General features: G+C 64.0%; 58 protein-coding genes and 1 pseudogene (1 of these 59 cut by a window edge). 29 read left to right on the top strand and 30 right to left on the bottom strand.

The features are described 5' to 3' along the window. A partial coding sequence (locus A3E1_RS0125630) for a ThuA domain-containing protein (RefSeq protein ID WP_020523647.1) occupies positions 1–1,703 on the bottom strand: 1,703 nt, incomplete at its 3' end. Positions 1,704–2,039: 336 nt separating this feature from the next. Here A3E1_RS0125630 and A3E1_RS0125635 point away from each other — a divergent pair. Genes A3E1_RS0125635 through A3E1_RS0125660 form a run of 6 tightly spaced genes read left to right on the top strand, consistent with a single transcriptional unit; the run spans position 2,040 to position 8,743 of the window. Continuing rightward, positions 2,040–3,509 (top strand): sugar ABC transporter ATP-binding protein, encoded by a 1,470-nt coding sequence (locus A3E1_RS0125635; RefSeq protein ID WP_020523648.1) that lies wholly within the window; start codon positions 2,040–2,042, stop codon positions 3,507–3,509. Next, positions 3,506–4,468, top strand: coding sequence for an ABC transporter permease (locus A3E1_RS0125640; RefSeq protein ID WP_020523649.1), 963 nt, complete (start codon positions 3,506–3,508; stop codon positions 4,466–4,468). The genes A3E1_RS0125635 and A3E1_RS0125640 overlap by 4 nt, the downstream gene beginning before the upstream one ends. After that, positions 4,465–5,406 (top strand): ABC transporter permease, encoded by a 942-nt coding sequence (locus A3E1_RS0125645; protein WP_020523650.1) that lies wholly within the window; start codon positions 4,465–4,467, stop codon positions 5,404–5,406. The genes A3E1_RS0125640 and A3E1_RS0125645 overlap by 4 nt, the downstream gene beginning before the upstream one ends. Before the next feature lie 56 nt (positions 5,407–5,462). Next, positions 5,463–6,647: a substrate-binding domain-containing protein gene (locus A3E1_RS0125650; protein ID WP_020523651.1), complete on the top strand. Its 1,185-nt coding sequence runs from the start codon at positions 5,463–5,465 to the stop codon at positions 6,645–6,647. A gap of 57 nt (positions 6,648–6,704) precedes the next feature. Beyond that, the gene (locus A3E1_RS0125655; protein ID WP_020523652.1) at positions 6,705–7,571 is read left to right on the top strand and encodes a sugar phosphate isomerase/epimerase family protein; all 867 of its coding nucleotides are present in this window, start codon (positions 6,705–6,707) and stop codon (positions 7,569–7,571) included. Continuing rightward, positions 7,568–8,743 (top strand): ROK family transcriptional regulator, encoded by a 1,176-nt coding sequence (locus A3E1_RS0125660; protein ID WP_020523653.1) that lies wholly within the window; start codon positions 7,568–7,570, stop codon positions 8,741–8,743. Before A3E1_RS0125655 ends, A3E1_RS0125660 begins: the two co-directional genes overlap by 4 nt. Here the strand turns inward: A3E1_RS0125660 and A3E1_RS0125665 are convergent. Genes A3E1_RS0125665 through A3E1_RS42050 form a run of 5 tightly spaced genes read right to left on the bottom strand, consistent with a single transcriptional unit; the run spans position 8,740 to position 14,230 of the window. Further along, entirely contained in the window at positions 8,740–10,212 is a 1,473-nt protein-coding gene (locus A3E1_RS0125665; protein WP_407637391.1) for an Hsp70 family protein, read from the bottom strand. The genes A3E1_RS0125660 and A3E1_RS0125665 overlap by 4 nt on opposite strands. 8 nt (positions 10,213–10,220) lie before the next feature. Continuing rightward, entirely contained in the window at positions 10,221–10,937 is a 717-nt protein-coding gene (locus A3E1_RS0125670; protein WP_157631736.1) for a hypothetical protein, read from the bottom strand. Between the two features lie 38 nt (positions 10,938–10,975). Further along, positions 10,976–12,355, bottom strand: a complete 1,380-nt coding sequence (locus A3E1_RS0125675) for a sulfatase family protein (protein ID WP_020523656.1) — start codon at positions 12,353–12,355, stop codon at positions 10,976–10,978. 46 nt (positions 12,356–12,401) lie between these two features. Next, on the bottom strand, positions 12,402–13,043 hold the full coding sequence (locus A3E1_RS0125680) for a response regulator (protein ID WP_020523657.1): 642 nt from the start codon (positions 13,041–13,043) through the stop codon (positions 12,402–12,404). Continuing rightward, complete coding sequence (locus tag A3E1_RS42050; protein WP_020523658.1) at positions 13,040–14,230, bottom strand: sensor histidine kinase; 1,191 nt, start codon at positions 14,228–14,230, stop codon at positions 13,040–13,042. Before A3E1_RS42050 ends, A3E1_RS0125680 begins: the two co-directional genes overlap by 4 nt. A 120-nt stretch (positions 14,231–14,350) precedes the next feature. Here A3E1_RS42050 and A3E1_RS0125690 point away from each other — a divergent pair, with 120 nt between their 5' ends. After that, the gene (locus A3E1_RS0125690) at positions 14,351–15,055 is read left to right on the top strand and encodes a GAP family protein (protein ID WP_020523659.1); all 705 of its coding nucleotides are present in this window, start codon (positions 14,351–14,353) and stop codon (positions 15,053–15,055) included. On the opposite strand, the gene A3E1_RS0125695 is transcribed toward A3E1_RS0125690, so the two are convergent. Next, entirely contained in the window at positions 15,052–15,576 is a 525-nt protein-coding gene (locus tag A3E1_RS0125695; RefSeq protein ID WP_020523660.1) for a GNAT family N-acetyltransferase, read from the bottom strand. The two genes, A3E1_RS0125690 and A3E1_RS0125695, sit on opposite strands and share 4 nt — an antisense overlap. Positions 15,577–15,692: 116 nt before the next feature. Between A3E1_RS0125695 and A3E1_RS45080 the strand changes: the two genes are divergently transcribed. Next, positions 15,693–16,100, top strand: a complete 408-nt coding sequence (locus tag A3E1_RS45080; protein ID WP_020523661.1) for a hypothetical protein — start codon at positions 15,693–15,695, stop codon at positions 16,098–16,100. A gap of 53 nt (positions 16,101–16,153) precedes the next feature. On the opposite strand, the gene A3E1_RS0125705 is transcribed toward A3E1_RS45080, so the two are convergent. Continuing rightward, positions 16,154–16,687: a helix-hairpin-helix domain-containing protein gene (locus tag A3E1_RS0125705; protein ID WP_020523662.1), complete on the bottom strand. Its 534-nt coding sequence runs from the start codon at positions 16,685–16,687 to the stop codon at positions 16,154–16,156. Positions 16,688–16,789: 102 nt separating this feature from the next. Between A3E1_RS0125705 and A3E1_RS0125710 the strand changes: the two genes are divergently transcribed. Continuing rightward, positions 16,790–17,821, top strand: coding sequence for a fatty acid desaturase family protein (locus tag A3E1_RS0125710; RefSeq protein WP_211215988.1), 1,032 nt, complete (start codon positions 16,790–16,792; stop codon positions 17,819–17,821). 18 nt (positions 17,822–17,839) lie between these two features. Further along, positions 17,840–18,619 (top strand): DinB family protein, encoded by a 780-nt coding sequence (locus A3E1_RS0125715; RefSeq protein ID WP_026208840.1) that lies wholly within the window; start codon positions 17,840–17,842, stop codon positions 18,617–18,619. On the opposite strand, the gene rox is transcribed toward A3E1_RS0125715, so the two are convergent. The 3 genes from rox to A3E1_RS0125730 form a co-directional block, all read right to left on the bottom strand. After that, positions 18,616–20,037, bottom strand: a complete 1,422-nt coding sequence (gene rox / locus A3E1_RS0125720; RefSeq protein WP_026208841.1) for a rifampin monooxygenase — start codon at positions 20,035–20,037, stop codon at positions 18,616–18,618. The genes A3E1_RS0125715 and rox overlap by 4 nt on opposite strands. Before the next feature lie 108 nt (positions 20,038–20,145). Next, entirely contained in the window at positions 20,146–21,246 is a 1,101-nt protein-coding gene (locus tag A3E1_RS0125725; protein WP_020523666.1) for an aminotransferase class V-fold PLP-dependent enzyme, read from the bottom strand. Continuing rightward, positions 21,246–21,788, bottom strand: coding sequence for a YciI family protein (locus tag A3E1_RS0125730; RefSeq protein WP_020523667.1), 543 nt, complete (start codon positions 21,786–21,788; stop codon positions 21,246–21,248). The genes A3E1_RS0125725 and A3E1_RS0125730 overlap by 1 nt, the downstream gene beginning before the upstream one ends. Positions 21,789–21,877: 89 nt before the next feature. On the opposite strand from A3E1_RS0125730, the gene A3E1_RS0125735 reads away from it, so the two are divergent. After that, positions 21,878–22,084 (top strand): CsbD family protein, encoded by a 207-nt coding sequence (locus A3E1_RS0125735; RefSeq protein ID WP_020523668.1) that lies wholly within the window; start codon positions 21,878–21,880, stop codon positions 22,082–22,084. A 55-nt stretch (positions 22,085–22,139) separates the two neighbouring features. On the opposite strand, the gene A3E1_RS0125740 is transcribed toward A3E1_RS0125735, so the two are convergent. From A3E1_RS0125740 to A3E1_RS0125755, 4 genes are all read right to left on the bottom strand, one after another. Beyond that, on the bottom strand, positions 22,140–24,335 hold the full coding sequence (locus A3E1_RS0125740) for a catalase (protein ID WP_020523669.1): 2,196 nt from the start codon (positions 24,333–24,335) through the stop codon (positions 22,140–22,142). Further along, entirely contained in the window at positions 24,332–24,907 is a 576-nt protein-coding gene (locus A3E1_RS0125745; RefSeq protein WP_020523670.1) for a hemerythrin domain-containing protein, read from the bottom strand. Before A3E1_RS0125745 ends, A3E1_RS0125740 begins: the two co-directional genes overlap by 4 nt. A gap of 56 nt (positions 24,908–24,963) precedes the next feature. Beyond that, on the bottom strand, positions 24,964–25,296 hold the full coding sequence (locus A3E1_RS42060; protein ID WP_157631737.1) for a low affinity iron permease family protein: 333 nt from the start codon (positions 25,294–25,296) through the stop codon (positions 24,964–24,966). Between the two features lie 91 nt (positions 25,297–25,387). Next, entirely contained in the window at positions 25,388–25,816 is a 429-nt protein-coding gene (locus tag A3E1_RS0125755; protein ID WP_026208844.1) for a hypothetical protein, read from the bottom strand. Positions 25,817–25,962: 146 nt separating this feature from the next. Here A3E1_RS0125755 and A3E1_RS0125760 point away from each other — a divergent pair, with 146 nt between their 5' ends. Continuing rightward, the gene (locus A3E1_RS0125760; RefSeq protein ID WP_040391835.1) at positions 25,963–28,722 is read left to right on the top strand and encodes an AfsR/SARP family transcriptional regulator; all 2,760 of its coding nucleotides are present in this window, start codon (positions 25,963–25,965) and stop codon (positions 28,720–28,722) included. 10 nt (positions 28,723–28,732) lie between these two features. Here A3E1_RS0125760 and A3E1_RS47385 read toward each other — a convergent pair whose 3' ends face one another. After that, positions 28,733–28,993 carry a hypothetical protein gene (locus A3E1_RS47385; protein ID WP_157631738.1) on the bottom strand — a complete coding sequence of 87 codons (261 nt, stop codon included), beginning with the start codon at positions 28,991–28,993 and terminating at the stop codon, positions 28,733–28,735. Positions 28,994–29,222: 229 nt separating this feature from the next. Between A3E1_RS47385 and A3E1_RS48030 the strand changes: the two are divergent. Further along, positions 29,223–29,510, top strand: a pseudogene (locus tag A3E1_RS48030) (DUF1304 family protein); the annotation flags it as partial. 7 nt (positions 29,511–29,517) lie between these two features. Here A3E1_RS48030 and A3E1_RS0125775 read toward each other — a convergent pair. Then, entirely contained in the window at positions 29,518–30,015 is a 498-nt protein-coding gene (locus tag A3E1_RS0125775) for a DUF2975 domain-containing protein (protein WP_026208846.1), read from the bottom strand. Between the two features lie 91 nt (positions 30,016–30,106). Between A3E1_RS0125775 and A3E1_RS0125780 the strand changes: the two genes are divergently transcribed. Further along, positions 30,107–30,559 (top strand): methyltransferase domain-containing protein, encoded by a 453-nt coding sequence (locus tag A3E1_RS0125780; protein ID WP_020523678.1) that lies wholly within the window; start codon positions 30,107–30,109, stop codon positions 30,557–30,559. Here the strand turns inward: A3E1_RS0125780 and A3E1_RS0125785 are convergent. Continuing rightward, positions 30,552–31,283 carry an alpha/beta hydrolase gene (locus A3E1_RS0125785; protein ID WP_020523679.1) on the bottom strand — a complete coding sequence of 244 codons (732 nt, stop codon included), beginning with the start codon at positions 31,281–31,283 and terminating at the stop codon, positions 30,552–30,554. The genes A3E1_RS0125780 and A3E1_RS0125785 overlap by 8 nt on opposite strands. Before the next feature lie 385 nt (positions 31,284–31,668). On the opposite strand from A3E1_RS0125785, the gene A3E1_RS48855 reads away from it, so the two are divergent. From A3E1_RS48855 to A3E1_RS0125805, 4 genes are all read left to right on the top strand, one after another. After that, positions 31,669–31,797 (top strand): hypothetical protein, encoded by a 129-nt coding sequence (locus A3E1_RS48855; RefSeq protein ID WP_281167402.1) that lies wholly within the window; start codon positions 31,669–31,671, stop codon positions 31,795–31,797. Positions 31,798–31,806: 9 nt separating this feature from the next. Then, a complete protein-coding gene (locus A3E1_RS42075; protein ID WP_020523681.1) occupies positions 31,807–32,217 on the top strand; it encodes a lipocalin/fatty acid-binding family protein in 411 nt (136 codons plus the stop codon). Between the two features lie 66 nt (positions 32,218–32,283). Then, positions 32,284–33,087, top strand: coding sequence for an alpha/beta hydrolase family protein (locus A3E1_RS0125800; RefSeq protein ID WP_083929642.1), 804 nt, complete (start codon positions 32,284–32,286; stop codon positions 33,085–33,087). Between the two features lie 47 nt (positions 33,088–33,134). After that, complete coding sequence (locus tag A3E1_RS0125805) at positions 33,135–33,485, top strand: hypothetical protein (protein WP_020523683.1); 351 nt, start codon at positions 33,135–33,137, stop codon at positions 33,483–33,485. A gap of 5 nt (positions 33,486–33,490) precedes the next feature. Here the strand turns inward: A3E1_RS0125805 and A3E1_RS0125810 are convergent, their stop codons facing one another. From A3E1_RS0125810 to A3E1_RS0125820, 3 genes are read right to left on the bottom strand one after another with little or no spacing between them, the layout of a single operon-like run. After that, positions 33,491–34,477 carry a YihY/virulence factor BrkB family protein gene (locus A3E1_RS0125810; RefSeq protein WP_020523684.1) on the bottom strand — a complete coding sequence of 329 codons (987 nt, stop codon included), beginning with the start codon at positions 34,475–34,477 and terminating at the stop codon, positions 33,491–33,493. A gap of 17 nt (positions 34,478–34,494) precedes the next feature. Further along, on the bottom strand, positions 34,495–35,706 hold the full coding sequence (locus A3E1_RS0125815) for a PTS transporter subunit EIIC (RefSeq protein WP_020523685.1): 1,212 nt from the start codon (positions 35,704–35,706) through the stop codon (positions 34,495–34,497). Next, the gene (locus A3E1_RS0125820) at positions 35,703–36,437 is read right to left on the bottom strand and encodes a GntR family transcriptional regulator (RefSeq protein WP_020523686.1); all 735 of its coding nucleotides are present in this window, start codon (positions 36,435–36,437) and stop codon (positions 35,703–35,705) included. Before A3E1_RS0125820 ends, A3E1_RS0125815 begins: the two co-directional genes overlap by 4 nt. Before the next feature lie 116 nt (positions 36,438–36,553). Between A3E1_RS0125820 and A3E1_RS0125825 the strand changes: the two genes are divergently transcribed. From A3E1_RS0125825 to A3E1_RS47390, 10 genes are all read left to right on the top strand, one after another. Beyond that, positions 36,554–36,787 carry a glucose PTS transporter subunit EIIB gene (locus tag A3E1_RS0125825; protein WP_020523687.1) on the top strand — a complete coding sequence of 78 codons (234 nt, stop codon included), beginning with the start codon at positions 36,554–36,556 and terminating at the stop codon, positions 36,785–36,787. Continuing rightward, positions 36,784–37,245, top strand: coding sequence for a PTS sugar transporter subunit IIA (locus A3E1_RS0125830; protein ID WP_040391837.1), 462 nt, complete (start codon positions 36,784–36,786; stop codon positions 37,243–37,245). The genes A3E1_RS0125825 and A3E1_RS0125830 overlap by 4 nt, the downstream gene beginning before the upstream one ends. Continuing rightward, positions 37,238–37,495: an HPr family phosphocarrier protein gene (locus tag A3E1_RS0125835; RefSeq protein WP_020523689.1), complete on the top strand. Its 258-nt coding sequence runs from the start codon at positions 37,238–37,240 to the stop codon at positions 37,493–37,495. The genes A3E1_RS0125830 and A3E1_RS0125835 overlap by 8 nt, the downstream gene beginning before the upstream one ends. Next, entirely contained in the window at positions 37,492–38,934 is a 1,443-nt protein-coding gene (locus A3E1_RS0125840; RefSeq protein WP_020523690.1) for a putative PEP-binding protein, read from the top strand. The genes A3E1_RS0125835 and A3E1_RS0125840 overlap by 4 nt, the downstream gene beginning before the upstream one ends. A gap of 152 nt (positions 38,935–39,086) precedes the next feature. Continuing rightward, the gene (ngcE, locus tag A3E1_RS0125845; RefSeq protein ID WP_020523691.1) at positions 39,087–40,418 is read left to right on the top strand and encodes an N-acetylglucosamine/diacetylchitobiose ABC transporter substrate-binding protein; all 1,332 of its coding nucleotides are present in this window, start codon (positions 39,087–39,089) and stop codon (positions 40,416–40,418) included. A 22-nt stretch (positions 40,419–40,440) separates the two neighbouring features. Continuing rightward, a complete protein-coding gene (locus tag A3E1_RS0125850) occupies positions 40,441–41,346 on the top strand; it encodes a carbohydrate ABC transporter permease (RefSeq protein WP_020523692.1) in 906 nt (301 codons plus the stop codon). Positions 41,347–41,357: 11 nt separating this feature from the next. Then, positions 41,358–42,209, top strand: coding sequence for a carbohydrate ABC transporter permease (locus A3E1_RS0125855; protein WP_020523693.1), 852 nt, complete (start codon positions 41,358–41,360; stop codon positions 42,207–42,209). Between the two features lie 77 nt (positions 42,210–42,286). After that, positions 42,287–44,554, top strand: coding sequence for a family 20 glycosylhydrolase (locus A3E1_RS0125860; protein ID WP_051105156.1), 2,268 nt, complete (start codon positions 42,287–42,289; stop codon positions 44,552–44,554). Positions 44,555–44,628: 74 nt separating this feature from the next. Beyond that, the gene (locus A3E1_RS0125865; RefSeq protein ID WP_020523695.1) at positions 44,629–44,895 is read left to right on the top strand and encodes a DUF6458 family protein; all 267 of its coding nucleotides are present in this window, start codon (positions 44,629–44,631) and stop codon (positions 44,893–44,895) included. Positions 44,896–45,124: 229 nt separating this feature from the next. Beyond that, the gene (locus A3E1_RS47390; protein ID WP_026208848.1) at positions 45,125–45,343 is read left to right on the top strand and encodes a DUF2188 domain-containing protein; all 219 of its coding nucleotides are present in this window, start codon (positions 45,125–45,127) and stop codon (positions 45,341–45,343) included. Here A3E1_RS47390 and A3E1_RS0125875 read toward each other — a convergent pair. The 4 genes from A3E1_RS0125875 to A3E1_RS0125890 form a co-directional block, all read right to left on the bottom strand. Further along, complete coding sequence (locus A3E1_RS0125875; RefSeq protein ID WP_026208849.1) at positions 45,321–46,502, bottom strand: zinc-dependent alcohol dehydrogenase; 1,182 nt, start codon at positions 46,500–46,502, stop codon at positions 45,321–45,323. The genes A3E1_RS47390 and A3E1_RS0125875 overlap by 23 nt on opposite strands. A gap of 41 nt (positions 46,503–46,543) precedes the next feature. Then, positions 46,544–47,473, bottom strand: a complete 930-nt coding sequence (locus A3E1_RS0125880) for a sensor histidine kinase (RefSeq protein ID WP_020523698.1) — start codon at positions 47,471–47,473, stop codon at positions 46,544–46,546. Continuing rightward, the gene (locus A3E1_RS45090; protein WP_020523699.1) at positions 47,470–48,339 is read right to left on the bottom strand and encodes an MEDS domain-containing protein; all 870 of its coding nucleotides are present in this window, start codon (positions 48,337–48,339) and stop codon (positions 47,470–47,472) included. The genes A3E1_RS0125880 and A3E1_RS45090 overlap by 4 nt, the downstream gene beginning before the upstream one ends. Positions 48,340–48,460: 121 nt before the next feature. After that, positions 48,461–49,753, bottom strand: a complete 1,293-nt coding sequence (locus tag A3E1_RS0125890) for an extracellular catalytic domain type 1 short-chain-length polyhydroxyalkanoate depolymerase (protein WP_020523700.1) — start codon at positions 49,751–49,753, stop codon at positions 48,461–48,463. 140 nt (positions 49,754–49,893) lie between these two features. Here A3E1_RS0125890 and A3E1_RS0125895 point away from each other — a divergent pair, with 140 nt between their 5' ends. Then, entirely contained in the window at positions 49,894–50,769 is an 876-nt protein-coding gene (locus A3E1_RS0125895) for a phosphotransferase family protein (RefSeq protein ID WP_020523701.1), read from the top strand. Between the two features lie 53 nt (positions 50,770–50,822). Here A3E1_RS0125895 and A3E1_RS0125900 read toward each other — a convergent pair whose 3' ends face one another. The 5 genes in view from A3E1_RS0125900 to A3E1_RS42085 are tightly spaced (at most 53 nt apart) and all read right to left on the bottom strand, a layout consistent with a single transcriptional unit that may run on beyond the window. Continuing rightward, complete coding sequence (locus tag A3E1_RS0125900) at positions 50,823–51,458, bottom strand: choice-of-anchor M domain-containing protein (RefSeq protein WP_020523702.1); 636 nt, start codon at positions 51,456–51,458, stop codon at positions 50,823–50,825. Between the two features lie 14 nt (positions 51,459–51,472). Next, positions 51,473–52,117, bottom strand: a complete 645-nt coding sequence (locus A3E1_RS0125905; RefSeq protein ID WP_211215990.1) for a choice-of-anchor M domain-containing protein — start codon at positions 52,115–52,117, stop codon at positions 51,473–51,475. A 53-nt stretch (positions 52,118–52,170) separates the two neighbouring features. After that, positions 52,171–53,004, bottom strand: coding sequence for an anchored repeat-type ABC transporter permease subunit (locus A3E1_RS0125910; RefSeq protein WP_020523704.1), 834 nt, complete (start codon positions 53,002–53,004; stop codon positions 52,171–52,173). Further along, entirely contained in the window at positions 53,001–53,687 is a 687-nt protein-coding gene (locus tag A3E1_RS0125915) for an anchored repeat-type ABC transporter ATP-binding subunit (protein WP_040391839.1), read from the bottom strand. Before A3E1_RS0125915 ends, A3E1_RS0125910 begins: the two co-directional genes overlap by 4 nt. Next, a protein-coding gene (locus A3E1_RS42085; protein WP_020523706.1) for an anchored repeat ABC transporter, substrate-binding protein crosses the window boundary here: on the bottom strand, positions 53,684–55,780 show its 3' portion. Its footprint extends 114 nt past the window's final position; 2,097 of the gene's 2,211 nt are visible here — the last part of the coding sequence; its start codon lies beyond the right edge, outside the window — the gene reads right to left on this strand; the stop codon is at positions 53,684–53,686. Before A3E1_RS42085 ends, A3E1_RS0125915 begins: the two co-directional genes overlap by 4 nt.

Consider the following 55,780-nt stretch of genomic DNA (forward strand, 5'->3'; position numbering starts at 1 on the left):
GGGGCGTTGCAGTTGAACTTCGCGCCCACCACACCGGTGTCGGGGTTGTACGGTGCGTACGGCTGGTTGTTGCCGTGGCAGAACGGCCAGCCGAAGTTGCCGGCTTGTTTGATGACGTTGAGCTCGACTAGGCCTTCGGGGCCGCGGTTGGTGGTGCAGCAGCCGCGGTCGGGGCCGTAGTCGGCGACGTTGAGCCATCCGGTCTGCTGGTCGACATCGAAGCGGAATGGGTTGCGGAAGCCCATCGCGTAGATCTCGGGCTTAGTCTGCGCGGTGCCCTGGGGGAACAGGTTCCCGGCCGGAATCGTGTAGGTGCCATTGGTTTCCGGGTGGATACGCAGGATCTTGCCACGCAGATCGTTGGTGTTACCGGCTGTTCTGGCGGAGTCGAGCATGCTCTGCCCTGGGCGCCAGTCCAGTGGCGCGTAGCCTTGCCAGTGCGTGGACAGGTTCGGCGGGACGTCATCGCCGACGCTCAGGTACAGGTTGCCGCCGGGTCCAAACGCGAGATATCCGCCGGTGTGGCCGGGCTCGCTGTAGGTGCGGTCGCGGTAAGCCGGAACGCTGAGCAGAATCTTTTCGCTTGCCAGGTCTAGCGTGTCGCCGGTCATCGTGAAGCGCGACAGCCGGTTGACGTCTGTAGCACTGTTGCTCGGGGACCAATAGAGATAAACCCAATTGGTGGTACTGAAGTTCGGGTCCAGGGCGATGCCAACTAACCCATCTTCGCCACCGGTGTAAACACTCAGGTTCCCCGCGGTGACGACCTGCTGGCTGGCAGGCTTGTAGATGCGCAAGGCACCGCCGCGCTGCACGTAGAAGACCCGCCCGTCTGGCGCGATGTCGAGCGCCATCGGGTCGACGGTGTTGAGGTCGAGCGGGACCTTCTGAAAGTTGCCCCAGACGGTGCCACCGCATTCGCCGGCGGCATTGCCGGCCGCCCACTGGACACCACCGAGCACGTGAGCACGGAAGTTGGCTTCGCTGTAGGAAGCGCTAGCGTGTCCCATCGCGGTGGCCCAGACCTTGCCGCCTTCGGTGTTGCGGCACCACGAGATCGGGTGGTCCATGCCCATGGCGGAGCCACCGGGCGTGTAGGTCCGCTCGTCAACGGTCACCAGGACGTGTGCGTCACCGCGGATGTTCTTGTCGAAGTTGTACCACTCTTCGGTGCGCACCCAGTTATCTGGCAGTCCTGAGGTGGACGGGTGGGCCTTGTCAGCCACCTTCGCCGTGCCCTGGAACAAGCCCGGCGAGTGCGCTGGCATGTGAGCACCGGCGTTGATGGTCTGATCCCACCACGCGAATTCGGTGTCGATGCCCATGTCGGTGGCGTTGTGGATGGCGACGATTCCCTTGCCGCTGCGCAAGAATCCTTGCACGGCTTGGCGCTGGGCGTCGTTGTCGAACACCATGCCCGAGGTCTGGAACATCACCAGCACATCGAAGGTGGCCAGGTTAGCGGGGGTGAACATCGCCGCCGAGTTCTCACTGGTGACGATCTCGAAGTTGTTCTGCTGGGCTAGCTGAGTGAACATGGCCAGCCCATCGGGGATGGAATCGTGGCGATAGCCCGCGGTTTCGCTAAAGATCAACGCGCGAAACGCGGGAGCCGCGCTCACGGGCGGCCCAATCAGCGCCAGGCCAGCCATGGCCATGGCGAGGGTGATGAGTCCGCTTAGGACGGATTTTCGTAGGGACATGTCGACTCCTCTTAGGACCGGTTGGAGTGGACATCTCGCCCGCCGCAGCGATCAGTCGAGGGCAGCCTGCTGCCCTGAAGTGATCGAAGTCAATAGGCGCTTTTAAATTTTTATAGAAAACTTTCTTTGATATCTCAAAAACACAAGCTCACACAGCGTTCAACACTTAGCTGATCAAAGGCACGATGACGGCAGCTCCATTTCGGACTCGTTTCCCTCTTGTCAAATCCACCGGGGGTTCCTACCCTCCTGAAGCAAGAAAGTTTTGCATTTCTCAGCAAAAGTTTTTCTCGATTCAACCAAAGTCTGGGTACGCCGTCCGATGTGGAGGAACACATGCTTCAGCTACGCGGCGTGGGCAAGTCCTTCCTTGGCGTTCAAGTCCTGCAAGACGTGGACCTGGAGCTCGCCGCAGGTGAAGTTCACGCCGTCGTCGGCGAAAACGGCGCCGGCAAATCCACCCTCATGAAGATCGCCTCCGGTGTCTACCACCCGGACGCTGGGACGGTCCGCTGGCTGGGCCGCGACGTGTCCTTTCGCGACCCCCGCCAGGCACAGGCCGCCGGCATCGGCATCATCCACCAAGAGTTCAACCTGCTCGCTGACCGCACCGTGGCCCAAAACGTCTTCCTCGGCCGCGAACCCCTGCGCCGCGGCCTCGTCGACACCGCGGCGATGAACGAGCGCACCGCCAGCCTGCTGGCCTCGATCGGCGAGGAATCCCTTTCCCCGCAAGCGATCGTCGGCCGTCTCGGCGTGGCACAGCAACAGGTAACCGAGATCGTCAAAGCACTGTCGCTGGACGCACGGATGCTCATCATGGACGAGCCAACCGCCGCGCTGGCCGACCACGAGGTGGAGCTGCTCTACGGGCTCGTGCGCCGCCTCAAAGCCAGAGGCATGGGGATCTTGTACGTGTCCCACCGCCTCAAAGAGGTATTCGACCTGACCGACCGCATCACCGTCCTCAAAGACGGGCGGCGGGTCACCACCGTGGACACCAGCAGCATCACCGCCGACGGCCTGGTGCGCCACATGGTCGGCCGGGAACTGTCGCACTACTACCCGCCGAAATCCGCCGAGGCCGGGCAGGAAAGGCTGACGCTGCAAGGCGCCGGCAACAACCGCCTGCACGACATCAGCCTCGCCCTGCACGCTGGGCAAGTGCTGGGCATCTGCGGGCTGCAGGGCTCCGGCCGCTCCGCACTAGCGCGAGCCATCTTCGGCGTCGACGCCTTCACCCGCGGCAACGTGCACCTCGACGGCGCCAGCATTCGCCTTTCCTCACCGCGGCAAGCCATCCGGGCTGGCATCGCCTACATCACCGAAGACCGCAAAGCCGAAGGCCTGACCGCACAGCAGTCCGTTTTGGACAACGCGATGCTGGCCACCCGGGCGCTGAGCCCACGGTGGTTCGCGACCGCGGGGCGCACGCTCAAGGCCCGCGAACTCCTTGCCGCCGTTGAGGTTCACGCCGCCAGCGAAGAGCAGGAAGTGCGCTACCTGTCCGGCGGCAACCAGCAAAAGGTGATCCTGGCCAGGTGGCTCGCCCTGACCCCGCGCGTGCTGCTGTTCGACGAGCCGACCAGAGGCATCGACGTCGGCGCCAAAGCAGCCATCCACGATCTGATCCGCAAGCTGGCCAGCGAGGGAGCCGCCGTGCTGATGATTTCCTCAGACCTTCCAGAACTGCTTGGCATGAGCGACCGCCTCGCCGTCATGCGCGACGGGCGCATCGCCGGTGAGCTGCCCGGCACCGCCGACGAAGAGACCGTCATGCGGTTAGCCACCGGAGCCAGCTCATGAAACTTCGCGAACACGGCGTCTGGGGCGCCCTCGGCCTGACCCTCATCGTCGGCGGCATCCTCGTCTACGCCGACGGCGGCTCATTGTTCACCCAGTCCAGCACCGTCAGTCTGCTGCAGCGGGCCGCTGGGCTCGGCATTGTCGCGATAGGACAGACCCTCGCGATTCTCGCTGGCTCCCTTGACCTTTCCGTCGCCTATGTCATCAGCCTCACCTCACTCATCGCCGCCGAAACCATGGACGGCTCAAGCGGCATGATCGTGCCAGCGATCATCGCGGTCTTGGGAGTCTCGGCCGGCATCGGCCTGCTCAACGGGCTCCTCATCACCAAACTCAAAATCAACGCCTTCATCGCCACGCTCGGCGTCGGCCTGCTCATCAAGGGATACCTGGAACAGGGTTACGCCGGCCCGGCCGGTTCCGTGCCCACCTCGTTTCAGCGCCTCGGCTACGACCGCATCGGCCCGGTGCCCCTGTCGGTTCTGCTAATGCTCGCGGTGGCGGGTGTGGCCTGGATCGTGCTCAACCGCACGCGCTTTGGGCACCACCTCATCGCCGTCGGCGGAGACCTAGACGTGGCAAGGCTTTCCGGTGTCCGCACCGACTGGGTGCTTATCCGCACCCACATCATCTGCTCGGTGTGCGCCGGCATCGCCGGGCTCTATCTGGCCAGCCGGCTCGGCGCGGGTGCTCCTCGCGTGGGCAGCGAAGGCGGCTATGACCTCGAATCCATCGCCGCTGTCGTCCTGGGCGGCACCGTCCTGGCGGGCGGGCGCGGCGGAGTGACCGGAACCGTTGGCGGCGTGGCACTTCTGGCCGCCATCGACGGCATCTTCAACCAGCTGGCCGTCGATCCCTTCTTCAAACAGGTCGTCCGTGGTGTCGTCATCGTCGCCGCCGTCGCCATCTATGCGATGAGCCTGCGGCGTAAGGCCCCGGGAAAGGTGGCGACAGCATGAGCTCGTTAGCGCTCCGCGCCCGCAAAGTCTCGGCCCGGCAGCCGATTCTGCTGATCCTCCTCACGCTCCTTTTCGTGCTCGCCGTCAGGCAGCCGGAGTTCTACGATCCGGCTTCACTGCTGGCTTTCCTCAAACGCGCCGCGCCGCTGGTGATTCTGGCCGCGGGCCAATACTTCGTCATCGTGGCTGGCGACTTCGACCTTTCCGTCGGCTCGCTCGTCACCGCCGAAGTCGTCATCGCCGCCCGCCTCATCGACGGCGACCCGTCCATGACCTGGCCCGTCATCGCCATCATGATTGGCTTCGGCCTCGTCGTCGGGCTCGCCAACGGTCTCATCACGACCTTGCTGCACGTGCCGTCGTTCATCACCACCCTGGGTATGTACCTGATCCTCGTCGGCGCCGTCTACACCTGGACCGGCGGATCGCCCAGGGGCGCCCTGACCGAACAGTTCCGCATGCTCGGCCGCAACAGCATCGGCATCGTCCCCTACGCGGTGCTCATCCTGGCCTGCGTGGCCACGATCGCCCTGCTGCTGATGCGCTCGGACTTCGGCAAGACCCTGCTGGCAACGGGCGATAACCCGCGCACGGCAAGGCTTTCCGGCGTACCGGTCGTGCGGGCACGGGTCATCGCGTTCATCCTCAGTGCCGTCTTCGCCGCCGTTGCCGCGATCCTGCTCGGCGGGTTCGGTGGAGTGTCGTTCCAAGTCGGTGCCGGGCTTGAATTCTCAGCCATCACCGCCGTTGTGCTTGGCGGCGTCGCCCTTGGCGGCGGCCGGGGCACGGTCACCGCCGCCATGCTCGGTGCCCTAACGCTCGAAGTGCTATTCACCTTGCTCAACGTGCTCGGAGTTTCCGGCGCGCTCAAATCCGCGGTGCAGGGGCTGATCATTATCGCCGCTGTCGCCATCGGAGCCAGGCGCAGCCGGAGTTAAACCCTCGTTGCGGCGGACGGGGTATCGAAAACACATCCAATGAAGGAGATGCGGAAGTGAAGATATCGACCGCGCTCACCGCTGTGGTTGTCACCGCAATGTTGTTCGCCGCGGCTGGCTGCGCAAGCGATGTGCCTACGACAACGCAAAGCGGCGATCCCAAGGGAGCAGGCACCGGAGAACAGTCCAAGTTCTTCGTGCAGGCCGACTATGACCGCGAAATCGCTCTGCGCACCATGACCGCGCAAGGCCCGGCCGACAAGCCGTGGGAACAGGCCCTCGACCCTAAGACCGTTGACACCACGAAGTACAAGAAAGCCGGCCCCTACCACCTGTGCTTCTCCAACGCCGGTGTCGGCAACCCGTGGCGCCAGGTCGGCATCAAGAACATGCAAGCCGAAGTGAAGCTGCATCCCGAAATCAAGACGTTCACGGTCGCCGACGCGGAAAGCAAGGACGACAAGCAAATCTCCGACATCACCGACCTGCTCGGCAAGGGCTGCGACGCGCTCATCGTGTCTCCCAACACGACCGCCACGCTGACCCCGGCCGTTGAGCAGGCCTGTGCCAAGGTTCCGGTCATCGTCTTCGACCGCGGCGTCAACACCAAGTGTCCCGTCACCTTCATTAACCCCATCGGGGGGTACGCCTTCGGCGCGACCGGAGCCGAATTCCTCAACGAGAAGGTCAAGGCGGGCGGAAAGATCCTCGCCCTGCGCATCCTGCCCGGCGTTGACGTGCTGGAGACCCGCTGGTCAGCGGCGAAGGTCGCGTTCGACAAGTCACAGCTCAACGTTGTCGGTGTCGAGTTCACCGACGGCGACCCGGCTAAGACCAAGACCATTGTCACCAACTACATCCAGCGCTTCGGCAACATCGACGGCATCTGGATGGACGCTGGCGCGACCGCTGTGGCCGCGGCTGAAGCGTTCGAAGACGCCGGCAAGCCGGTGCCGCCGCTCGTTGGTGAAGACCAGCAGGACTTCCTGAAGATGTGGCAGGACAAGAAACTCACCGCGATCAGCCCGACCTACCCCACGTTCCAGTGGCGTACGCCGGTCATCGCCGCGCTGAAGATCCTCAACGGTGAAGCCGTGCCCAGCCCGTGGAAGCTGCCCCAGCCGACCATCACTCAGGCCAACCTGAGCCAATACGTGCAGCCGAACATGCCACCGCTGCACTATGCGATGTGTGGTTGCACGACCCTCCCGGGGTACCCGGAAACCTGGGGTGGAAAGTAGCTGTCCCTTGGGGCGCATCGCGTGCGGTGCGCCCCGTCCCGTGAGCAAGGAGCATCGATGTTCACCGTCGGAGCTAACCCGTGGATCTGGACCAGCCCGGTCACCGGCCCAGCCCTCAAGGACCTGGTTCCCCGCCTGGCCAAGTGGGGATTCGATGCCGTCGAGTTACCCGTGGAAAACCTTGGCGACTGGCCAGCCAAGCAGACACTTCGGCTGTTAACGAAACATGGCATCGCACCAGCGGCGGTGATCGCTGTTACCTCGCCCGGGCGCGAGCTCGTGGCCACCGACGCCGCCACGGTCAAACACACTCAGGCTTACCTGATGGCGTGCGTCGACCTGGCCGAAGCCGTTGGCGCGCCGTCGGTTTGCGGGCCGGTCTACGCCTCGGTCGGCCGGGTCTGGCGCATGTCCCCCAGTGAGCGGACCACCGTTTACGAACAGTTCCACGAATCGCTCGCGCCCGTGCTCGCTCACGCGGCCGCCGCCGGCGTCCGTATCGGCGTGGAAGCGCTTAACCGCTACGAAACCAGCGTGCTGAACACTGTCGAGCAGACCCTGCAAGCCCTCAACGGCCTGCCCGACACCATCGGAATCATGCTCGACAGCTATCACATGAACATCGAGGAAGCCGACCCCTACGCGGCGATCACCCTCGCCGGACCACGCCTCGTGCACGTGCAGGTCAGCGGCAGCGACCGCGGCGCGCCCGGAGCCGACCACATCGACTGGCCGCGTTGGCTGCGAACCCTGGCCGACACCGGTTACCGCGGGCCCATCTGCCTCGAATCGTTCACGGGCGAGAATGAAGCCATCGCCACGGCCGCCGCGATCTGGCGGCCGCTGGCCGAAAGCCAGGATGCCTTGGCCCGCAACGGTTTGGCCCACCTGCGGGCGGTCATGCCCACCCGGGACCAAACGTGACGAAGAAATCCACAGCCGCCCACATCCTCGATCTGCTGCGTGACAACGGCCCACTGTCGCGAGTGGAGCTTGGCGACCGGCTAGAGCTTGCCCGCAGCAAGGTCGCCAACGAGGTTGAGGCACTGCTGTCCACCGGGTACATCCGCGACGGCGGCATCGCCCCGTCGCGGGGCGGGCGGCCGTCCACTTTGGTGGAACTCGACCCCGGCATCCGCTACGCCGCGATCGACCTTGGCGCGACCTCACTCGACATCGAAATCACCAACGGCGCACTAGAACCACTGGCCAGCCACTCCGAGGACATCGACATCAGCGTCGGGCCAACCGCGATCCTGGAACGGCTCAACGACGTGGTCACGAAACTGCGCGGTGACGACGCGTCGCGGCCCCTCAACGCGATCGGCATCGGCCTGCCCGGACCGGTCAGCGTCCGCGACGGAACGTCCGTCTCACCACCGATCATGCCCGGCTGGCATCGCTTTCCGTTGCGCGCGGTGCTGGAGATCGAGTACCGGTGTCCGGTGATCGTTGACAACGATGTCAACATCATGAGCATCGGTGAGGCACACCGTGGAATAGCGACGTCAGCGCCCAACTTCCTGTTCGTCAAGGCGGGCACCGGCATTGGCTGCGGCATCCACCTCGCCGGGCGCATCTATCGCGGTGCCGAAGGATCCGCCGGCGACCTCGGCCACATCCAGGTCGACGCGGCCGGGCCAATGTGTCACTGCGGCAACATGGGCTGCCTCGAAGCACTATTTAGCGGAGCCGCCCTCAAACGTGACGCGCTAGCGGCAGCGAAGTCAGGGGCCTCCCCTTTTCTGCAAGCCCGCTACCTGGCCGGAGCCACGCTGACCGCCAAAGAAGTCGGCGAAGGCGCCGCTCGCGGCGACACCACTTGCGTGCACCTGATCCGCAACGGTGGCCGTTACCTCGGCGACGCGCTCGCCGGGATCGTCAGCTTCATCAACCCGTCGATGATCGTCATCGGCGGCGGGCTGGCCGGGCTCGGCAACCTTCTTTTATCTGAGGTGCGCAGCCTCATCTACCGGCGCTCGTTGCCGTTAGCGACCGGCAACCTTCCCATCGTCCTATCCGAACTCGGGCCGCGCGCCGGAGTCAGCGGCGGCGCCATCCTGGCCAGCGACCTCGCCCACCGCCAGCCCCGCTAGCTCCAGCCGGCGAGCTGGCCGTGGTATTCGGCTGCGCCATCGGTCAGGCGGATGCGGCCATCGGGATAGAGCGACAGCGCGAATCCCTGCTGGCTCAACGCAACCCGGAACCCGTCGAGGTCGGCCCCGCCGAGGCTCGCTTGCACGGGCAGGGCGTGGGAGATGACGCGCAGGGTTCCCTTGCCGCTATCGGGCAGGGAAAGATCGCGTCCAGTGCGGATGAAGTGCAGGTCAGCGCTGCCCTGAAGGATTTGGCGGGGCTCGATCAGGGGCGTGTAAGCCTCGTACACCCGGCGGGTTTGCCTGCCTTCATCCCACTCAAGCACGATGTCGAACGCGGGCCGGTATTTGCTCGTGCGGCCATAGGCCGAAACCTTGGGAAGCCCTGTCGCCACAGCGTTTTCCGGTGCCGAGGTCGCCTGCACGATGCGGATGTGCGCCGGGAAGATCTCGCGAAGACGTTCGCTGACATAAGGAATCTGGCTCATGCCCCCAGAAAGGACCACCACGTCGACATCGGCGGCGAGGTCCTCAACCGGAATGCGGGCGATGTCGCGGGCCGACTTGCCTGACCCGGACGGGACCGCCGCGACACGCAGCGCCGCGGCCACGAACAGTTCGGCGCGGTCCATCTGATCGGCGAAGGCACGGTTGAGCCGCTCGCGGCTGTACGGAATGGAGGCGATCCCGAAGTCACGGCGCGGCAGTTTGGCGTCGATCTCGGTCTCGGTGCTCAGCGCGATCTTTGCTTCCTGTGCGGCGTAAAGCAACCGGGCCCGCGCGCGCCGTGGACGGGGCAGATAGGCCACGTCAATGCCCATAGCGGCGAGCCCGAATTCGAGGTCTTCGGCGATAGCCTCATCCAGAGCGTTACCGGCCTCGGCCACGCCCAGGGCTGCCAGGACGGCAACGTCATAGTGGTCATCGCCGGTGACATCGAGCACGGCGACATCAAGCGTGCCGCCGCCCATGTCAAACACGAGCACCCGGACCGGGCCGGTGCCGGGATTGGCTGCCAGCCAAGCGATTCCGGCCGCCACGGGCTCGTCAACGAGGCTGGCCAAGGTCGTGTTTAGACCGGCGCGGCTAGCGGCCTGCACCAGGCGGCGGCGCTGCGTGCCGTCCCACATCGCGGGGCAGCCCATCATGACGTTGGTGCTTGTCAAGATCGGAGCGCGGCGGGCCACTTCGCGCAGCATCTCGGCGATCAGATCATCGACGCGCACATCACGCAGGCCCGTCGGGGTGTCCAGCTGAACGAACTGCTTGCCTTCGGTGATGAACCGCTTGATGGACCGGATCAGTTGCTCCGGCGTCAGGTCTTGCGCGTTCTCACCGACGAGTGTGTTGCCATCTTCGTCGTATCCCACCAACGACGGCATCCACGCACGTGACTCCCCGATCGGGACGATGCCACTTGGTGATGCGACCAGCGTGGTAGAGGTACCAAAGTCAAGCCCGCTATTCAAAAGGTCACCTAATCTTCGACGACTGCTTTGCCGAGCAGTACATCCTCGTCTTGTGTTTTCCAGATATACCCCGGGCGTACGACGATTACCGGCGCTCCGTCGCGTATTTGCCCCCCGATCGGGGTGTGCTTTTTGCGGTCAAACCGGGTCTCTTCGCCCGCTTGGCCTACGGGGTCGAGCCCGCTTCGCCGCACGAAGGCCCGCACTTGACGCATCATGACCGGCAGGTCGGTCTCGTTGCCGATGAGTTCTTCCACTTCGCTGGCCAGTTCGGCTAGTTTGCGGATCGCGTCAATGGCTTCCTGACGCTGTCTAGCAGCCTCTTCCCCACTGTCATCGCTCGCAGGGCTGTCTTCATTGGACTCCACGGCAGGCGCCTCGGTCAGGGCACCACGGATGACCTCGGACAGTGCTTCCTTCTCACTGTCACTCAAACCGCCCTTGACCAGCAGGTCCAGCGCTTCGGCCGGGCTGAGTTCCGTCAACGGCCGGTTCCACCGGTACCGCGGCCCTTCGGTGACGATGTGCTCGTTTACTTTGATCCGCTTCTGGACGGTGGGCCATGCCTTATCGGCATCCGTCTTGGGGACACCAGCGTCTTGCAGGGCCTTCTTGACGTCAATGGCACTCATCGGCTCGCCCGTTTCCTGAAGCAGCTGCAGCACAGCCGCTTCCGGATCGGCGTCGAACAGCCTCGCCAGCGCCTTTGGGTCCCGTCCAGTCACGACAGCACTGTAATGCCTGGCCCGCACCACGCGTGCAACTAGCCGCAACTCGCTTTCCACGCCTCATGAAGCTGAGTGAGGCGAGAGACGTCAGCTGGCCGTTGTGCTGCCAGATTGCTGATTTCGCCGGGATCGGCGGCGAGGTCGAACAAGTAGATTCCGCTGCCAGGATCGGTGTGTTCGACTTGGCGGATCGCCTCGGCGTAGGGCGAGCCTGGCTCGACCCAGAGCAGCTTGAGGTCACCTTCCCTGACAGCCCACTGGAATCCGCAATCCCAGTGAAGGACGCGCCCGCCGTCTTCGCCGGCCGATGTCCAGCCTGGCAAGAGATTGTGGCCGTCGTGGTCTCCGGAGGGCGCACCCGCGGCGGCAAGCAACGTTGGGGCGAGGTCGAGCAAACTCGCCGGAGTCAGGGCGGTGTAGCCCGCGGGCAGCCGCCCACCCGGCCAGCGTGCGATCAGCGGAACGCGGATGCCCCCGTCAAACAGCGTGTATTTGGTGCCACGTAACGGGGTGTTGTCCCCGTAGTTGCAGGTGGATCCGCCGTTGTCGGTGGTGTAGACAACGAGGGTCTCCCCGGCGGTGCCGGTCTTATCGAGCAGGCTCAACAGCTTGCCGATCTCAGCGTCCATCAGTTCCAGCTGAGCCAGATAATAGGCCCGCCCGTTATCGAGGTTTGGCGAGATTGCTCCGTCGTACCAGTCCACGTAGTCCGAGACATCGGGATTCCAGTCCGGATGCTTTGGCAGGCCGCGCTTTTCCAGCTCCTCATCGGGCAACTGCCAGCAAAAGTTGTGTACCGAGTTGAACGCCAGCATCAGGAAATAGGGCCGTTGCTGCGCGGTCTTGCGGCCGACGAAATCGCGGGCACGGTCCCCGAGTTCGGCGGTCAGGAATCCCTCACCATCGACTTCTGTGTCGCCTTCCAGGAACGGCTGCACGCCCATGCGTGAGGCGGCGTCGTCGCCATATTCAGAGACCGCAGTCTTTGACCGGCGCATGTAATTGAGCCGTCCCATCGACAGTGCCGCGAGGCCGTAATAGGACTCGTCGAAACCGTGCCGGTTGGGGCAGGCACGATCTCCCGGCTTGTCCTTGCCATAGTGCACCTTGCCCAGGTAAGCCGTGTCGTAACCCTGAGCTCGCAGGTCCTCAGCCAGCGTCGGGATGTCTGGCGGCGCGAACGCGGCGTCATCGAACCAGTGCACACCCCAGCGGGCTTGATGACGCCCGGTGATGATCCCTGACCGTGACGGGCTGCAGATCGGAGCCGAGACATAAGCCTGGTCGCACGAGACTCCCTCGGCGGCGAGCCGGTCCAGGGCAGGCGTGCGCACATCGGCGTGGATGCCCAGATGCCCGCGATCGGCGTACCCGTGGTCGTCAGAAACGATGAGGATGATGTTTGGCCGGCGCATGGCACGTGATTCAACCACAGCTCACGCCAGCAGTAAACGGTTACTTTCAGGCCAGGCCGGCTTCTTTGGCGATGATGGCGGCCTGCACACGCGAGGTGCAGCCGAGCTTGGACAGGACCCGCGAGACATGTGTCTTAGCCGTGGCCTCGCTGATGGTGAACTCAGCGGCGATGTCGGCATTGGACAGTCCGCGGCCGAGAGCGGCCAGGATGTCCCGTTCACGGCCCGTCAAACTGTCCAGTTCCGGTGCCAGCACCGGAGCGGGCGCGGCATGCGTGAACGTATTGAGCACCCGGCGCGTGACCTCGGGCGCGATAACGCCGTCGCCAGCGGCGACCCGCCGGACCGCGTCAATGAGGGCGGCCGGCTCGACGGTTTTGAGCAGGAACCCGGCCGCCCCAGCCCGCAGCGCGCCGAACACGTATTCATCAACGTCAAACGTGGTCAGAATCAGCACCTGCGACAAGCCTTCGGCAGTGATCGCCTGCGTGGCGGCGATGCCGTCCATTCCCGGCATGCGCACGTCCATCAGCACCACATCGGGACGCAGGGCACGCGCCTGACGGATGGCCACTTCACCGTCACCGGCCTCGGCGACCACTTCGATGTCGTCGGCGGCTACCAGCACCAGGCGCAGCCCGGCACGGATCGCCCCGTGGTCGTCGGCGATAACGACGCGCGTGCTCATCTGTCCACTCCAGACGGTGCTCGAAGCGGGAGACTGGCCCGCACGACCCAAACGCCACCCTCGTCCCGTGCGCTGACCGTCCCACCGAGCAGCGCCGCCCGTTGCGTCATGCTCCACAGCCCCGTTCCGGCGCTAAGAGCTTCGCTAAGCGCCGCGGGCCGCTGGGTGAGGGTGTTGGTGACGGTCACCTGCAACCGGTCGGTGACCGAGACGGTGATGTGCACAGCCGATCCGGGGGCGTGTTTACGGGCATTGGTCAGTGCCTCGCTGACGATCCGGTAGCCGGCCTGATCTATCAGTGCCGGAATCGCCTGCTGCGGAAGCGAATCCAGTGTCACGTTCATGCCAGTCGCCTGTGCCGAGGCCACCAGATCGGGCAAGCGCGCAAGACCAGCGGCGGCAACGGCTTGGCTGTCACTGGCGCGCAGCAACGTAATCATCGAGCGCATCTCCTCCAGCGCGGCCAGGCTACTTTGACGGACCGCTTGCAGGGCGGCACGATCGCGGTCGCTGTCCGGCGGACGGGCCAGGGCCGCGCCGGAGTGAATGGCGGTGGTGGACAGGTGGGCGGCGATCACGTCGTGCAGTTCCCGTGCCATCGAGGCACGTTCCTCGTCGATGGCCTCGTGACGGGCCCGTTCCGTGTTGACCTGGCCTAGCTCGCGCTGCTGACGGATGTTGGCCGCCCACCACAGCGGCACGATGAGCAGCGCCGTGAGCTGCAACGCCATGAACACCGACGCCCGCATATCGCCCACGGCCAGGCCGATGACGACGGAGACGGTGCCAATGAGCACTACCACGCAGGTCATTACGGTGGTCCGGGCGCGGGAGCCGGCGTACATGCCCGCGGAGAACAACAGGTCGAAGATGACCAGGACCATGCCCACACTGCCGCCCAGGCCGATGTCGGCAGTGGTCACGACAGCGCCGGCGCTGAGCGCGAGGACCGGACGGTGGCGCTTGACCAGCATTGCCAGGCAGCCGATGGCCAGCAGCACGCTATGCCACCACAGCGGCGAGCCTTCAAGCGCCGGGATCTTCGCGTCGGGATAGACGTGAATGAGGCCGATCAGGTTGAGCGCCAGGCCCATCGCGAAGATGAGCAATGCGACCGCGGTGTCCTGAAACCGGGTGCTGGCACGCCAGCGAGCCTTCAGCCCGCTCCACCACGCCACCGCACCCATGGTCACCATCTCAGCACAGGCGCCGCGGCACCGGCGTCAGTCAAAGGATGTACGCGCCCGTGCCCAGGTGCCATAGTTTGGCCGGCGCGCCGCCCGGGTTGATCCCCCAGTGTTAACGGCATGGATATCGCGTTCCTGGGATCGCTTGCCGCGCTCGCCCTCATAGACTCCACCAGCTTCGGCACGCTGCTGATCCCGATCTGGTTCCTGCTTCATCCGGGAAAACTGCGCGGCAGCCGCATTCTAGTGTTCCTCGGCACCGTCGCCACGTTCTACTTCGCCGTCGGCCTTGGGCTTGTCTATGGCCTGTCCCGGTTCATGCCACAGATTACAGCTTTCCTCGACACCCCAGGCGCGATGTGGACACAGCTCATCCTTGGTGTGGCACTGTTTTTCCTCAGCTTCCGGCTCGACAGCAAGCGCAAGAAGAAGTCAGGCGGTGGCCGGGTGCTCAAGTGGCGTGAACGTGCCCTCGGCGCCGACGGTCAAAACGGTGGCCTGTTCTCGCTAATCGGACTCGCGTTGACCGCCGCCGTCATCGAGGTCGGCAGCATGTTGCCTTACCTGGCCGCGATCGGCCTCATCACCACCGCCGCGCTGACGTTGCCGCAAACCGGGCTCGTGCTCGCCGGCTATTGCCTGGTGATGATTCTGCCCGCGCTCGTGCTGATGGCGCTGCGGATAACGGCCGGGCACCGCATCGAAGGGCTGCTCACGAAAATCAGCAACTGGATGACCAACAGCGATGCGATCGCCTGGATCGTTGGCATTGTTGGGTTTCTGCTGGCCCGTGATGCCGCCGTGCGGCTGGAGCTGATTGGCTAGAAGCGCTTGACGAGCAACTCAAACTCCAGATCGGCGAACTTCGGGATACCGAAACGCTCATCGCCGTACGGAAAAGGGCTCATCGTTCCTGTTCTCTTATAACCCCTCCGCTCGTACCAGGCGATCAGTTCCTCCCGCCGCGAAATCACGGTCATCCGCATCTCGCTGATGTTCCATTCGCGGCGGGCATAGTCTTCGGCGGCAGCGATCATCTGCTTGCCGATCCCGGATCCTTGCAGCAGCGGACGCACCGCGAACATGCCGAAATATGCGTACGTGTCGTGCCGCTCCAAATGACAGCACGCCACGAGCTCGTTTCGCTGGCCGGCAACCAGAATCACACTGTCCGGACCGGACAGTAACGCCGCCACCGATTCGGTGTCCGTTCGCCGCCCGGCAAGCAGATCCGCCTCGTGGGTCCACCCAGCCTTGCTGCTCTCGCCGCGATACGCCGACTCAACCAGCTCAACGATCGCCGGCACCTCACCAGCTGCCGCTAGCCGCCATTCGAACTCAGCCACGGTGACCAACCTACCCGTTCGGATGCGTCCGGAAGTGTTCTGGATCCCCGAAACCCCATCGAAAGATCGGCACACTTACCGGGATAACTGAAACCCTTCAGCGGGGAGGAAAACCTGTGCACAGCTCACCACCCAGACTCAAGCGCCTGCTCACGACCGCCGCAGCGGTGACGGCACTGTTGGCCGGCAGCATGGTCGCTGCCCCGGCGGCGCACGCCGCTCCCGTGCCGGCTCCGGACCCGTGCGCGCACAAGAGCCACGACTACAACGGAGAAGGCAAGGCCTACACCAACAAGGACCTCAACCTCAAAGCCGAGCCTGCCTCGTCATGCAACAACACCAGCTGGATTCCGCAAGGAACTCTCGTGTACTACCACTGCTTCTACTACAACGTTCACGGCAACCTGTGGTGGTACGTCCGGGCGGCCGGATCGAACAAGTACGGCTGGACTTCTGCCGCGAATCTGTACGACCAGTCCAGTGATGAAAACGGCGACGGCTGGATCTCTTACATCGCCTGCTAGCTAAACAGTGCTGGCCAGGTTTCCGCCTGGCCGGCACTGTTTAGCCATACGGGCTAAGACTTGAGCGACCGTCCACTGGCGACAAGAGCCTCACCGAGAAGGCGAATAGCTTTCGGACCCATGCCATGCATGGCTTTCAGCTGCTCCTCGGTGATGTTAGCGAGCTCGTCCAGAGTCGTGATGCCAGCGTTGACGAGCGCTTGCGTGGCCGGTTTCCCGATCGCCTTCGGCAAGTCACCGACCGCGCCCGGCACGGCGGCGTCGGCGGCAGCGGCCTGGCTGGCCAGCCGCTTCGGAGCATGCCAGAGCCAGGCGCGGCGGACCCAGTGATTGAGCTGCTGGCCATTGATGTCGGCAAGGGGCACCTGAACCCCGGCGGCGGCCGTCAGGCGCTGCGCCGTTGGGTGCTCGGCGAGAACGGCATCGGCATCGGCATCCGCGACGTGAAGCCGCACGATATTGCCTTCTGCCAGCGCCGCGAACGTCTTCCCACTGACGGTGAAACGCGACATGCCCTCGTCATTACGCTGTTCAGCGGCCTCGGGCAGGGAAAGCGCGGTCTTGCGCAATTGAGCGAACGTGGTCATAGTTTACTTTCGCATTCGGTCGCCGATGGTAGTGCTAGCCCCCGCACGGATGCGGTGGCTGGCGGGATTCCGTAGTTATGGGCGATTCGACACACTTGATCAATGACTGACACGATGGTGCTGGAGCCGCCAGCGGTCGCTGCCCGCGGCAGTGACTTCGCGCGGTTGTCCGAGCGGATCAGCCGGGCCGGCCTGCTCGAGCGAAGACCCGTCTACTACGCCCTGCGCATCGGTGGGGTCGCCGCGGCCTATATTTTGGGCTGGGCGGCCTTTGTCGTTATTGGAAACTCCTGGCTTCAGTTAGCGGTCGCCGCGTTCATGGCGATCGTCTTCGCACAGGTCGCCCTCGTCGCACACGACCTGGCGCACCGGCAGGTCTTCACCTCACGCCGGCCTAGCGAAATCGCCGGCCTGATCGCCGGCAACCTCGGCATCGGCATGAGCTACGGCTGGTGGATGGACAAACACACCCGCCACCACGCCAACCCCAATCACGAGGACCACGATCCCGATGTGTCTCCGGACATTCTGGTTTGGTCGGCCGACCAGGCCCGTGCCAGCAAGGGCGTTCCGGCGTTCATTGGCAAATGGCAGGCGTTCTTGTTCTTCCCGCTGCTGCTTCTGGAAGGCCTGAACCTGCACGTCGCCAGTGCCACGGCACTGCGCAACCGCAAGAACATGCGACACCGCAAGGTGGAGATTGTGCTTTTCACCGTGCACGTGATCGGCTATCTGGCACTGGTGTTCGCGATGCTGCCAGTGGGTAAAGCACTGCTGTTCATCGCCGTGCACCAGAGCCTTTTCGGTCTGTACCTGGGTTCGACGTTCGCCCCCAATCACAAGGGCATGCCGATGGCCGAAGAAGGAATGGACTTCCTGCGCAAGCAGGTAATCACGTCACGCGACGTGACCGGTGGCCGGCTGATGGACGCCGCTCTGGGCGGGCTCAACCACCAGATCGAGCATCATCTGTTCCCGAGTATGCCGTCGCCGAATCTGCGGCACGCCAAGCCCATCGTGCGCCAGTTCTGCGCCGAGATCGGTGTGCCGTACCAAGACTCCAGCCTTATCGATTCTTACCGTCAGGCGCTGCGGCACCTGCACGAGGTTGGTGCTCCCTTGCGGGCGCGGTAACGCACTAGGTTGGCAAGCATGGGTGAATTTCTCCATGCCGATATGAGTGGGTCCCGCTTTGAGCACGTCGACTTGCGCGGTGCGAACTTGCGCGATGTCGACCTCAGCGGGGCCCAATTTCGTGGTGTCGCCCTCAACGAGGTCGTCATGCGCGGTGTTGAACTGGTCAATGTGGATATCTGCGGCGAGATCCAGAAACTGATCGTCAACGGGGTTGATGTCACTCCGCTAGTCAACGCGGAACTGGACCGCCGCTACCCCGACCGGGCGAAGATGCGTCCCACCGACGTGACTGGTTTCCAGGAAGCCTGGGCCACACTGGAAAAACTGTGGGCCGCCACCGTCGCGCGGGCCCGGCGCCTGCCACCCGAACTACTTGATGACTCCGTCGATGGCGAATGGTCTTTCCTCGAAACCTTGCGCCACTTGGTTTTCGCCACCGATTCCTGGGTACGCCGGGCGATCCTCGGCGACCCGGCATCCTGGCATCCGCTGGGCTTGCCGTGGGACGAAATGCCTGACACACCTGGCATTCCCCGCGATCGCACCGCGCGCCCGAGCCTCGATGAAGTGCTCGAGCTGCGTTACGACCGCATGGCCACCGTGGACCAGGTGCTCACTGACCTCACGCCAGAGTTTCTCGACAGTCAGACGACGGCCGTCGACGCGCCCGGCTGGCCACCCCCACACAGCTTTCCCGTCCGGGAATGCTTGTCAGTCATCCTCAACGAGGAGTGGGAGCATCGCCTTTACGCCGAGCGCGACTTGGACATCCTCGAAACACGACTGTCCACTTAGGATGGTGCGCCAAACCAGCTCGGGAGATGGCTAAGCAGATCCCGCTGATCGTCGCCCGCCCACGCCACGTGGCCGTCAGGCCGCAGGAGCACGGCGGGCGCGTCCAGTTCCTCACTGACATCGGCGACGTGATCGACCCGATCCTCCCAGCCCGTCACCGAAAGCTGGCCCGTCTGGTCGAGCAGCAGTCCCCGGCCGCGATGCATCAGCCCGTAGAGGTGGCCTTGCTTCAGGCTGATATCGCGCAACCGCTTGCCGACAAGCTCGTGACCCTCGCCGAAGTCGTAACGGACGGAGATCGCGGTGATCTTCTCGATCAGGTACCGGTTCACCTCATCGATATCCATCAGCTCCGTTAACAACCGGCGAACGGCCTGAGGACCCGCCTCGGTGGAAATCAGCTCCGCCTGTGCACGGGTGTTGTTCAGCACGTCAGCGGCCACCGGATGCCGCTCGGCGTGATAGGTGTCCAGCAGCCCGCCGGGTGCCCAGCCCGCGATCTGAGCGGCCAGTTTCCAGCCAAGGTTGAACGCGTCCTGGATGCCCAAGTTGAGGCCTTGCCCGCCCATCGGCGGGTGGACGTGCGCCGCGTCGCCTGCCAGAAATACCCGGCCCACGCGATAGTGATCGGCTTGCCGGGTGGCATCGCCGAAGCGCGACAGCCAGCGCGGCGAGTGCACACCGAAGTCCGTGCCAGCGACCGCCAGCAGCTGCCGCTTGAACTCCTCAAGGGTCGTCTCCGAGCGCTGTTCAGCCACCTCCCGGGCGGGCACCACGACCCGGTACACGCCGTCACCGATGGGCCCGAGGCCGAATCGCTTCTGGGTCTTGCGAATCTCGGCGGTCACTTCGGCCACCGTTTCGGCGGACGCGGTGACTTCCATTTCCCCCAGCAAGGTGTCCGCCTTGGACGGTTCGCCGGGGAATCCCACGCCGAGCAGTTTGCGGACCGTGCTGCGGCCGCCGTCGCAGCCTGCCAGATAGCGCGACCGCAGCCGCGTGCCATCAGCCAGCTCAACGGTCACGCCGTCGTCGTCCTGGCTTAGCCCGGTCACTTCGCAGCCGCGGCGGATCTCGGTGCCCAGCTCGGCTGCACGCTCGGCTAGCAAGCGATCAGAAACGGTCTGCGGGATGCCCAGAACGTAACCGTGCGCGGTGTCCAGCCTCTCGGGCGCGGGCTTGTCGATTCCTGCGAAGTAACCGCGCAGCGGATGCTGCTTGCCGACAGCGAGGAACCGCTCCAGTAAACCGCGCTGGTCCATCACCTCGATGCTGCGCACGTGAAGACCGAGCGCCCGGATGAACGCAGGTGGCTCCGTCTCCTTCTCCAGCACGACCACCCGCACACCGTGCAGACGCAGCTCACAGGCCAGCATCAAGCCGGCCGGCCCGCCCCCGGCGACGATGACGTCAATCATGAAAACCCCCATTTCAAGGCGACAGCCTGCGATTCTGCTCCCTAGCCCCGGTCTTGCCGCAAGCCCCCAGGTGCGGTATATGTTAGAAGTGGCAAGGAGTTCTCCTCCTCATTTGCCCCCACTCAACGCCTTCAGCGCCCCGATCACCCGGTCCACCTCATCGGCCGTGTTGTAATGCAGAAACCCGATCCGCAACGCGCCGTCAGGCAAGCCGATCGCGTCGAACACGCTGCCAGAGTGAAACCGCCCAGCGCCAGCGGCGATGCCTTGCGCCGCAAGTGCTTTGGCCAGGCTGACGGGATGATGACCAGGCAGCGACAGGGCGAAGGTAGCGGTCCGTTCTGACATCGCCGGCACGCCATGCAAACGCCAGCCCTCCGGGATACCGTCGAGGAACCGTTGCCCCAGCTGGGTTTCGTGAGCAGCGATCGCCGCCCAGCCCACACTGTCCAAATAGTCCAGTGCGGCTGACAGGCCGGCCAGCGACTCAAACGGCAGCGTCCCGTGCTCGAACCGTCCCGCCGCCCCTCCCCTGACGTAGGCGAGACCCACATGAGGGCCAAAGAACTTGTACGCCGAGCAGATCGCCACATCCACACCGAGTGCCGCGACCTGTGCTGGGGCGTGCGGAGCCCAATGGGTGAGGTCCGCCCACGCGAGCGCTCCCGCTCGGTGCGCTAGTTCCACCACCGCGGCGACGTCGACAGCGGTGCCAATTCCGTTGTTGGCGTAGGGAAAGGCCACGATCCGCGTACGGTCGCTAAGCGCGGCCGCGAGCGCGGCCAGATCCAGACGCGTATCGGCGCCAATGCCGATCGTGCGCACAGTCAGCCCGAGATCTTCGGCGGCCTGTGTCCACGGGGCGATGTTGGAATCGTGATCGAGGGTCGTGACGATGACTTCGTCACCAGGACGCAAAGCTTGCGTGGCCCAACGGGATAGCGTGAGGTTCAGCGACGTCGCGTTGAGTCCAAACACGACCTCCTCAGGCGAACTCGCACCGAGGAACCGGGCCGCCTTGGTCCGCGTCTGCGCCACCACCTCGGCGGTCGCGAGACTATGGCTGAACACCGCGCCCATGTTGGCGTTGCGGGTTGTTAAGTATCCGGTGATGGCGTCTAGTACCGGCTGTGGTGTTTGGGATCCCGCAGGGCCATCGAGCCGCACGGTGGCCTCGGCTAAGGCGGGAAACAGCGCACGCACCTTCATCAGCGCCGCCCCCCGAACGTCCAGTCGTGCACTTCGATGCTGGCGTATCTGCTCGCTGTCAGCGTTTCGCGTGCCGTGGCCGCATCCGGTGCCATCACGAGAGCGGCTGTGCCCAGCCAGGTCGCGCCATCGTCAGAAAGCAGCGGGCCAAACGCGATTAGCGTTTCACTGTTAGCCGGAACGGGCTCTTCGTGCGTGCCGGAGCCCAGACCGATGACGAGGTAACGGTTGCTGGCCTCCCGGTCGCCGGGGAACTCCCACATGGTGCGGCCAAGAACGTTGCGCCACCGGCGGAGCATGACGTCGCGGTACGCACCGGCTTGGTAATTGGGTTCTTCGAAGGCGAACGCCCGAGCGGCGGCCGCGTCCGGCAGATCGGCGATGTGCACGCTGCCGGTGGGTGTGCCGTCAGCGGAGAAGGTCGGTCCCCTAGCGATCAGCTCCTTGGCGAAGCGGTCCATGTAGGACCAGTGCTCCTCCAACAGCTCGTCGCGCAAGGCGGCCGAGCCGGCCCGGTCGCGGTGGTAGCAGAAGAACTCCATGTCTCACAGTCCACCATGCTCGTGTTTGCTTGCGCGCACCACCGGGTATATGTAGGCCAGTGTCAATGTATTGACTGAGGGGTCGGGATATGGGTATCGATGACAAAATCGGTAATGCCGCTGAAGACGCGCTGGGCAAGGCCAAAGAAAAGGCCGGCGAAGTAACAGGCAACGAAGAACTCGAAGCCGAAGGCGTCGCCGACCAGGCCAAGGCTGGCCTAGAGCAAGCCGGTGAGCACGTCAAAGACGCCGCCAACGACGTGACAGACGCGGCCAAGGATGTGCTAGACCGCTAACGCACCAAACGATTTGTGGCCGGCCTCATCGAGGCCGGCCACTATCGTCTTTGCCCTAGGCGGCGATCCCATTGACGGGACGATCGAAGTGACGGTGCGCGGCGATCGCCTCAGCGAACTGCTCCACCACAGCCTTCGTCACCTTCTGGCCCGCCTTCACCGCGACGACACCGTCTAGTGCGCCGGCCATCGGCTTACTGGCCTTCTTGCCCGGCCTATCAGATGCCTCGAAGATCGGCAGCCGAGCTTGACGCACAACTTGTTCACCTTCACCGAGGATGGCCAGTGGCTTGGCGTGCTTGTACGTCTCGGCGATGAAGTGGACAGCGTAGCCGTCGTCAGCCAGAGCATCCGCTGACTCGGTGCCTCCCGCGACCACGACCGCGTCGTAAAGCACAGACGAGACCGTGTTCATCGCCCGGTCGACAGGTAAAGTCTTGCCGCTGGCCGCTTTGACGATGCCATCAACGAGCCCCAGCAGTTCGACCACTGCGCCTTGAGCAGCCAGTCCTTCCTGGATCGCCTTGACACCCGTCGCCTCGACCCCGTCAGCGACCAATACCGCGACTTTGCGGCCCGTGATGGGCCCCGGAGGCTGCTGATCCTGGCTCAGCGCCGCGGAGAATCTGCCGTGATTCTTGACGGCCTTCGCCGGCGCGGCGACGCCGACGCCTGCCGCGACAGAGACAGCGAGACTGTGGTCGATTCGCGCGAGGTGCTCGACCATCAGTTCCCGGATGGGCATGCGTGTTACCTTGCCGAGCTCAAAGCGGTATGCGGCGACAATGTGTTCCTTTTCCCAAGCGCTCATGCTGTTCCAGAACAAAGTGGCCTGACTGTAATGATCGGCGAACGTCTCGGCACGCTTGCGCAGTTTGACTCCGTCGACCTCTTGCGGGAAATGCTTGAAAGCGTTGTCAGCCCCGGCGATGAACGGGCAGCCGCCACCGGTCGTGTTCGGATGGTAGTTGCCTTCCCCCAGCGGGATCGCGTGCTGATGGAAGCCATCTTGCTGGTGGTGCCGTACGGGCGCCACCGGCTGGTTGATCGGAATCTGGGCGAAGTTTGGCCCGCCGAGGCGAGTCAGCTGGGTGTCCAAATAGGAGAATAGCCGCGCTTGCATGAGTGGATCGTTGGTGAAGTCGATACCCGGGACGACGTTGCCGACGCTGAACGCGATCTGTTCGGTTTCGGCGAAGAAGTTGTCGGGGTTACGGTTGAGCACCATCCGCCCCACGGGCGTCACCGGGACCAGCTCTTCAGGGATAAGTTTGGTGGCATCGAGCAGGTCGATCCCGTCAAAGGCGAACTCGTCCTCCTCAGCGATCAGTTGCACGCCTAGTTCATATTCCGGGTACGCGCCTGATTCGATCGATTCCCAAAGGTCACGGCGGTTGAAGTCCGGGTCTTTTCCGGAGATCTTCTGCGCTTCGTCCCACACCAGGGAATGGGTGCCAGCCACCGGTTTCCAGTGGAACTTAACGAACGTAGACTTTCCGCCGCCGTCGACGAGCCGGAAGGTGTGCACACCAAAGCCTTGCATCGTGCGGAAGCTGCGCGGGATCGCCCGGTCAGACATGAGCCAGATGACGTGATGCATTGTTTCTGGTTGCTGGGTAACGAAATCCCAGAACGAGTCGTGCGCCGACGCTGCCTGTGGCATCTCATGGTGCGGTTCGGGTTTGACGGCGTGAATGATGTCAGGAAACTTGATGCCGTCCTGGATGAAGAAGACCGGCATGTTGTTCCCGACGAGATCGAAATTTCCTTGCTGGGTATAGAACTTCACCGCGAAACCACGCACGTCACGAGGTGTGTCGGTGGACCCGCGCGATCCTTGCACAGTTGAGAACCGCACGAACACGGGCGTCTGCACACTCGGGTCAATGAGAAAATCCGCTTTCGTGTACGCGGCGAGCTCGTTTCCGTAAGGCTGGAAGAAGCCATGTGCGCCGGACCCCCGGGCGTGCACGACCCGCTCTGGAATCCGCTCGTGGTCGAACCGCATGATCTTTTCCCGGAGGTGGAAGTCCTCCAGGAGATTCGGCCCGCGCGGCCCCGCTCTCAGGGCGTTGTCGGTGTCGTCGACAACAATCCCCTGATCGGTGGTCAGCACGGTGTCTTGCTTATCGATCCGGTGCGCTCGCAGCTGGGTTTCTTTGAGATCGCCACCCGACGCGGCCACGGCTTTCTTCGCCGCTGGTTTTGAGTTCTTCTTGGCCGGTGTGGCTTTCTTCGGTTTGGCGGTCATGGCGTTTCCTTCGCTCCGGCACTCATCGCGTCAGATAGTGCGTCGCGGACACGGTCGAATACGGCTATCGGCGCGCCGAGAAATAGATTCGCCGTCGCGGTCGGTGGCACCTCTGGATGCGGTTGCGTGGGCGACAGCGCCGCCGCGGCACGGGCCGCGGCGGCAAGCCTTCGCAACGTTGCTGGATCGGTCACCTCACGCAGCCGGAGAAACTCAAGCTGCTCTTCCGCTTTCGCGTGGGCGCTGACAGCGTCGCGCAACTCCAGCAACTCGGCGTCAAACGCCGGATCGGCGACACCCATCTCGTGCAAGCGAGCCAATACTTGTTTAGCGTCTTGCTCTTCGGCGAGCCTGTCTGGCACCACCGTATCGCCGTCAGGAAGCTTGTCCTGCGCCAGCGGGTGAACGACTAGTTCTTCTACGCTTTCATGTACGGCCAGCAAACTAACTAGATCGGCGAACAACTGTTGCTTGTGGTCGCCTTGAGCGGCATCGAGCTGGCTGAATAGCAACTTAATTTGCTGATGGTGCGACAGCAGTAGGTCCACGACGTCCGGTTCCGCGCCTGGCATCTGGCCCCCAAGGTATTTCGGTATTCGCCGTCATACCCAACCTCCGGACTTCTAACCTATCGGGATGCCTGATCTTGCAGCTGCGATTCAAGGCGTTCTTGTTCTTCTAAAGGCTGTGCTTCTGCCGCGATCAGTTCGTCGCGGGCGCCGTGGGTGGCCCGGATCAGTTCATCAAGTTTGAGCATGAGCGCGCGGGACTCGCGGCCGGTGGTGTGCTGAATGAGAAACACCATGATGAAGGTGAATACACTCGTTACGGCGACGAGAATTTGCGTCCAGTGTTCGGTGAACCCACTGGCGAAACCGACTATGAGCCACATGGCGGCCAGCCCGATCGATATCGCTGCCGACCATGCCGACCCGGCGGCATCGACGATCGCCCGCGCCAAGGCCGACAGGCCTCCGCGTACCCGTTCGTTGCCATTAACCATGCACGTGGTTACCCAATGGTCACCCGCGGATAAACGGTCGCTTGTGATATTAGGGCGAAGGCGGCCGAAGGCGAGTCTCGGTATCAAGCTGTTCGGTGTACTTGGCGATCGCCCGCTGCAGCCGGTGGATCCGCTGCTGCAATTCGGCGCGCGTGTCGTGGTAGGCGGCCGCGACTTCTTCGGCTTTAGCCCGCTGCTCCTGTAACTGACACTCCCGGTCTTGCGCCTCACGGCGCATAGCGCCGTATTTGGACTCTGCCGCGATGATCGCCGGCAGATTTTGGCTGCGGCGGGCTTCGGCGACGCGGGCGCCCTGGTCCTGCAGATCGCCGATCATTTCACTGATCCGCGCCTGCAACCTGGCCTCATAAGCGGCACGCACGGACTTTTCCGCTTGCTCCACGACGTCGAGCTGCCAGCGCTGACGCCAATAATCCGCGAGCTGTTCTCGCATTACGGCGATATCCTGCGACGTCATTGGCGACTCCCATGCTGCGCGAATTTGAGCGTCATTTAATAGGCGCCGAACGCGCACTTAACGTCACCGGTACAAAGGCGTGCAGCTTTCTTTCACCGACTGCCGCCCCTTCCGGAATTCTGAACCGGTTATGCCAGTCTTGGTTCGTGCGTTTGCAGGTGCGGCTCTTAGGTGCGTTAGAAGTGCTGGTGGATGGCCAGCCGGTGCGGGTGAGCGGGCGCCCGGCGGTCCTGCTGGTGGTGCTCGCCATGTCGGCGGGGCGTGCGGTGTCACTCGACATGCTCGCCGAGGCAGTTTGGGGTGCGGATTTGCCGCGCAATCCCCGGGCGAGCGTGCACACCTATCTGACCCGGCTGCGCGGGTTGCTGGGGACGGACGTGATCGAGTCAGGTCCGGCTGGCTACGTGCTTCGAGCCGAGGTGGATGCCGTCCATTTCGTACGTCTCCTCGATCAAGGTGACGCGGCGACCGAAAGGCAGCGTTTGGCCGAGGCGCTGGCCTTGTGGCGGGATGTGCCCTTTGGCGGAGTGGAGTCTTCGTGGCTGGAAGTCGTGGAGGCGCCGCGATTGATAGAGCGGTTCATAACAGCGGCTCAGCGGCGCATCGATTTGGACCTTGATGCCGGCCGCATAGATGGCTTAGCTGTCGAGTTGGTGGAATTGACCTCTCGGTTCCCGCTGCGGGAACCGTTGGTGGCACGGCTATTGCGGGTGCTGGATCGCAGCGGCCGCCGGGCTGAGGCGCTGGAGCGGTTCGAGGCGTTCCGGGTGCGGCTTGCCGAGGAACTGGGAGCGGATCCGGGTCCAGAGTTACGCGCGTTTCATGCGCACTTGCTGTCGGCCGCGCTAGAGCCAGCGCAGCCGTCGGGGTCACTTCAGGCGGCAGTGGTGCCACGGCAACTGCCGGTTGATGTGGCCGGGTTCGTGGGCCGCGACGAGGCCCTGAAAGTGCTTGACGGACTACTGGATGGGAGTGTGAGCGGGACGCTGCCGCCGCTGTCGATCGCGGCGGTGTCAGGTGCGGCCGGGATTGGCAAGTCGGCGTTAGTGGTGCATTGGGCGCACCGCACGGTGAGCCAGTTCCCTGACGGGCAGCTATATGCGAACCTGCGAGGCTTTGATCCGTCAGGGGCTCCCCGGCAGCCCTCGGAGGTACTGCGGGGATTCTTGTCAGGGCTCGGTGTGCCGGCGGGCTCCGTGCCAGAGGAGGTAGAAGCGCGGGCGAGTTTGTTCCGCAGCGTCTTGTCCGGGCGGCGCGTATTGGTGGTATTGGACAACGCACGCGATGCCGAGCAAGTGCGGCCTTTGCTGCCTGGAGCGCCAGGTTGCCTGGTGGTGGTGACCAGCCGGGGACGGCTGACGAGTCTGGTCGCCGGCGAGGGCGCACGACCGGTCTCTTTGGACGTGCTGTCCGCGGCGGAGGCACGACAGCTGCTCAATCACCGGATTGGTCCACGGCGGGTCGGCGCGGAGCCCGCCGCGACAGACGAGATCATCAGCCGGTGCGCTGCTCTCCCCCTGGCGTTAACAGTCGTGGCCGCTCGCGCCGCGCTCCAACCCGACTATCCATTGAGCCGGCTGGCATCGCAACTGCGCGCGACACGGGTCGACCTGAGCGCCTTCCACGAGCCCGATCCCGCGGCCGACTTGCGAGCTGTGTTCTCATGGTCGTTCGAAACCGTTGGTGAAGCCGCGGCCCGGCTATTTCGGTTGCTAGGGCTGCATCCTGGCCCCGATCTCGGTGAGCACGCGGCCGCGAGTCTGGCCGGGGTTCCCGTTGCTGAGGCGCGCTCGCTGCTCACGGAACTGACACGGGCGAGCCTGCTCGCGGAAACCGTGCCGGGACGGTACTCCTTCCACGACCTCCTGCGGGCTTTCGCTGTCGAGCAAACGGGTGTCCACGAAACCGGGCAGCAGCGCCGGGACGCGACGCAACGCCTGCTCGCCTACTTCGTCCACAGTGGACATGCGGCGACGCTGGCGCTGAACTCGCAACGGGAGCCGATTACCCTTGCCGCGTGCCCGCACGATGTCACCCCGGAAAGTTTCGGCGGCCACGTCGATGCCTTCCAGTGGTTCACCTCGGAGCGCTCCGCCCTGCAGGCGATGATGGGCAAGGCGATCGAGTCCGGATACGACTCCTACGCCTGGCAGCTCGCCTGGGTCCTCAACGAAGGACTCGACCGGCAAGGTTGCTGGCACGAAATCATTGACACACAAATGATCGCGATCGCGGCGGCCGACCGTCTAGGCGACCGTGAAGCCGCCGCGCAAGCTCGCCGCTATCTCGCCCGCGGTTATGGACTCCTGAGCCGCTTTGAGGAGGCACACGCCAGCCTGCGTAAGGCACTGGAACTGTATGGCTCACAAGGCAATCACACCGGCCGCGCCAACACCCATCGCTCCATAAGCTGGATCTACGGGCGGCAAGATTTGCTGGACAAGGCGATCGAGCACGCTTTGCATGCCCTGCACCTCTTTCAGGAGTCAGACGATCAGGCGGGCGTGGGCAGGGCGCTGAACTCGCTGGGCTGGATGCATTCCCGGCTCGGGCAGCATGAGCAGGCCGTGGCCTACTGTCAGCAGGCGCTCCCCTTGCACCGGGCGGCAGGCACGCCGTACAGCCTCGCCGCTACGTGGGACAGCCTCGGCGTCGCTGAACACCACCTGGGCCGGCACACGGAAGCGATCGCGTGTTACCAGCAGGCACTGGAGATCCTCGACGGCATCGGCGCGCGCTACAGCAAAGCCAACGCGCTCGTGCACCTCGGGGACACCCACGTCGCTGTCGGTGACGTCACCGCGGCACGCGAGGTGTGGCTGCAAGCGGTCGACATCCTGATCGAGTTTGGCCATGCCGACGCCGGCGTCGTGCAGAGCAAGCTTGAAGCCCTGCCCGCATCCTGAAGCCGGAACACTATTGGCCCGTGGGCTTATAGTCGCGAGCCCGCTGCACCCGCCATGTCCCAAATTGGCGGCCGTGCTCGTAGGCGGCCTCGATGGCGCCTCGCGCGATCGCTTCTGTCTCATAGCGCTGGCAGATCTCGCGACCACTATGTGGCTCACGGACTTCCAGCTCCCACGCTCCTACCGCACCCGTGTAGAGCCGGACCGTGAGAGCCAGAATCCCTTGCGCATCAGTACATTCACCCATTTCGACAAGACGTCTCAGTAGCACCACGGCAGGCTATCGAACGCATGTTCGACAAGCAAGCCGCCGGCGTGTTTGACCGCGTACCCATCAATGGGTGCTTCATGCTTCCAGCACCGACATGTCTGACTCGGAAGGCGGATTCGTGAACGGTTTCGCGCAAATCGTGACTCTCGTCAGCGCATTGGCTCACATCGGCGTCGCCCCGCTCGAGATGGTCTTCTTCAATCAGCCCTAGGCGCGGAAGTTCCTTCGCGTCGAGGCGGACAACCTTGGTGACGTCCGGATGTGGGCGTTCGTCGTCGGCACGAGGAACATGCTCGCCGGGATCGCGGCGATCGTCGGGCTGGTAATAGTGCGCACCGGTGACCCAGATGCGGGACGGGCGGTCGTCATAACCGCCTTGTCCTACATGCTGTTCGCCAGTCTCGCCATGGGAGTCGCGGACCTACTCGGGTTCTGGCGTCCGCGCGGCGGCAGCGTGATCGGCACGATCAGTTCCAGCTCGCTGGCGCTCATCGCTCTCATCGCCACCTTCGCGTAACCGGCGCTCAGATCACCGCTTGCAGATCGGCCTGCAACCGTGTCGCTTCCGCATCGCGGGCCACGGCTTGGGCGAGCAGCATCCGCAGCACACCAACGACGAGGGCGACCCCGAGGATCGCGACGCCTATGCCGCCGATGAGCAAAACCACGCCGGGCGCTACGGGTTCACCTGGTGCCAAAAGGAATCCGAGGGCAAACATCAGCGACGCCGCCGCTACAAAGGCACCGATAACAATGTGTACGTAGCGGAAGGCGCCGGAGGAGAATACGGTCCCCTGCCGCACCATGGTTACGAGCTTCCAGACACATACCACGACGACCTGAGCGGTCAGGATGCCCAGCACCACAATCGCGAGAATCGGCGTACGCAGGTAGGCCAGCTCAGGGTCCATGTCTTTCATGTCGTTGGCCAGTAGCGCCACCATGACGGTCTGCACGAACAGCGAGCCGCCAAGCAATCCCACGAGCACCGCCCGCAGCGACAGCACCGTCAGCTTTCCCATCATCTCTCCCTCGATCGAGCCACGATGGAAACCTATCGTCATTCGATAGGCTGCGCAAACGTGTCCTTCACACATTGGTCACAATGGTTCAGTGAACACACACCTATCGCCCCGCCTCGCGGCGATCGTCGAGGCTCTGCCGCTGGAGCCGCGTTTCCGGGTGCTCGAAATCGGCTGTGGCCCCGGAGCAGCCGCCCGGGCCGTGGCCGCTCGCCTGACCACCGGCCACATCCTCGCCATCGACCGGTCGGCTAGCGCGATCGCACAAGCAACCTCAGCCGCAGCCTCAGAAATCGCCGCTGGCCGGATGAGCGTGCGCCAGTGCCCGGGTGAAGACTTCGTGCTGCAGCCCGGCGAGCAACCCTTCGACTTGGTTTTCGCGGTGCGCGTCGGCGCCCTGGACGGACGCCACCCCGGAGCCGGACAGCAAGTACTGCAACGCATCGCGGCCGCCACCCGCCCTGGCGCCCGCCTGTTCATCGACGGCGGCAACCCCCTGCGCGAGTTGCAGATCCTACGTCACCACAGCGGACTGTCTAAATAGGAGCGTGCTGAGTGAAGAACGCGTCTACGGCGGCGATGGCGCCTTTGTGGCCGTCGATGGGGAAGATGAGCCAGGCGCCGTGCGCGCTGCTGCCCTCGGCTAGGTAGACCTCCGCGCTGCTGCTCTTCTTTGCGGCCGCTTTGAGCTCGTTGGCCGCACGCGCGAACGAGGCGTCGTTGCTGGCCGCGACGAAGAGCATGGGGATGGTCAGGGATTGCAGGCCGAACTCCGCGTTGACGCTGTTGAAGATAACCGGCGACGAGACGGTGATGAGGCCGTCGACCGGGGGCGATATCTCGGCGGCGGCGACGGCTGCCGCAGTACCTCCCATGGAAGCTCCTATGAGGACCACTTTGCTGGTGCCTTCGGCACGCAGCTGTTGGACCGCGGCCTTGATGTTCGCTGGCATGCTGTCATTGCCCGCGGCTGAGCCGCCGAACCCGGCGAAGTCGAAGGCAAGCACGCGGTAGCCACGGGTGGCGAGTTCGGTGGCTTTCGGGATCCATTCGCAGACCGAGCCGCCGTTTTGGTGGGCGAGCACGATGCCAGTCTTGCCCGTGCCGAAGACGACGCCTGTCAGCTGCGGGCCGAAGGTCACTCGCTTTTGCGTGGCGTGCAAGTCGGCGCATTCCGGGCCGGCGATCGGGCCCGCTGGCTGGGCCGACGGCGGGCTCGTGCACGCGGAGATGACCAGCAGCAGGGCAAGGAGTCCGGTCTTTCGCACGATGAACCTCTCAGAGGAGCGATGGGAACGCTCCCATCCTAACAGGAACGTCCAATATGGAGGGTCCGCACTGGACTAGGGTCACGGACATGGAGCCGAAGGGTCATTCGTGGATGATCGAGGAACGTGAGTACGCGCGGCAGGAGTCACGCCGGGGCCGACGGCACGCGTTCGCCCACCTTGAACCGGCACGCACGGCCCTCGTCGTGATTGATATGGTCCCGTTTTTCGTTGCGGAGTCGGCATATTGCCGCGGCATCGTGCCCAACATCAGCCGGATCGCTCGGCATCTGCGAGCCGCTGGGGGCACGGTGGCCTGGGTCCTTCCCGGCGCGGGCGAGCGGTCAGCTGCGAGTCGTCGGCACGCGACGCCAGCACTCTGGGCTTGCGGGTCATCATGCTCGCCAACGGCAACGCCGCCCGCCGCGATCAGGACCACAACGCCACCCTGCACACGATCTACCGCACCTTTGGTGACGTGCGCACTACCGGCGAGGTCATCGCGATGATCTAGCCTAAGGGCATGGCCGCCTTTGATGAGCAGCTTTTTGTGGGTACGTGGCACATCGTCGCCTCGAACTTCCCGATGTGGGTGGCTGGCGGCCGGACCCAGCCGCGTTTTCACTACGAGCAGCTGGAGCCGGGCCGGCTCAGTGACCGCGTCACCTATGTGCGCCGTGGGCGGGAACGGCAGATCCTTGGCATCGACACCCGGCTTCCCGGTGACGTGCCGACCTACCGGTGGCGCGGAGCTGGTGCGCTTCGGTTGCTGCGCAGCGACTGGCAGGTCAGCCAATGGGATCCCGGCTATGAGTGGGCGGTCATCACGTTCGCGAAGTCGCTCGTCACCCCAGCCGGGATGGATCTCATTGCCCGCTCCCCCGGAAACGAGCTGGAAAAGCAGTCTCGTGAGCTCGGGCTCAAGATGCTGTAAAGCCTTTCCATCGCTTTACTTAAATCGCACGATGTCTTGACGTTCGTGCCGGAACGTGCCGGCACTATGAGAACAAGTTTGGCGATGCTCGTCGCGGCAGCGGCGGTCGTGTTCGCCCCGGCTCCGGCGCACGCGGCAAGCGTCAACTGTGCCGCGTTTGTCATCAGTGGCAACCCCCGCACCGTCGCGGGCGCCACGTGGACCTACCGGTCAACCGACCAGGGCGTCGCGTACGCCTTGGAAGGTGTCCTGCTTCTCCCCAGCGCGACGAGTTCGCTTCCAGCGGTCGTTGTCAGCCACGGCAAAGGCGGCACGCCGCGCGGCTACTCGGCGACCATTGGCCGCACGATGGTCACCTGGGGACTGGCCGTGATCGCCACCATGTACACGCACGCGCCTGATGCCGAAGACCAGGGCAACCTGCCCAACGGCGGCGACGGCGCCTCAGCGGCCAATGTGCAGCGGGCACACAAGGCACGCGAGCTTCTAGCGTGTGTCAGCGGCGTGGACACCGCGCGAGTGGCCGCTCACGGGCACAGCATGGGTGCGTTCGTGACTGGACAGACACTTGGCACACACACCGGTGATTTCCGGGCGGCATCGCACACGGCCGGTGGCGTCGGTGACGGGCCGAACGCCACGAAACGTGCTGCGGCACAACAGATCGTGACGCCCTATCAGCTGCATCACGGTGACGCCGACCAGGTCGTGTCGATCGCGCTGGACCGTGCCCTAGACAGCATCCTGACCGCGAATGGCGTAACGCATCAGTTCCACGTTTACGCCGGCTATGACCATGCGCAGATCGCCTTCGACGCGCTGATGCTCTCGCGCGTGCGCTCGTGGTATCAAACCCACGGCGTGCTGTAACCACACGGGACCTTTTGTTCCTGGCCATAGCGGGGTAAGGGACCGTTATGGCCAAATACGAAGTTAACGACGCCGCCGTTGAGCACGCCCGCAAGCTGATCACCGAGGGTAAATACGTGCTCGACAGCGACTGGGGTGAATCCCAGCCTGACGCTGCCGCGCAGAACGCCTTCCTGGAGAAGAATTCCTGGGACGACTACGCGAACTGGCACCTGGGGTTAACCATCGACGCCAACGACGAAACCAAGGCACGGTACGCCTTCGGCTACGGCGACTTCAAAAAGCTGCACCGCACAGGGTTAATCGCCTGCGTCTACCGGGCGATGGAGTGGCGGCACAAAGACGTCGAGCTCGCCGCGCACGACCTGTTGCAGCGCCTGGACAAAGCCGCGGGCTGACACTCCTATGAATCGCCCAGCTCCTCCGGGGCACCTTCGGCTTTGGAACTGTCACGCAGCTGCATGTAGGGCTCCTGCTCCGGCGGGTGCCCTGCGGCGATAGCCCGGCGGCGCTCCAGCTCGGCGTTGAGTTCGGCTCCGAACAGGATCGCGAGATTGCTCAGCCATAGCCAAGTCAGGAAGACGATGACGCCCCCGAGCGTGCCGTAAGTGGCGTCATACGAGGCGAAATTCGCCGCGTACACCGCGAAGAGCAGCGAGACCGCGACCCACAGCACCACCGCGACGAACCCGCCCGGGCTGACCCACTTGAACCCGCCTTGGCGTGCGTTGGGGCAAGCCCAGTAGAGGATGGCGAATAACAGGCCCACGATCAGCACGAGGACCGGCCACTTGGCGACGTTCCATATCCCGACCGTGGCTGCACCGATGCCGAAGACTTCCCCTACCCGCTCGGCTAACTGTCCGCTGAGGACAACGATCAGCACGCTGGCGACGAGCAGCACGCCGGTGATGAGGGTGACGCCAAGGCGGATCGGGACCGTCTTCCAGACCGGCCGTCCCTCTGGCACGTCATAGATCGCGTTGGACGCCTGCATGAAGCCTGAGACATAACCGGAGGCCGACCACGTGGCCACGGCTAGGCCCAGGACAGCGGCCAGCCCCGCTTTGCCTTGGCCCTGCTGGACATTGCTCACGGCGGCCGTCACGATGTCGCGAGCCGGGCCGGGCACGATCGGCGTCACATTGTTCAGCAATGACTGCGTCAGCGAATCGTCAAGCAGCCCAAGCACCGCCACCAGGACCAGCAGTCCCGGAAACAGTGACAGGACGCTGTAGTAGGTCAGGGCCGCCGCCCAAACACTCAGGTTGTCTTCCTTGAACTGTTTGGCTGTCATGACGATCGCGGCGCGCCAGCCGCGCAAGCCGAGCTGAGCCGGAGAATCCGGTCCCGCGTCCGGTGGCGGCGCCGAGGTTACATCAGTTCCCACAAAGCAGCTGATACCCGCTATGCCGGCGATGTATGTGCCATGCCCGCCGGGACCTTAGGCTCGGCCACCGGTTCTTCTTCGGGTTCGCGGCCCGGTGTTTTGAGGTCGAACCGCACGATCATGAACCGGAACACGGAGTAGTAGACCGCCGCGTAAATGGGACCGACCAGGAAGATGAGCCACGGCTTTTCATGGTTGCCGTTGGCGAAATTGAGACTCCAGTCGATGAACCCGGCCGAGAAGGTGAAGCCGTCGCGCACGCCGAGAGCGTTCATGATGACCATCGACAGTCCGGTTAGGACCGCGTGCACACCGTAGAGCACGGGGGCGACGAAGACGAAGGCGAACTCGATCGGCTCGGTGATGCCGGTCAGGAAGGACGTGAGCGCGGCTGAGCCGAGCAGGCCGGTGATGGCCTTGCGGCGTTCAGGACGTGCTGTGTGAATCATGGCCAGGCACGCGGCGGGCAGTGCGAACATCATGATGGGGAAGAACCCGGTCATGAAACCGCCAGCCTGCGGGTCGCCGGCGAAGAAGCGGTTCAGGTCACCGGTCTTGCCTTCGAACTCGCCGAAGGTAAACCAGACCAGGCTGTTGGGAATGTGGTGCAGCCCAAGGGGAACCAGCAGCCGGTTGATCAGCCCGTAAACGCCGGCGCCGACGGTGTCATAGGCGACGATCCAGTTGCCCACGGCGCTGAACCCACGGCCGATGACCGGCCACAGGAGTCCTAACGCGACACCATTGACCACGGCGGCCAGGCCCGCGAGGATCGGCACCAGCCGCCGCCCGCCGAAAAACGCCAGATAGGACGGCAGTTTGGTGCGATGGAACCGGTCATAGAGCAAGGCGGTGACCAGTCCCATGACGATGCCGCCCAGGATGCCCATGGTCACGAGCTCGTCATTGACCTTGTTGTACTCCGCGACGACGTCATAGACCGCGTCGAAGACAAGGAAACCCACGACGGCGGCCAGTCCCGTCGTGCCGTCTGCTTTGCGGGCGAATCCAATCGCGACACCGACCGCGAACAGCAGGGGCAGATGATCGAAGACGACCTCACCGGCGTTGAGCAACACCTGTGAAACCGGGTTGTCCGGCGGCAGGCCGAGTCGGCGGGCGAGGTCGGGCCGGCCGAGGCCAAGCAGGAGTCCAGCGATCGGAAGGACGGCGATGGGCATCATCAAGCTGCGTCCGACGCGCTGTAGCACCCCAAAGACTGAGGTCACGTTTCCCTCCGGCGCTTCGAAGGAAGGGGCCGGGCCAGCGGGACCCAAAGTTTGTACCTGTCGGCCCGGTAAAAGGAGACTGAGTATGACACCAGGACTGGCCCAGCGTAAGCATGGCGCTCGATGTGCAGCACGGGGGCGCCCGCCCGCACGCCAAGAAGTCCAGCCAGTTCGGCGTCGGCTGTTCCTGCCTCGATCGTGTCTTCACCCCAATCGGGGACGAGGCTGAACCGCTTTTCCAGATCGTCAAAGAGCGACGAGGTCGGCGCTGTCATCCCGGGCACGAGCCGGTGTGGCAGCCAGGTGCTGTCGATAGCCATCGGCATGTCATCGGCCAGCCGCAGCCGTTTGAGGTGAACCAGGTCGTCGCCGGGCTCGCAGGTGAGCTGGCGGGCGAGGTGGGCGGTCGCGCGGACCACGCCGAATTCGAGGATCGCCGATCCCGGCCGCATCCCGCGCCTGGTCATCTCTTCGCTAAACGAGGTGAGCCGGGCTTGCAGGTCAAGCTTGGGCTTGGCGATGAAGGTGCCTTTGCCGGTGACCTTGAACAGGCGTCCCTCGGCGACCAGCGACTCGACGGCTTGCCGGACGGTCATCCGGGCCACGCCATAATGGGCGGCTAGCTCGCGTTCACTGGGAATCGGCTCATCCGGCTCGTCCGTCGCCTCGATCAAGTCAAGCAGAATGTAGCGCAGCTGCAAGTGCTTGGGCTGGTGCCGGTCGAGTGACAAGGGACTCTCCTAACGTGATGGGGAATCACGTCTAGACCGGACTAGACCAGACGGTGTCTACTGTTGTCAACTCTACGAGACCAGTCCACCTACCCCTCGGCCGAGGAGACGCTCGCATGGCCAGTAAAGCGGAACAGATAGTCGCTGGGCTCGGCGGTGTGAACAATATTGTGGAGATCGAACCCTGCATCACCCGGCTGCGCAGTGAGGTGGTCGATGCCCGGCTGGTCAGCGAGGCGGTCTTAAGATCGGCTGGGGTGCACGGCGTCCTGTTAGCTGGGCGGATAGTGCAGGTAATCGTGGGGCCAGAGGCGGACACGCTCGCTGGCGAAATCGAAGACTTGATGTGAGGCAAGTGGTGGTCATCGCGCCGCTGGATGGGGTTGCCGTCCCACTCCAGCAGGTTCCGGATCCGGTGTTCTCCGAGGTCCTTGTCGGCCCAGGCGTGGCCATCGTGCCCGAGGAGACCGCGCAAACGGTCCTCGCCCCGATGACCGGCCGCCTGCTCAAACTCAAACCACACGCCTTCATCATCGCCGCCGAAGGCAGGCGCGCGGTGCTGGTGCACCTGGGCATCGACACCGTGCGGCTCAACGGGTCGGCCACCGAACTGATCGCGCGCGAGAAGCAGGTGATTGAAGCCGGGGAACCGGTGATGCGCTGGCTGCCTGTGTGTGTCACGCAAGCGGGCCTTAGCGCTATCTGCCCGGTGGTCGCTCTTGACGCGCCACGCGACGCGCTGGAGTCGCTGGCCGAAGGGGCCATCCGCGCAGGGGCGAGCCTGTTCACCTGGCGGCATAGTGGCTGAACGCACCGTCCGCGTCGCGCTGGCCTCAGGGCTGCACGCTCGGCCAGCCGCCGTTTTCGTCCAGGCGGTGGGGACGACCGGCCTGCCCGTGACGATCCGCCGCGTCAACGGGCACGCCGCGGACGCGCGAAGCATCCTGTCCGTCATCGCGCTCGATGTGCGGCAGGGCGAGGAGGTCATCCTTTCCGCCGACGGTCCGCCTCAGGTGCTTGATGAGCTAGCCGCACTATTGGCTCAGGATTTGATATGAGCACCGTCAGCGGCCCGGTGGTGCGGCTGGACTTTCAGCCCACGGGACCAGACGCGGTAACGGGTTCGCCTAACCGGGAATACGCGCGGGCGCTTGGCGCGCTAAGCGGAGTGGCGCAAACGTTGCGGGAGCTAGGCCTTCGCACTCCAGCCGCCGCGTCCATTCTGGAGGCACAGGCGATGATGGCCGAGGATCCGGTGCTCGCCGAACGTGTCCGGTCGTTTGTGGACGGTGGCAAGTCGGCTGAAGAGGCGCTGCGTAACGCTTTTGACAGCTTCCGGCCGGGGATCGCCGCGGCGGGACGGGCAGCCGACCTTGACGATGTGTGCCGGCGTGCGGTGTGGGCGGCTCAGGGGACCTTGCCGGGCACAGGCGGGCTCATTGAGTACCCCCATGTGGTTGTGGCTCTTGATCTGGCTCCGGCGGACCTTGCGGCGCTTGAGGAAAGCGTGATCGCGATCGTGACGGCGCAGGGCGGGCCGACAAGCCACACCGCGATTTTGGCTCGGGCGATGGGAATTCCGGCGGTCACCGGGTGGACCGAGGCGCTTTCGTTGCGCGATGGCGAGGTGGTGACGGTCGATTCTGATGCGGGCGTGGTTTCGCGGGGTGTGACGGCGGCGCGTCCCGTTGCCACGCCAGCTATTGCCAACGGCGGTCCGCAAGGAGTGCTGCTGCAGGCCAACATCGGCTCCAGTGCCGATATCGCGCAGGCGCTTTCGGCTGGGGCGCAAGGCGTTGGGCTGCTGCGCTCGGAATTCATGACCGGCTACGCCGAAGTCATCGCCGCGTTTCCAGGAAAGCCTGTCGTCATCAGGGTTTTCGACGCCGGCGCCGACAAGCCGCTGCCCTTTCTGGCGAAAACCCAAGAACCTAACCCCTCTTTGGGGGTACGCGGTCTGCGCGCCCTTCGCGCGCATCCCGATGTGCTCACCGCTCAGCTGCGGGCGATAGCCGAGGCCGGTGGCGCACAAGTGATGGCGCCGATGGTTGGCGATCAGCAGGACGCGGCCTGGTTCGCCGCGCAGGCACGGTCGTTTGGCCTCAGTCCCGGTGCCATGATTGAGGTTCCAGCGGCGGCGGTGCTGGCACGCGAGATTCTGTCCGAAGTGGACTTCGTCAGCGTTGGCACCAATGATCTGGTGCAGTACACGCTCGCGGCCGACCGGCAGCTGGCCGCGATGGCGCCACTTCAGAACCCTTGGCACCCCGCCGTTTTGAGGCTCATCTCATGGGTAGGGCAAGCCGCGCAAGCGACAGGCAAGCCCGCGGGCGTGTGCGGCGAGGCGGCCGCCGATCCCCGTTTGGCACCGGTCCTCGTTGGACTCGGAATGTCGAGCCTGTCGATGAGCCCGCACGCGATCGCGGCGGTGCGGGCGGCACTTTCTGCCTACACCTTGGAGCAATGCCGCGAACTCGCGCAAAACGCCATAGGTTAACCGTCCCTTTCCCCGGGTGTTGACAAGCAGTGGGTCTCATGGTGGTCTAGTCCGGTCTAGACCACTGCCTCTCGTTCCCCTTTGGAGTGAGTAAGTTGGACCAGGATCTAACCCGTCGCACCCTTTTACAGCGTTCCGCGGCCGCCGGTCTCATGGCTGTTCCAGCAGCGGGCCTGCTGTCGGCCTGTGTCGGCACCGCTGGTGAGCAACAGCCCAAAGCCGAGGGCGACAAGACGCCCGAGAATCCGCTTGGCGTCAAGGAAGACGCCGAACTGGAAGTCGTCATCTTCAATGGCGGCCTGGGCACCAAGTACGCCACTGACGCCCACATCCCCTCGTACAAAAAGAAGTTCCCGAAGGCGACCGTCAAGTACTCGGCCGCCGAAGAGATCTCCACGGTCTTGCAGCCCCGGTTCGCCAGCAACCTGCCGCCAGACATGGTCAACAACGCCGGGTCGAAGCTGATGGACCAGGGCAAGCTCATCGAGGCCGGGCAGGTGGCCGACCTGAGCGACCTGTTCGCCGCGCCCTCATTGGACATCGCGGGCAAGACCGTTGGGCAGACCCTCCTGCCGGGCACCATCGAGCAGGGCACCTTCAACGGCAAGCCCTATCTGCTCAACTACGCGTTCAGCGTGTTCGGCCTCTGGTACTCCGGAAAACTGTTCAAGGACAACGGATGGACCGCACCATCAACGTGGGCTGATTTCACCGCGCTGCTGGACAAGATGCGCGCCAAGGGCATCACGCCCTATGCCTACGCTGGCGCCAACGCCGCCTACTACCAATACACCGTCATCCTGACCACCGCCGCGAAAATCGGTGGTGCCGACGTGCTCAAGAACATCGACACCCTGGCCGACAACGCCTGGAAGGCACCGGCGGTGAAGCAGGCCGCCGAACTGTGGGGCCAAATCGGTGCCAAGTACACGGATAAGTCTCACCTGAGCCTCAAGCACACCGAGGTTCAGCTGCAGCAGAACCAGGCCAAGATTGGCTTCTACCCCTCTGGCTCGTGGCTGGAAAACGAGCAGGCGAAAGACACTCCGGCCGGCTTCGATTATCAGGTCATGCCGTTGCCGGGCAACAGCGGCGACAAACTGCCCGCCGCGGCGATCTATGCCGCTCCGGGCGAGATCTACTTTGTCCCGTCGAAGGGCAAGAATGTCAACGGTGGCAAGGAATACCTGCGCCACATGCTGTCCAAGGACGGTGCGCGCAAGTTCACCGAACTCACCAAATCGCTGACCGTGGTTTCCGGTGCGGCCGAAGGACTCGACATCGCCCCCGGCCTGACCAGTGCCACGAAGATGCTCAAGGCGGCGGGACAGGACATCTTCAGCTTCCGCTTCGACGTGCAGTACAAGAAGCTCGACGACGAGTGCCGCAACGCCACCAACGAGCTGATGTTCCAGGGCGGCTCCGCCGACAAGTTCTGTGAGCGCATGCAGAAAGTTGCCGACGAGGTCAAGAAGTCCAAGTAGGACAACGGAGCTGGAGAGGTTCATGCGGCACGGCAGAAACCCGTTTGTCGTCGGATTTCTGGTGACACCGATCGCGCTCTACACGATCTTCGTCGCCTACCCGATCGCCGAACTGATACGCATCTCCCTGACGGACTGGAGCGGGCTCTCGCCCGAGTTCACCTTCGTCGGGCTGGACAACTTTGGGAAGATCCTGACCGATGACAAGGTCTGGCAAGCGGTTCAGCACCATCTGCTGCTCCTGATCGCTCTCCCGCTCGTCACCATCGCCCTCGCCCTGCTGTTCAGCTTCCTGCTGAACATGGGCGGGGGCACCCGTTCCGGGCTCGCCACAGGGGTCTGGGGGTCGAAGTTCTACCGCGTGGTGTTCTTCTTGCCCCAGGTGCTCGCGGTCGTCATCGTCGGCGTCATCTTCGGCCGCGTCTACGGCCCGGATCAGTCCGGCATTCTCAACAGTCTTCTGGGCCGGCTCAACGTGGAGCCCGTGCAGTTCATGGCCGAGTGGGGAATGCTGTCCATCCTCGGCGTGCTGATCTGGCAAGCCGTTGGCTTCTATGTCGTCTTGTTCTCGGCTGGCATGGCTTCCATTCCCGGCGAACTCTATGAGGCGGCCGTGATCGATGGCGCCAGCCGGGTCACGGTGTTCTTCCGCATCACCATTCCCCTGCTGTGGGAGACGATCCGCGTCGCCTGGGTCTACTTGGGAATCCTCGCCTTTGACGCCTTCGCCTTGGTCATGGTGATGACGATCGAGCAAGGCGGGCCTGACGGCGACACGAGTGTGCTGCCTGTGCTGATTTACAAGCAGGGCATCCGTGAATCCGAATACGGCTACGCCGCCGCGCTAGGGGTTTCCTTGTTCTTGCTGACCGTGACGTTCGCCGCCCTCGCCCTGCGGGCGGGCCGCCGCGACACACTCGAACATTAGAGGGCAGCGCTATGTCAGTGAAGAAAGACGTCAAGCTGCTCGCCGGGGCCGGGCACGTCATGCTCGCCATGTGGGCGCTAATGGTGATTGGCCCGTTGCTTTTCACCTTCATCGCCTCGTTCAAATCCAATACCGAAATCTTCTTGGGCAATCCGTTCGCCTTACCGGCCACGTGGGACTTCGGCGCCTTTGGCCGGGCATGGCGGGAAGCGCACATCGGCACCTATTTCCTCAACAGCGTCATCGTGGTCGGCGTATCGACCTTTGGCACCATGCTGCTGGGCTCGATGGCCGCCTATGTGCTAGCCCGGTATCAGTTCCGGTTCAACCGCGCCATTTACTACTACTTCGTGGCCGGGCTCGCCTTTCCCGTTTACGTCGTGCTCACTCCGCTTTACCTTGTGGTGCAAGCGGCCGGGCTTTTGGGGACGCACACGGGACTCATCCTGGTCTACATCGCTTATTCGCTGCCGTTCACCATTTTCTTCCTGGCCGCGTTTTTCAAGACCCTGCCAAACGCGGTCGCCGAGGCGGCGCTGATTGACGGCGCGTCGCACACGAAGCTGTTCTTCCGCGTCATGCTGCCGATGGCGAAACCCGGTCTGGTGAGCATCACCATCTTCAACCTCATCGGGCAGTGGAACCAATACGTGCTTCCGGTGGCGTTGCTGCAAGGCGAGGGCGCGGAGTCGAAATGGGTTCTCACGCAAGGCATCGCCGACATCTCCACATCCGCTGGTTACGAAGCGGACTGGGCGGCCCTGTTCGCCGCTCTCACCATCGCCATCATCCCGATGGTCGCCGTGTATGCGTTCTTCCAGCGCCAGATTCAGTCTGGGCTGACCGCAGGCGCGGTGAAGTAAGTCGATCCATTGACAAACCTGTCTGTCCCGTGTTGGTCTAGCCCGGTCTAGACCAACCTCCTACCTGGAGCGACCCTATGAGGCTCTCCCGCGTCCTAGTGTTAGCGCTCGCCGGGGCCGCATGTGCTGTGCTACCGCAGGCACCTGCCGTCGCCGCCCCTAACACGCAAACCGTTCCCGCGATCCAGCAATGGACCGCCGGATCCGGCACGTACACCTTCACTTCGGGCAGCCGCATCGTCGTAGATCCGGCCTTCGCGTCCGCATTGAACGGTGACGCGGCCACGTTCGCCACCGATCTGGGCGCACTGGCTGGGCGCACGATTTCCGTGACCCAGCTGGCGACCCCGGCCACCGGCGACATCTTCCTCACTCTGGGCGGCAGCGACGCCGCCGAGGGATACACGATGACGGTCGGCACCGCCATTCGCCTGCAGGGCTCCGCCTCAGCCGGCGTCTTCTTCGGCACCAGAACCGTGCTGCAACTGCTCAAGCAGTCCTACACCATCGCCGCCGGCACCGCCCGTGACTGGCCGGTCAAACCCGAACGCGGCCTGATGGTCGACCAAGGACGCAAGTTCTTCACCGTGGACTGGCTCAAGAAGCACATCAAAGAGCTGTCCTACCTCAAGCTCAACGTCTTCCACTTCCACCTGTCCGACACGTTCGGCTCCCGGGTGCAAAGCACCACCCACCCGGAAACCGTGTCAGCACAGCATTACACCAAGGCACAGATCGCCGAGCTCGTCGCGCTCGGCAACCAGTATCACGTGCAGGTCATCCCGGAAATCGACATGCCCGGGCACATGAACGCCATCCTGGCCCAGCACCCTGAGCTTCAGCTGGAAAACCAGTCAGGGCAACGCGATCCGTACTTCCTGGATCTGTCCGAGGCCGGCGCCTACACCCTCGTGCAGGACCTCATCACCGAATACATGCCGCTATTCCCGTCGCGCTACTGGCACATGGGCGCTGACGAATACGTCACCAACTACTCGGCCTACCCGCAGCTGCTGACCTACGCTCGCGCGCACTATGGCGCCAACGCGACGGCGAAGGACTCGTACTACGGTTTCATCAACTGGGTCAACGATTTGGTGCGTGCCAACGGAAAGACCCTGCGGATGTGGAACGACGGCATCAAGTCCGGCGACGGCACGATCAACCCGGCCACGAACATCCACGTCGAGTACTGGTACAACTACGGCCTCACGCCGCAGCAACTGCTCGACCGCGGGCACACGATCTCCAACGAGTCGTGGGACCCGACCTATTACGTCCTCGGTGGCGACAAGCCGGACAACACGTGGGCTTACGAAACGTGGCAGCCCAACCTGTTCCAGGGCGGCACGACCATCAACAACACCAGCCGCAACACCGGTTCCCGCGTACACGTCTGGTGCGACAACCCCAACGCCGAGACTGAAGACCAGATCGCCGGGGGCATCAAGTACACGCTGCGGGTGCTCGCCCAGCAAACGTGGGGATCGCCGAAACCCGCTGCCACCTATACCTCTTGGCAGGTGATCGCCGATGCGGTGGGCCGCGCCCCAGGCTGGCCGTCAGACACCCCGCCCGGCAACCTGGCTCTCGGCAAGCCGGTAACCGCCTCCTCCACCGAGACCTCCGCGTTCCCTGCCGCCAACGCCGTTGACGGCTCCTACGGATCGCGCTGGGCCAGTGCCTACACCGATCCCTCGTGGATTCAGGTCGACCTCGGCTCAAGCGTCTCCTTGAACCGGGTCGTGCTGCGCTGGGAAGCAGCCTTCGGCCGGGGGTACCAGATTCAGGTGTCCAACGACGCCACCAACTGGACGACGGTTTACACCACCACGACCGGTGACGGCGGCGTCGACGATCTCGCGATCACCGGCACCGGACGTTACCTGCGCATGTACGGAACCGCCCGCGGCACGTCATGGGGTTACTCCCTGTGGGAGATTGAGGCCTACGGCGGTACGACCGCACCGAACAAGGCGCTGAACAAGCCCGTCGCCGTGTCGTCAACCGAGACGGCGAACTTCCCCGGTTCGTCCGCTGTGGACGGTTCAGGAACGACGCGATGGTCATCGCTTTACGTGGACCCGTCGTGGATCCGCGTAGACCTCGGCTCCACTCAGTCGATTAGCCGCGTGGTGTTGCGCTGGGAGGCGGCCTTCGGCCGGGCCTACCAGATCCAAACCTCGCCTGACGGCACGAACTGGACGACCATCTACTCCACGGCCGCCGGTGACGGTGGCGTGGATGATGTGGCCGTTTCCGGCAGCGGGCGCTATGTGCGCATGAATGGCACAGCACGTGGCACGAGCTGGGGTTATTCACTCTGGGAGTTCGAGATCTACTAACAGGCAGGTTTACCTCACCGCACCAGGGGTACCGCAGGAAGTGCACCAGACCCGGCCACTTAGGAGGCGTTGTAATGGGTATCGGCGCAAGCATTTTCCTGATCGCCCTCGGAGCGATTCTCACCTTCGCCCTCGACTTCAGCGTCGGCGGCATCGATATCGACGTCGTTGGCTGGATCCTGATGGCCGCCGGCGTGATCGGCCTCGTCTTCACGACGCTGATCTGGGGACCGAGGCGGCGTGCCACCACGGTCACCGAGCAGCGGGTGCCGGCTTCCGACCCGGTGTACACCGGACGGGGCACCGGCTACCGCCGTGTCGAAGAGGAACGTGACATTTAACCTCCACTCCCGATGAACCGGCCCGCTGGCGTTACGCCAGCGGGCCTCTCACTGTCCATTGTGGATAATCATGCCGAGATTGGGCCGCCGGGGTTTCGCGGCGGCGCCAAAGCGGTTACGCTGCCAACAGCACCTCGTCCCGGCGGATCCCCCCGTGTTTGCCGGGACGGGGTGTCTTATTTTGCCCATAAGGCGTTTGAGCAGGCACGTTACTGGGCAGGTAACACCCATGCGCACACGATTTGATGTAATGCCTAACGAGGGCAAGTGGGAACTGCGCCGCAACGACCATCGTCTGTCGGCACATGAGCGCCAGGATGACGCGATCGAGGCAGGGCGGTCCGCCGCCAGATCAGAGCAGCCCAGTCAGCTGGTCGTGCACGGGCGCGATGGCAAGATCCGCGACGAATTCATCTACGAAAGCGCTACGGCTGAAGCAGGACCTTAATATAGCCATCGCGCTTTTCCTGGAACTTGGCATAGGCCTCGGGCGCTTGCGACAACGGCAAGCGGTGACTGGCGAAATCGTCAACGCCCAGCGGATCGGCTCCGGTCAGCAGCGGAATGATGTCATCGGTCCAGCGGCGCACATTGGCCTGTCCCATCCGCAGCTGGATCTGCTTGTCGAACAGCACCATCATCGGCAGCGGATCAGCCATCCCGCCGTAGACGCCCGTCAGCGAGATCGTGCCACCCCGGCGAACCGCGTCAATAGCGATCATGAAGGCCGCAAGACGGTCCACCCCAACGGTTTGCATCAGCTTGGCGGTCAGCGCATCGGGCAGCACACGGGTCGCTTTCTGCGCGGCCCAGACCACCGGAGACCCGTGCGCCTCCATGCCAACGGCGTCAATGACACAGTCGGCACCGCGCCCGTGGGTCGCATCGAGCACAAAGGACACGACACTTTCGTGGCTGTCGTCGTCCAAAACGGTGACACCACGGGCATACGCCCGCTGACAGCGCTCCGGCACCGGATCTACCCCGATCACCAGTTTGGCACCACGATGCAGCGCGACACGGGCACACATGTCCCCCACCGGCCCTAGACCCAGCACGAGCACGGTCGCCTCAGGCGGCAGATCCGCGTAAGCGACCGCCTGCCAAGCCGTGGGAAGCACATCGGACAGGTAGATGTACCGGTCGTCGGGTGCACCGGGCGGCACGACGATCGGGCCGTAATGTGCTTGCGGGACCCGCAGGTACTCAGCCTGCCCACCAGGAACAGACCCATAAAGGCGCGTATAGCCGAACAAGGCCGCGCCCTTGCCTTCATGGCGCACCTGGGTGGTTTCGCATTGCGACTGCAGCCCCTGAGCGCACATGAAACACGTGCCGCAGCAGATGTTGAACGGCACGACGACCCGGTCACCGGGCATGAGCGAGCCGGTCTGTGAACCGGTCTCCACCACGATGCCCATCGCTTCGTGGCCAAGGATGTCCCCGGTATCCATGAACGGGCCCATGACCTCATATAAATGCAGGTCAGAACCGCAGATGCCGGTGGAGGTGACCTTGACGATCGCATCGGACGGATGCATGATCGTCGGGTCCGGGACTTCTTCCACCCGCACATCGCGGGTTCCATGCCACGTCACGGCTTTCACGTCACCGTTGTGCCCTTGCGGCGTACCCGCAAAACGTTGCACTACCTGCCAATGCGAAAACGCACCCGGGTGATGCCGTTATCCCGGACGATGGCGAGCTGATCGCACAGCTGCTGACTAAGCCAAAGGCCCCAGCCACCGGTTGTTCCCGTTCCCGGAGCTAAATATCCAGCGAGCGGATCGCCAAAACCATCGCCTTCGTCGGTCACCTCGCCCGTGAACGAATGCTCCGAGATCCACAGGCGAAGACGGCGTTTGCCGGCCCCATGGCGCAGGCTGTTGCCGGCCAGTTCCGACACGACGAGCTGTAGCTCCTCGATGCGCTGAGGTTCGGCGCCGGTGGCAGCCGCGGCTCGGGTGACGGCCTGGCGGGCCGGCGGCAAACCGGTGAGGTCGTCAATGACGACTTCGACGGCCAGGGCGCCCGTGGCGTCGGGCAACGTCTCGGTGATCTGGGCAAACAACTCTCTCGTTGGCTGGAAGTCATCGCTCGGCCGCCGCACCGGGTCGAACACCCCAGCGTGGGTCCGCATCGCGTCGCTAAGAACCTGCGGCGCCAGGGTGCGCGTGTCGTAAGGGCACACAATCCAGGCTGGCGCGGCGGCGAATAGCTCATTGAGGGCCGACTCGTAGCGGGTCCACGTGGGATGCCGGTCAGCCGCGCCGAACGCGACCTCACCAACGATGCGGACATAGCCGTGTCCCGCGTCCGTCGCCTCGCCCAGCAGCCGCTGCCATCCGGCGATCGTGGCGGCCGGCCGGCGATACCACTCATCACGGTCAATGAAGGTGACGCGATCGGCATCACCGCACAGATGTGCTTGCAGGACTTCGATATTGCTCCGCGTCACGGCACAGATGAGCGCGTCACCGTTGGCTAAACCATCACGGATGAACGGGCCTAGCGCCGCGGTGAATTCCGTGTCATCGGCATAGAACAAGGCGTCATGAGTCAGCCGCGTAACGTTCATGAGGCCACCTCCGCTTGCTGCCATCCGCCAGGTGTCACGATATCCAGCAGCCGGTGCAGAGCGGGCGATACGCCGTCTAACCTGACGTAAGAGCTGGTCACAGCGGCCAGCATCGCCGCGGTCGCCGCATCGGTGAAGGACAGCTGAGACACATCAACCACATAAGGGCCGCAATCGTTGACCGAGGCCGGCAGCCGCTCAAGCATGGCCGCCAAAGCGTCGCGATTGGACACATCAGCCGCTCCGGAAAGCCTTAGCCCAGCGGGGCTATCGGTGTAGCGCATCCGCATCAGCGGCTCCCAGCCATTCTCCTGGTGGCCAATCGCTGTCGCAGGGTGAGCTGACGCGACGGAGGAAAGTTCCGCCGCGGTGAACAGGCGCCGGTCATAGAGGCAGACTCCCACGACTTTTCCTTGGGCGAAGACCTTGTTGACATTGGCTTCGTACCACAACAGCCGGTCAGCGTGCGGCTGATCCAAGGCGCCGATCCGGGTCGCCCACGCCATGTCAGCCGCGACGCGCAGCCCTGCCCAGCCGTCAGCGGCCGCTTGCTCCGCATGCGCCGGCCAAGTCTCGATGGTGGCCTGCGCATCGAACCAGCCACCGTCCAAATAGGTCTCCGCTGAAGCACGTATCTGCAGCTGGCCGGAGCGAAGCGCCGCACCGGCTGGCACGCCGAGCGCCTCCCACCCGGCTATCAAAGCTTCGGGCAGCCATGCATGGGTGTAGTAGAGCACCCGCTGCCGCGCTGACAAGCCGCCCGCGACATACCGCGCTGTCACCTCAACGACCGCCTGATCGTCATCAAACACCCAGCACACGTGGTCGCCGAGTTCGAGCCGGTCGATCGCCTCCTGGCCAGACAAACGCGGTCCCCTTTCTGCCGATCCTCTAGATTACCCACCCTCCCACCGCGCCTAAACATTTGTCTACAAAGGACAAAACGATGGCAGGGCGCCGCACCGTCGCGCGCCCTGCCATTGACGATTACGCGATGGCGCAAGCAATTCCGTTGAGGGTGAACGATGCTGGCTTGCCGCTGTCACCGGTATGGGTGGCTTGGAAGCCGATGCTGACCGAACCACTAGCGGCGATAGTCGCGTTATAGGAGACATTGCGGGCGGAAACCGTGCCACTGGACGGCGCGTAGGTCGCGTTCCACCCGTTGATGATGGCCTGCCCACCGGGGAGCGTGAAGACCAGGCTCCAGCCGCTGACCGTGGCACTGCCAGTGTTCGTGATGGTGATAGCGCTCGTCAGCCCGGTGTTCCAGGCATTGACCGTGTACGCCACACGGCACGCACCGCCCGTGGGAGGCGGGCTCGACGGTGGTGGGCTGGAAGGTGGCGAACTCGTGGGAACCGTGGTGTCCAGACCGAAGAACCTCAGCACCTGAGCGGCATCGACCGGAAGGTTGTGTGACACGCCCTGCATGCTGATCGCCTCAACGGGTGCCATGCCACCGGTGCCGCCGTAACGCGTGCGCGTGTAACCCGATTGCGGAGTATCCGTGAACGACGGTGTCTGGCTCAGCCCGTGCACGTTGGTCCACTGCTTGACCTGCTCGCCGAAATTCGGGTAACGCAGAATCTCATCGTTGGTGCCGTGCCAGATCTGCATCCGCGGTCGTGCCCCGGTGTAGCCGGGGTAAGCGTTGCGGACCAGATCCCCCCACTGTTGCGGCGTGCGGAGGAGCTGACCGTTGGAACACTCGCTGTTCCACTCAGATCCGTTGGTGGTGGCGAAACACGCGAACGGGACACCGGCGAAGGAGGCTCCCGCTTTGAACACGTCTGGATAGATGCCCAGCAAAACGTTGGTCATCATCGCGCCCGACGACGTGCCCGTGACGAAAACTTTGGCCGGGTCGGTGTTGTAGCGCTGCTGCACGTAACTGACCATCGACATGATGCCCACCGGGTCGCTTCCGCCCCCACGGCGCAACGCCGCGGGCGAGGACACATCCCAGCACAGCGAACTGCGCGTGACGGAGGGATAGATGACGATGTACCCGTACCGGTCGGCCAGCGACGCGTATTGCGTGCCGGAGTAGTAAGCCGGGCCGGAACCGCTGCAGTAATGCACCGCGACCAGGACCGCGGGCCTCGCTGCCACGCTGTCTGGCACGTAAAGATGCATGCGAAGGTTGGTGGGGTTGGTGCCAAAGCCCGTGATTTCGGTGAGCGTCGCCGCGGACACGGGTGTGGCGAGCACCAGCGCTGTCGTGACGGTCATGGCGGCGGCCATAGCGGCGCCAAGGAGTTTGATTCTGGTTGTCATAGGAGTGATCGATCCTCCGGAACAAAGGCATGCGCGGGTATGAGATCGATGGCTGCCCGGCGCCCGACCGTTTCCGGCTCCTGAAACAATGAGCAGTATCACTGCCAGCGGTCAGCGTTGGCAAGTTCTATGCTTGCCGCATGCCCGTCCCGTTCGCTGAAGCCTTCGACGCGGAATCGTTGCTGGCCGCCGCCGCCGAAGAAGCCGGTCCCTGGGATCTGTCCCAGGTGATCTGGCACGAAGGCTCTGACAACGTCATCCTGGAGACCGCTGACGGCTGGATGCTGCGTTTCCCGTTCGACGACGAGTCCAACTTCGAGCAGGAGACACAACTTCTCGGCCTGCTTAACGGCCGGCTCCTCACGCCCGTGCCGGTGGTGGAGTGGACCGGCAAGAAGACCCGTTTCGCCGCCTATCGCAAGCTTCAGGGTGCCGCGTTCGACCCCGCTCAGTACCAGCTGGTGTCGGAATTTCAGCGCGAAGCGCTCGCGAGCTCGCTGGCGCGCTTCCTCGCCGCCCTGCACGACAGCCTGACTCCGGCCGAAACGGCGAGCCTGGACATCGCCGTGCTCGATCCCAAGGCCGAGCTCGATCTGCTCGTTCGCGAGATGCGCTGGCTCCCGCCCGCGCACCGCCATCGCCTTGACGGCCTGGTCGGCCAGTTCGCCGCGATGTGGGTCGCCGGTGAGCCTGACGAGCCGCTAGTGTTGCTGCACAACGACTTTCAGCCAGATAACTTGGTGTTCGCTGAGCCTGTGGGTGAGCTGACCGGGGTGTGGGACTTTGGCTCGGTCAGGCTGGGGCCGCCCGCGTTTGACTTCCGCTACTTCGACAACGCGCCGGCCGATCTGCTCGAACGCATGGCCGGGCACTACCAGATGCTCACGACCCGCCCGATCGATGTGGAAGCGGTGGTGGTGGCTAACCGCATCGAAGACCTCTTCGACATCCTCCAGGCCCGGCGCCTCGATTTGCTCGATACGCTTCTCGCTCAGTGGAGTCAGCCGCCAAGCTGACACGATGGGAGGCCGCCCGGGTCTCCACTACAGATCCGGGCGGCCCCTCATGGTTAGCTGGTGACGGTGAAGGTGTAGTTCACGGCACCGGAGGACACCGTGGCGCCGTCGGTTGCGCGTGTTCCGGTGACTTCGAACGTGAGGGTGTAGGTGCCAGCCGCTTCGAACGCCCAGTTCGCGTGACCGTGGGCGGCCACATTGAGGGTCCGGCTGTCGGGCAGCCCGTTACCGCTGTCGAAAAGCACTGTCACCGCGCCGAACGTGCCGACGGTGTAGAGGCTGAAGTCGTCTGGGCCGCTCACCGCGGTCAGCTTCAGCTGCAGATTGTTGCTTTGCAGCACTCCACTTGGTACCCCCGAGGTGTTCCAGCCCAGCCACAGCAGACCTGGCTTCTGGCTTTGCGGCAGAACCCAGACGGGATCGCCTGGGCTACCCAGGAACGCGTACGCGGCACCGGAAGGCACCGTGGTCTTCGCCCCGGACGGCACGCTGAAGATAACGTCGGCCGGATTGCCCTCGACGGCCGGTGTCACCGTGTCGTCGAGAACCTTGACGCTGAAGGTGTTCGCGGACCAGTTCACGTCGACGGCGTCGGCGTGCCCGGAGCTGAGAGTGACAGCCGCGTGCGCGGGTGTCGCGGATAAAACAATCAGTGCCACCAATGCGGCGGCGGGAATCAGTTTCCTCATCAGGGTTGCTCCTTCTAGGACACGACTTGGAAGCGGATGGTGACCGGGCCCGACGAGAGATGCGCGCCGGTGAACGCGTCTTTCGCCGTCACCTTGAACGTCAGCCAGTACCAGCCCGCGGCTTCGAAAGCCCAGTTAGCGTGCTGGTGCACGCCGGCGGCCAGGTTGTGGGTGTCGGGAAGGCCGTCGCCTTCGTCGAAAATGATGCTGGGGGCGCCGAATTCGTCGGTCGTGAAAACGCTGACGTCACCCGGCCCATAGACGGAGGTGAGTTTAATTGTGACACTGTCGCCCGCGAGCTGCCCGGCGGCGATCTCTTCGGTGGCAAGTCCCGCGAACAGAAGGTTGGGATCTTCAACCTGCGGCAGCACCCAGACGGGATCGCCTGCGGCACCGAGGAACGCGTAGGCCGGATCCGCGGGCACCGTCGTGCGCGCCTCAGGCTTCACCTTTAGCACGACGGAGCACGGGTCAAGCTCACCCGTGACTTCATCGTGCACGTGCACGGCCAGTTCCCCGTCCTCATAAGCGATATCGAGAACGTCAACGTGACCCTGGCTCAGCACGGTGGTGCTCGCCGTGGAAGCGTTGGCGGGCAATGCCCCGGCAACGGCCACGGTGCTGGCGATCGTTGCGGTCAGTAAGATTCTGGTCCGCAAGCGCATAGATTGTCCTTTCTAGAGGGTGTTCTCTCCCCGGCTAGGGAAAGTTTTTAAACCAGTCGCGTCAGCAGCCCGTGCTTCGGCGCGATTAGCCAGCACACGAGGAATACCGCGGTGACCACAAGCACGGTCAGGCCGCCGGCGGCCAGGTTGTAGGAGTAAGACAGGTATAGGCCGGTGACAGCAGAACCTGCCCCGATGACCGGGGCGAGCACCATCATCACGCCGAGCCGGTCGGTCAGCAGTCTCGCGGCAGCGGCTGGAGTGACAAGCATCGCGAGCACGAGAATGTTGCCGACCGCTTGCAGTGAAATGACAATGACGATGGTCACCATGATGTAGAGCGACGCGTCGATCGCCCAGACGTTGAGCCCAGACGCACGCGCCGTTTCCCGGTCGAGACTGACGGCGACAAAACGCTTGTGCAGCAACGCGGCGGCCGACAGGACCAGTGCTCCCCCGGTCAGCACCGTGCGCACATCAGCGTCGGAGATTCCGAGAATCTGCCCGAAAAGGAACGACTCCAGAGAACCGCCATAACCGGGCGCACCACTGAGCACCACGATGCCCAAGGCGAAGGCGGCCGCGAAGAAGACGCCGATGACCGAGTCCTCCTTCAGCCTGCGGTTCTGTGACGTGACAGCGATGACGACAGCCGTGACGATCCCCGCTGTCGCACCACCGAGCGCCAAATTCAGCTGCAGCACGAAGGCGATCGCGACGCCCGGGAACACCGAATGCGCCACGGCGTCACCGATGAAGGCCATGCCCCGCAACACGACATGCGTGCCCACAACCCCGCACAGCACCGCGGAGGCGACCGCGACAATCAGCGCGCGCTGCATGAACACGTGTTGCCACGGCTCGAAAAGGACGTCCATCATCGCCGTATTCCGAAAGCCTTGAGCCACACACCGGTGTCGTCTAACAACGATGGATCCCCGTCGGCCACGACAATTCCGTTCAGCAGACAGATTCGCGTGCACAGCTGGGCCGCGATGTTCAAGTCGTGCGTCGTCATGAGCACCGCTTTCCCTTGTGCCATAAGGTCACGCAGCAACGCCGTCAGCAGTTCTTGCGTCGGCACATCCAGTCCCGTGAACGGTTCGTCCAGGAGGAGCACGCCGGGTTCGAGCGCGAGCGCTCGCGCGACGAGGACCCGCTGCCGCTGCCCGCCGGACAGCTGCCCCACCGGCCGGTCACGCAGGGGCGTCAGGTCCACTTGCGACAGTGCGCCCGCGACGGCGGCCCGCTGCTGCCGCGTGTAGCCACGCCACCACTGTGTCCTGCGCGTCAGCGCCGACAGTGCCGCGTTGCCAACGGTTATCGGATAGTCCCAGGCGAACTCGTGCCGCTGCGGGACATAGCCGGCCCCAGCACGCAGCGCTGAGTGTCCTGTCGCAGCCGGAACCAGCCCCAGCATCGCGCGCAGGAGCGTTGTCTTGCCGGCGCCGTTGGGCCCGATCAGCCCCACGATTTCCCCACTTTTCACGGCCAGGCTGACATCTTGAAGCACCTGCCGACCGCCAAGCGACACACTGACATCGGTTGCTTCCAGCAGGTTCATGCCAGCCGCCGTTTCAAAAGCCACACCACGAGACCAGCCAGCACACACGCGGTCACGACGATGACAGGAGTCCAGTCGCGTTCAGACGGCGCGGGCTTCGCCAGAGCTGCTTGTGTGGGCGAAGGACTGATGGCATCCCCGATCTGGAAGGTCAGGGTCTGCCGATCGGTCAGGGTGGCACCGTCATTTCCGGTCGCTGCCATCTCTATATCGAGCTGGTAGAGACCCTCCTTGGTGAAAGCCCAGTTGCCGTGCACGTGAGTGTTGGCTTCCACGGCCGACTGTTGCGGCACCGTCTGTCCACTGTGGAACACGACTTGCGGTTCGCCGAAGGAGCCGTTGACGAACAGCACCATCGCCCCCGGGCCGGTCACCTTGTGCAGGCGCCAGGTCATGTCACGTTTGATGCCCGTGGCGACCTCAGGGTCCTGGGTGTTCCATCCGGGCCACAACACTCCGGGCCGCTCGACTTGAGGGAAGAGCCAAACCTTTTCCTTGGGCGTACCAAGAAAGCCGAACCGCGGATCGTCGGGGATCTCGATCTGGGCGTTGTCGCCCGCGTACAGGACGACGTCGCCAAGTCCACGCCATGCCGGAGGGTCCGCCGTGTCGTCACGCAACTGGATGCGCCACTGTCCGTTCACGAAACGCGGCCCGATGTCGACGTGACCCTCGCTCAGCACGATCGGCGCTGACCCGCCACGGCCACCTGAGTCACCAAGGCAGGCCCGCAACTCGGTCGCGTTGTGGCGCATCATCGCCACATAAGTTCGGGCCGAGGCGTCGAACGAGTCGCCGTAAAGCTTGCACACCTTGACGTTCTGGTCCGCCGCGACCTGAGTGAGCACAGCAGCCCGCCGGGCGAGGTTGGGCTCAAGGAAAACCGCGGGGACGTTGAGGTTGCGGATGGTTTCGGTGAGGCGGCGGACCTGTTCGGCGCTGGGTTCCTGGGCGGGGTTGGGCACGACGAACCCAGCGACCGTCAGGCCATAGGCGGCAGCCAGATAGCCAAACGCGTCGTGCGTCGTGATGAGCTGCCGGTGGGCATGAGGAATCGCGTCAACGCTTTGTCGGACAAAGGCATCGAGGCTGTCGAGCTCGGCGAGGTAAGCGCGAGTCCGGGCGTCGTAATAGTCCCGCCCGGCGGGATCAGTTTTGCTGAGCGTGTCGCGGATGAGCTGCACATAAGCCTTGACATTCGTTACGTCTTGCCACAGATGTGGGTCGATTTCGCCGTGCACATGCTTGCCGAGCACGGCTTGGGGGAGCTGGTGAATTGGCGTGCCGGGCGGGCCGAGGAACATGAACTTCTGGTCGCTGGGAACGGTTTCCAGCGTCTTGTTCGGCACCTCGATGACGATGTCGCTAGCTTTGAGGGCGTCTTGTTTACGGCCACTGACGGCGTCGGAATAGGCGTAGATCTGGCGGCTGTCCACATCAACGGCCAGGTCGGTGTGGCCTTTGCTGAGTACCACGGGTTTTCCAGCCGTGTGTGGGTCGACACCAACGGCGAATGTGAAGACGGCCTGCCCCAAGGACACGTCACCAAACGCGGCGGACAGGGTCACGTCGTACCGGCCCGGATTAGTGAACGCCCAGTTCACATGGGTGTGCGCGGCTGGCGGCAGAGAGACCGTATCCCTGCTGTCAAGTCCGTCGGCGGAGTTGAAATAGACCTCGGGCTCGCCGAGCGCTCCTGTCAAATACACAATCATCGCGCCCGGCCCGTCCACCTCGGAGACGGACAGGCTGATGTCAGACGCACGGGTCGCGCCGAGGGCTTTGCCGTCGCCACGCACGGCCAGCCCTAGCCAGATCACGTCAAGCCCGACGTCTTCCACGAGCGGAATGACGTTGGCACCATAGGTTTCCGATGCCTCCGCCAGCGACACGTTCGGCGCACCCGCAGGAGCGTTGGCGTCGATGGCCTTGATGAGCGCATGCTCCTCCAGCAGCAAATGGTTCGTGAACGTCATGTCGGCCTTGCTCACCTTGACCGCGTCGGCTGGCGTGGGCTCATAGGAGTGCGGGTCACCGCCGGCCGGCACGAGTGAGTCGACGATGACTCGTTCGCCGCCAACGTTTCTCGCCAG

The organism is Catelliglobosispora koreensis DSM 44566, assembly GCF_000379685.1.
Lineage (GTDB): Bacteria > Actinomycetota > Actinomycetes > Mycobacteriales > Micromonosporaceae > Catelliglobosispora > Catelliglobosispora koreensis.

Excerpts from the sequence above, each read along its gene's own strand:
- A3E1_RS0125635 (WP_020523648.1), top strand. The coding sequence starts at position 2,040 with ATGCTTCAGCTACGCGGCGTGGGCAAGTCCTTCCTTGGCGTTCAAGTC.
- A3E1_RS0125640 (WP_020523649.1), top strand. The coding sequence starts at position 3,506 with ATGAAACTTCGCGAACACGGCGTCTGGGGCGCCCTCGGCCTGACCCTC.
- A3E1_RS0125645 (WP_020523650.1), top strand. The coding sequence starts at position 4,465 with ATGAGCTCGTTAGCGCTCCGCGCCCGCAAAGTCTCGGCCCGGCAGCCG.
- A3E1_RS0125655 (WP_020523652.1), top strand. The coding sequence starts at position 6,705 with ATGTTCACCGTCGGAGCTAACCCGTGGATCTGGACCAGCCCGGTCACC.
- A3E1_RS0125675 (WP_020523656.1), bottom strand. The coding sequence starts at position 12,355 with ATGCGCCGGCCAAACATCATCCTCATCGTTTCTGACGACCACGGGTAC.
- A3E1_RS0125680 (WP_020523657.1), bottom strand. The coding sequence starts at position 13,043 with ATGAGCACGCGCGTCGTTATCGCCGACGACCACGGGGCGATCCGTGCC.
- A3E1_RS42050 (WP_020523658.1), bottom strand. The coding sequence starts at position 14,230 with ATGGGTGCGGTGGCGTGGTGGAGCGGGCTGAAGGCTCGCTGGCGTGCC.
- A3E1_RS0125690 (WP_020523659.1), top strand. The coding sequence starts at position 14,351 with ATGGATATCGCGTTCCTGGGATCGCTTGCCGCGCTCGCCCTCATAGAC.
- A3E1_RS0125705 (WP_020523662.1), bottom strand. The coding sequence starts at position 16,687 with ATGACCACGTTCGCTCAATTGCGCAAGACCGCGCTTTCCCTGCCCGAG.
- A3E1_RS0125710 (WP_211215988.1), top strand. The coding sequence starts at position 16,790 with ATGACTGACACGATGGTGCTGGAGCCGCCAGCGGTCGCTGCCCGCGGC.
- A3E1_RS0125715 (WP_026208840.1), top strand. The coding sequence starts at position 17,840 with ATGGGTGAATTTCTCCATGCCGATATGAGTGGGTCCCGCTTTGAGCAC.
- rox (WP_026208841.1), bottom strand. The coding sequence starts at position 20,037 with ATGATTGACGTCATCGTCGCCGGGGGCGGGCCGGCCGGCTTGATGCTG.
- A3E1_RS0125725 (WP_020523666.1), bottom strand. The coding sequence starts at position 21,246 with ATGAAGGTGCGTGCGCTGTTTCCCGCCTTAGCCGAGGCCACCGTGCGG.
- A3E1_RS0125730 (WP_020523667.1), bottom strand. The coding sequence starts at position 21,788 with ATGGAGTTCTTCTGCTACCACCGCGACCGGGCCGGCTCGGCCGCCTTG.
- A3E1_RS0125735 (WP_020523668.1), top strand. The coding sequence starts at position 21,878 with ATGGGTATCGATGACAAAATCGGTAATGCCGCTGAAGACGCGCTGGGC.
- A3E1_RS0125740 (WP_020523669.1), bottom strand. The coding sequence starts at position 24,335 with ATGACCGCCAAACCGAAGAAAGCCACACCGGCCAAGAAGAACTCAAAA.
- A3E1_RS0125745 (WP_020523670.1), bottom strand. The coding sequence starts at position 24,907 with ATGCCAGGCGCGGAACCGGACGTCGTGGACCTACTGCTGTCGCACCAT.
- A3E1_RS0125755 (WP_026208844.1), bottom strand. The coding sequence starts at position 25,816 with ATGACGTCGCAGGATATCGCCGTAATGCGAGAACAGCTCGCGGATTAT.
- A3E1_RS0125775 (WP_026208846.1), bottom strand. The coding sequence starts at position 30,015 with ATGGGAAAGCTGACGGTGCTGTCGCTGCGGGCGGTGCTCGTGGGATTG.
- A3E1_RS42075 (WP_020523681.1), top strand. The coding sequence starts at position 31,807 with ATGGCCGCCTTTGATGAGCAGCTTTTTGTGGGTACGTGGCACATCGTC.
- A3E1_RS0125800 (WP_083929642.1), top strand. The coding sequence starts at position 32,284 with ATGAGAACAAGTTTGGCGATGCTCGTCGCGGCAGCGGCGGTCGTGTTC.
- A3E1_RS0125805 (WP_020523683.1), top strand. The coding sequence starts at position 33,135 with ATGGCCAAATACGAAGTTAACGACGCCGCCGTTGAGCACGCCCGCAAG.
- A3E1_RS0125825 (WP_020523687.1), top strand. The coding sequence starts at position 36,554 with ATGGCCAGTAAAGCGGAACAGATAGTCGCTGGGCTCGGCGGTGTGAAC.
- A3E1_RS0125840 (WP_020523690.1), top strand. The coding sequence starts at position 37,492 with ATGAGCACCGTCAGCGGCCCGGTGGTGCGGCTGGACTTTCAGCCCACG.
- ngcE (WP_020523691.1), top strand. The coding sequence starts at position 39,087 with ATGGCTGTTCCAGCAGCGGGCCTGCTGTCGGCCTGTGTCGGCACCGCT.
- A3E1_RS0125850 (WP_020523692.1), top strand. The coding sequence starts at position 40,441 with ATGCGGCACGGCAGAAACCCGTTTGTCGTCGGATTTCTGGTGACACCG.
- A3E1_RS0125855 (WP_020523693.1), top strand. The coding sequence starts at position 41,358 with ATGTCAGTGAAGAAAGACGTCAAGCTGCTCGCCGGGGCCGGGCACGTC.
- A3E1_RS0125860 (WP_051105156.1), top strand. The coding sequence starts at position 42,287 with ATGAGGCTCTCCCGCGTCCTAGTGTTAGCGCTCGCCGGGGCCGCATGT.
- A3E1_RS0125865 (WP_020523695.1), top strand. The coding sequence starts at position 44,629 with ATGGGTATCGGCGCAAGCATTTTCCTGATCGCCCTCGGAGCGATTCTC.
- A3E1_RS47390 (WP_026208848.1), top strand. The coding sequence starts at position 45,125 with ATGCGCACACGATTTGATGTAATGCCTAACGAGGGCAAGTGGGAACTG.
- A3E1_RS0125880 (WP_020523698.1), bottom strand. The coding sequence starts at position 47,473 with ATGAACGTTACGCGGCTGACTCATGACGCCTTGTTCTATGCCGATGAC.
- A3E1_RS0125890 (WP_020523700.1), bottom strand. The coding sequence starts at position 49,753 with ATGACAACCAGAATCAAACTCCTTGGCGCCGCTATGGCCGCCGCCATG.
- A3E1_RS0125895 (WP_020523701.1), top strand. The coding sequence starts at position 49,894 with ATGCCCGTCCCGTTCGCTGAAGCCTTCGACGCGGAATCGTTGCTGGCC.
- A3E1_RS0125900 (WP_020523702.1), bottom strand. The coding sequence starts at position 51,458 with ATGAGGAAACTGATTCCCGCCGCCGCATTGGTGGCACTGATTGTTTTA.
- A3E1_RS0125910 (WP_020523704.1), bottom strand. The coding sequence starts at position 53,004 with ATGATGGACGTCCTTTTCGAGCCGTGGCAACACGTGTTCATGCAGCGC.
- A3E1_RS0125915 (WP_040391839.1), bottom strand. The coding sequence starts at position 53,687 with ATGAACCTGCTGGAAGCAACCGATGTCAGTGTGTCGCTTGGCGGTCGG.